At 63.7% G+C, this 57,671-nt stretch carries 50 protein-coding genes (1 of these 50 running past the window's edge); 19 read left to right on the top strand and 31 right to left on the bottom strand.

The genetic code is table 11. The features are described 5' to 3' along the window. From HMPREF3227_RS00305 to HMPREF3227_RS00295, 3 genes are all read right to left on the bottom strand, one after another. On the bottom strand, nt 1-523 hold the 5' portion of the coding sequence (locus tag HMPREF3227_RS00305) for a metallophosphoesterase family protein (protein ID WP_066509352.1). 626 nt of this gene lie to the left of the window's left edge; 523 of the gene's 1,149 nt are visible here — the first part of the coding sequence; its start codon is at nt 521-523; the stop codon falls past the left edge of the window. 78 nt (nt 524-601) lie between these two features. After that, nucleotides 602-1,468: an SWIM zinc finger family protein gene (locus HMPREF3227_RS00300; protein ID WP_066490730.1), complete on the bottom strand. Its 867-nt coding sequence runs from the start codon at nt 1,466-1,468 to the stop codon at nt 602-604. Nucleotides 1,469-1,471: 3 nt separating this feature from the next. Then, nucleotides 1,472-4,630, bottom strand: a complete 3,159-nt coding sequence (locus HMPREF3227_RS00295; protein WP_066509349.1) for a DEAD/DEAH box helicase — start codon at nt 4,628-4,630, stop codon at nt 1,472-1,474. A gap of 284 nt (nt 4,631-4,914) precedes the next feature. On the opposite strand from HMPREF3227_RS00295, the gene putP reads away from it, so the two are divergent. The 3 genes from putP to HMPREF3227_RS00280 all read left to right on the top strand — a co-directional run bounded on the left by putP (nt 4,915) and on the right by HMPREF3227_RS00280 (nt 7,778). Beyond that, a complete protein-coding gene (gene putP, locus HMPREF3227_RS00290; protein ID WP_077210057.1) occupies nt 4,915-6,465 on the top strand; it encodes a sodium/proline symporter PutP in 1,551 nt (516 codons plus the stop codon). Between the two features lie 52 nt (nt 6,466-6,517). Further along, nucleotides 6,518-7,189, top strand: a complete 672-nt coding sequence (locus HMPREF3227_RS00285; RefSeq protein WP_231732301.1) for an HNH endonuclease family protein — start codon at nt 6,518-6,520, stop codon at nt 7,187-7,189. A 121-nt stretch (nt 7,190-7,310) separates the two neighbouring features. Further along, nucleotides 7,311-7,778, top strand: coding sequence for a hypothetical protein (locus HMPREF3227_RS00280; protein ID WP_066509346.1), 468 nt, complete (start codon nt 7,311-7,313; stop codon nt 7,776-7,778). Nucleotides 7,779-7,915: 137 nt separating this feature from the next. Here the strand turns inward: HMPREF3227_RS00280 and HMPREF3227_RS00275 are convergent, their stop codons facing one another. After that, a complete protein-coding gene (locus HMPREF3227_RS00275; protein WP_066509342.1) occupies nt 7,916-10,003 on the bottom strand; it encodes a DEAD/DEAH box helicase in 2,088 nt (695 codons plus the stop codon). A gap of 257 nt (nt 10,004-10,260) precedes the next feature. Then, nucleotides 10,261-11,670, bottom strand: coding sequence for an NAD-dependent succinate-semialdehyde dehydrogenase (locus HMPREF3227_RS00270; protein ID WP_066509339.1), 1,410 nt, complete (start codon nt 11,668-11,670; stop codon nt 10,261-10,263). Nucleotides 11,671-11,960: 290 nt separating this feature from the next. On the opposite strand from HMPREF3227_RS00270, the gene HMPREF3227_RS00265 reads away from it, so the two are divergent. Further along, nucleotides 11,961-13,079: an alkene reductase gene (locus HMPREF3227_RS00265; protein ID WP_369814835.1), complete on the top strand. Its 1,119-nt coding sequence runs from the start codon at nt 11,961-11,963 to the stop codon at nt 13,077-13,079. 99 nt (nt 13,080-13,178) lie between these two features. Here HMPREF3227_RS00265 and HMPREF3227_RS00260 read toward each other — a convergent pair whose 3' ends face one another. Both HMPREF3227_RS00260 and HMPREF3227_RS00255 read right to left on the bottom strand, forming a co-directional pair. Further along, on the bottom strand, nt 13,179-14,018 hold the full coding sequence (locus HMPREF3227_RS00260; RefSeq protein ID WP_066509336.1) for a MurR/RpiR family transcriptional regulator: 840 nt from the start codon (nt 14,016-14,018) through the stop codon (nt 13,179-13,181). Between the two features lie 22 nt (nt 14,019-14,040). Then, on the bottom strand, nt 14,041-15,309 hold the full coding sequence (locus tag HMPREF3227_RS00255; protein ID WP_066509330.1) for an MFS transporter: 1,269 nt from the start codon (nt 15,307-15,309) through the stop codon (nt 14,041-14,043). 198 nt (nt 15,310-15,507) lie between these two features. Here HMPREF3227_RS00255 and HMPREF3227_RS00250 point away from each other — a divergent pair, with 198 nt between their 5' ends. Beyond that, nucleotides 15,508-16,050, top strand: a complete 543-nt coding sequence (locus HMPREF3227_RS00250) for a hypothetical protein (protein WP_066509328.1) — start codon at nt 15,508-15,510, stop codon at nt 16,048-16,050. A gap of 55 nt (nt 16,051-16,105) precedes the next feature. Here the strand turns inward: HMPREF3227_RS00250 and HMPREF3227_RS00245 are convergent, their stop codons facing one another. From HMPREF3227_RS00245 to HMPREF3227_RS00235, 3 genes are all read right to left on the bottom strand, one after another. Beyond that, nucleotides 16,106-17,029 (bottom strand): hypothetical protein, encoded by a 924-nt coding sequence (locus HMPREF3227_RS00245; RefSeq protein ID WP_066509325.1) that lies wholly within the window; start codon nt 17,027-17,029, stop codon nt 16,106-16,108. 171 nt (nt 17,030-17,200) lie between these two features. Continuing rightward, complete coding sequence (locus tag HMPREF3227_RS00240; RefSeq protein ID WP_066490697.1) at nt 17,201-18,052, bottom strand: DNA primase; 852 nt, start codon at nt 18,050-18,052, stop codon at nt 17,201-17,203. 67 nt (nt 18,053-18,119) lie between these two features. After that, on the bottom strand, nt 18,120-19,814 hold the full coding sequence (locus HMPREF3227_RS00235) for a carboxylesterase/lipase family protein (protein WP_066490691.1): 1,695 nt from the start codon (nt 19,812-19,814) through the stop codon (nt 18,120-18,122). Between the two features lie 178 nt (nt 19,815-19,992). On the opposite strand from HMPREF3227_RS00235, the gene HMPREF3227_RS00230 reads away from it, so the two are divergent. Both HMPREF3227_RS00230 and HMPREF3227_RS00225 read left to right on the top strand, forming a co-directional pair. Beyond that, nucleotides 19,993-20,811, top strand: coding sequence for a hypothetical protein (locus HMPREF3227_RS00230; RefSeq protein WP_141681518.1), 819 nt, complete (start codon nt 19,993-19,995; stop codon nt 20,809-20,811). 365 nt (nt 20,812-21,176) lie between these two features. Next, complete coding sequence (locus tag HMPREF3227_RS00225; RefSeq protein WP_197429488.1) at nt 21,177-24,902, top strand: multifunctional oxoglutarate decarboxylase/oxoglutarate dehydrogenase thiamine pyrophosphate-binding subunit/dihydrolipoyllysine-residue succinyltransferase subunit; 3,726 nt, start codon at nt 21,177-21,179, stop codon at nt 24,900-24,902. Nucleotides 24,903-25,084: 182 nt separating this feature from the next. Here HMPREF3227_RS00225 and HMPREF3227_RS00220 read toward each other — a convergent pair whose 3' ends face one another. After that, nucleotides 25,085-25,885, bottom strand: coding sequence for a hypothetical protein (locus HMPREF3227_RS00220; protein ID WP_066509318.1), 801 nt, complete (start codon nt 25,883-25,885; stop codon nt 25,085-25,087). A 94-nt stretch (nt 25,886-25,979) separates the two neighbouring features. Here HMPREF3227_RS00220 and HMPREF3227_RS00215 point away from each other — a divergent pair, with 94 nt between their 5' ends. Continuing rightward, nucleotides 25,980-27,110 (top strand): Mrp/NBP35 family ATP-binding protein, encoded by a 1,131-nt coding sequence (locus HMPREF3227_RS00215; protein WP_066490683.1) that lies wholly within the window; start codon nt 25,980-25,982, stop codon nt 27,108-27,110. A gap of 110 nt (nt 27,111-27,220) precedes the next feature. Here HMPREF3227_RS00215 and tatB read toward each other — a convergent pair whose 3' ends face one another. The 3 genes from tatB to sigE all read right to left on the bottom strand — a co-directional run bounded on the left by tatB (nt 27,221) and on the right by sigE (nt 28,874). After that, nucleotides 27,221-27,751, bottom strand: coding sequence for a Sec-independent protein translocase protein TatB (gene tatB, locus HMPREF3227_RS00210; protein WP_066490679.1), 531 nt, complete (start codon nt 27,749-27,751; stop codon nt 27,221-27,223). Nucleotides 27,752-27,758: 7 nt separating this feature from the next. Then, the gene (locus tag HMPREF3227_RS00205; RefSeq protein WP_066490670.1) at nt 27,759-28,172 is read right to left on the bottom strand and encodes an anti-sigma factor family protein; all 414 of its coding nucleotides are present in this window, start codon (nt 28,170-28,172) and stop codon (nt 27,759-27,761) included. Nucleotides 28,173-28,265: 93 nt separating this feature from the next. Continuing rightward, nucleotides 28,266-28,874 (bottom strand): RNA polymerase sigma factor SigE, encoded by a 609-nt coding sequence (gene sigE, locus HMPREF3227_RS00200; protein ID WP_230384020.1) that lies wholly within the window; start codon nt 28,872-28,874, stop codon nt 28,266-28,268. Between the two features lie 122 nt (nt 28,875-28,996). Between sigE and HMPREF3227_RS00195 the strand changes: the two genes are divergently transcribed. Then, nucleotides 28,997-29,641, top strand: a complete 645-nt coding sequence (locus tag HMPREF3227_RS00195; protein ID WP_066490657.1) for an O-methyltransferase — start codon at nt 28,997-28,999, stop codon at nt 29,639-29,641. A gap of 530 nt (nt 29,642-30,171) precedes the next feature. On the opposite strand, the gene HMPREF3227_RS13115 is transcribed toward HMPREF3227_RS00195, so the two are convergent. Together HMPREF3227_RS13115 and glgC are read right to left on the bottom strand one after the other, a co-directional pair. After that, nucleotides 30,172-30,345 (bottom strand): hypothetical protein, encoded by a 174-nt coding sequence (locus tag HMPREF3227_RS13115; protein ID WP_156452943.1) that lies wholly within the window; start codon nt 30,343-30,345, stop codon nt 30,172-30,174. Between the two features lie 204 nt (nt 30,346-30,549). Then, nucleotides 30,550-31,767, bottom strand: coding sequence for a glucose-1-phosphate adenylyltransferase (glgC, locus tag HMPREF3227_RS00190; protein WP_066491075.1), 1,218 nt, complete (start codon nt 31,765-31,767; stop codon nt 30,550-30,552). A gap of 134 nt (nt 31,768-31,901) precedes the next feature. On the opposite strand from glgC, the gene glgA reads away from it, so the two are divergent. Then, nucleotides 31,902-33,056 (top strand): glycogen synthase, encoded by a 1,155-nt coding sequence (gene glgA / locus HMPREF3227_RS00185; RefSeq protein ID WP_066491072.1) that lies wholly within the window; start codon nt 31,902-31,904, stop codon nt 33,054-33,056. Next, nucleotides 33,057-34,502, top strand: a complete 1,446-nt coding sequence (locus tag HMPREF3227_RS00180) for a GH32 C-terminal domain-containing protein (protein ID WP_066509314.1) — start codon at nt 33,057-33,059, stop codon at nt 34,500-34,502. A 140-nt stretch (nt 34,503-34,642) separates the two neighbouring features. On the opposite strand, the gene HMPREF3227_RS00175 is transcribed toward HMPREF3227_RS00180, so the two are convergent. The 5 genes from HMPREF3227_RS00175 to dapE form a co-directional block, all read right to left on the bottom strand. Further along, nucleotides 34,643-35,506: a methyltransferase domain-containing protein gene (locus tag HMPREF3227_RS00175; protein WP_066490639.1), complete on the bottom strand. Its 864-nt coding sequence runs from the start codon at nt 35,504-35,506 to the stop codon at nt 34,643-34,645. Then, nucleotides 35,507-35,674, bottom strand: coding sequence for a DUF3117 domain-containing protein (locus HMPREF3227_RS12705; RefSeq protein WP_068801645.1), 168 nt, complete (start codon nt 35,672-35,674; stop codon nt 35,507-35,509). A 140-nt stretch (nt 35,675-35,814) separates the two neighbouring features. Beyond that, nucleotides 35,815-36,354: a hypothetical protein gene (locus tag HMPREF3227_RS00170; protein WP_066509312.1), complete on the bottom strand. Its 540-nt coding sequence runs from the start codon at nt 36,352-36,354 to the stop codon at nt 35,815-35,817. A gap of 89 nt (nt 36,355-36,443) precedes the next feature. Next, a complete protein-coding gene (locus HMPREF3227_RS00165) occupies nt 36,444-37,223 on the bottom strand; it encodes an LOG family protein (RefSeq protein ID WP_066490634.1) in 780 nt (259 codons plus the stop codon). A gap of 33 nt (nt 37,224-37,256) precedes the next feature. Further along, nucleotides 37,257-38,384 carry a succinyl-diaminopimelate desuccinylase gene (gene dapE / locus HMPREF3227_RS00160; RefSeq protein ID WP_066509308.1) on the bottom strand — a complete coding sequence of 376 codons (1,128 nt, stop codon included), beginning with the start codon at nt 38,382-38,384 and terminating at the stop codon, nt 37,257-37,259. 96 nt (nt 38,385-38,480) lie between these two features. On the opposite strand from dapE, the gene HMPREF3227_RS00155 reads away from it, so the two are divergent. The 5 genes from HMPREF3227_RS00155 to HMPREF3227_RS00135 all read left to right on the top strand — a co-directional run bounded on the left by HMPREF3227_RS00155 (nt 38,481) and on the right by HMPREF3227_RS00135 (nt 45,341). Then, nucleotides 38,481-39,878 (top strand): amino acid permease, encoded by a 1,398-nt coding sequence (locus HMPREF3227_RS00155; protein ID WP_066490632.1) that lies wholly within the window; start codon nt 38,481-38,483, stop codon nt 39,876-39,878. Between the two features lie 118 nt (nt 39,879-39,996). Further along, entirely contained in the window at nt 39,997-40,968 is a 972-nt protein-coding gene (gene dapD, locus HMPREF3227_RS00150) for a 2,3,4,5-tetrahydropyridine-2,6-dicarboxylate N-succinyltransferase (protein ID WP_066490628.1), read from the top strand. Between the two features lie 241 nt (nt 40,969-41,209). Next, the gene (locus HMPREF3227_RS00145; protein WP_066509306.1) at nt 41,210-41,665 is read left to right on the top strand and encodes a T3SS (YopN, CesT) and YbjN peptide-binding chaperone 1; all 456 of its coding nucleotides are present in this window, start codon (nt 41,210-41,212) and stop codon (nt 41,663-41,665) included. A gap of 5 nt (nt 41,666-41,670) precedes the next feature. Then, entirely contained in the window at nt 41,671-43,803 is a 2,133-nt protein-coding gene (locus HMPREF3227_RS00140; protein WP_066509302.1) for an AAA family ATPase, read from the top strand. A gap of 110 nt (nt 43,804-43,913) precedes the next feature. Continuing rightward, entirely contained in the window at nt 43,914-45,341 is a 1,428-nt protein-coding gene (locus HMPREF3227_RS00135) for an amino acid permease (RefSeq protein WP_369799439.1), read from the top strand. Between the two features lie 110 nt (nt 45,342-45,451). On the opposite strand, the gene HMPREF3227_RS00130 is transcribed toward HMPREF3227_RS00135, so the two are convergent. The 9 genes from HMPREF3227_RS00130 to typA form a co-directional block, all read right to left on the bottom strand. Further along, a complete protein-coding gene (locus tag HMPREF3227_RS00130; RefSeq protein ID WP_066509299.1) occupies nt 45,452-46,132 on the bottom strand; it encodes a hypothetical protein in 681 nt (226 codons plus the stop codon). 88 nt (nt 46,133-46,220) lie between these two features. Further along, on the bottom strand, nt 46,221-46,787 hold the full coding sequence (locus HMPREF3227_RS00125; RefSeq protein ID WP_066490606.1) for a GtrA family protein: 567 nt from the start codon (nt 46,785-46,787) through the stop codon (nt 46,221-46,223). Between the two features lie 29 nt (nt 46,788-46,816). Continuing rightward, nucleotides 46,817-47,596, bottom strand: a complete 780-nt coding sequence (locus HMPREF3227_RS00120; RefSeq protein WP_231732300.1) for a pseudouridine synthase — start codon at nt 47,594-47,596, stop codon at nt 46,817-46,819. Nucleotides 47,597-47,669: 73 nt separating this feature from the next. Beyond that, nucleotides 47,670-48,770: a succinyldiaminopimelate transaminase gene (gene dapC, locus HMPREF3227_RS00115; RefSeq protein ID WP_066509295.1), complete on the bottom strand. Its 1,101-nt coding sequence runs from the start codon at nt 48,768-48,770 to the stop codon at nt 47,670-47,672. A gap of 43 nt (nt 48,771-48,813) precedes the next feature. Beyond that, nucleotides 48,814-49,137, bottom strand: a complete 324-nt coding sequence (gene fdxA / locus HMPREF3227_RS00110; protein WP_066490601.1) for a ferredoxin — start codon at nt 49,135-49,137, stop codon at nt 48,814-48,816. A gap of 63 nt (nt 49,138-49,200) precedes the next feature. Continuing rightward, a complete protein-coding gene (locus HMPREF3227_RS00105) occupies nt 49,201-49,635 on the bottom strand; it encodes a hypothetical protein (RefSeq protein WP_066509287.1) in 435 nt (144 codons plus the stop codon). Continuing rightward, nucleotides 49,632-50,534: a PIG-L family deacetylase gene (locus HMPREF3227_RS00100; protein WP_066509285.1), complete on the bottom strand. Its 903-nt coding sequence runs from the start codon at nt 50,532-50,534 to the stop codon at nt 49,632-49,634. The genes HMPREF3227_RS00105 and HMPREF3227_RS00100 overlap by 4 nt, the downstream gene beginning before the upstream one ends. After that, nucleotides 50,531-52,420, bottom strand: a complete 1,890-nt coding sequence (locus tag HMPREF3227_RS00095; protein WP_066490583.1) for an ABC transporter family substrate-binding protein — start codon at nt 52,418-52,420, stop codon at nt 50,531-50,533. Before HMPREF3227_RS00095 ends, HMPREF3227_RS00100 begins: the two co-directional genes overlap by 4 nt. Nucleotides 52,421-52,554: 134 nt before the next feature. Next, nucleotides 52,555-54,465, bottom strand: a complete 1,911-nt coding sequence (gene typA, locus HMPREF3227_RS00090) for a translational GTPase TypA (RefSeq protein WP_066490573.1) — start codon at nt 54,463-54,465, stop codon at nt 52,555-52,557. A 595-nt stretch (nt 54,466-55,060) separates the two neighbouring features. Here typA and HMPREF3227_RS00085 point away from each other — a divergent pair. The 3 genes from HMPREF3227_RS00085 to HMPREF3227_RS00075 are packed head-to-tail and all read left to right on the top strand — an operon-like array spanning nt 55,061 to nt 57,290. After that, on the top strand, nt 55,061-55,783 hold the full coding sequence (locus HMPREF3227_RS00085) for an Rv1157c family protein (RefSeq protein ID WP_066490563.1): 723 nt from the start codon (nt 55,061-55,063) through the stop codon (nt 55,781-55,783). Next, nucleotides 55,783-56,307: a ribonuclease FAU-1 family protein gene (locus HMPREF3227_RS00080; protein ID WP_066509278.1), complete on the top strand. Its 525-nt coding sequence runs from the start codon at nt 55,783-55,785 to the stop codon at nt 56,305-56,307. The genes HMPREF3227_RS00085 and HMPREF3227_RS00080 overlap by 1 nt, the downstream gene beginning before the upstream one ends. A 53-nt stretch (nt 56,308-56,360) precedes the next feature. Then, nucleotides 56,361-57,290 carry a DUF808 domain-containing protein gene (locus tag HMPREF3227_RS00075; protein WP_066490547.1) on the top strand — a complete coding sequence of 310 codons (930 nt, stop codon included), beginning with the start codon at nt 56,361-56,363 and terminating at the stop codon, nt 57,288-57,290. Here HMPREF3227_RS00075 and HMPREF3227_RS00070 read toward each other — a convergent pair. Beyond that, nucleotides 57,274-57,671: HNH endonuclease signature motif containing protein (locus HMPREF3227_RS00070; protein WP_231732299.1), on the bottom strand; the 398-nt coding region annotated here is incomplete at its 5' end. The genes HMPREF3227_RS00075 and HMPREF3227_RS00070 overlap by 17 nt on opposite strands.

Below are 57,671 nucleotides of genomic sequence, written 5' to 3'. Positions count from 1 at the left end.
CAATCTCTGCTGGCGAAGGCGTGGAGGTACGCGAGGAGACCTGGCCGTGGCCCACTGCGATCCGGATATTCTCCGTGGGCTCAAGTCCCTGCAGGGCCTCAGCAACGAGGTCACGGTTGACATGCTTGGTAAGCAACGGAGCCCCCACGAGCTCGACACCGTCGGCCACCTCCTGTGGCACGCTATCGCCCAAGACATAGACGTTCTCCGCAGTCGCGGTACGGAAAATCGAGTCAGCCACGAGAGGATCATGGTTGCCCGGCAACAGGTAAACAGGCGCCGGCAGACCAGCGAGCACCTCATTGGCGCGGCCGGTGGTCTGGCGCGTAAGAGAGTTATGTTCAAAGACGTCTCCGGCGGCGACAATAAACTGCGCGCCGGTGCGCGTGGCGAGCTCGCCCAGGCGCTCAACGGCGGCAAGACGGGCGGCGCTAAAGCGGGCCTGTGCCTCGCCTTCGAGGAACCAGCGCTGCATTCCCCACTGGAAGTCCGAGGTATGGATAAAAGTTACGCGTTGAGTCATGGCTCCACCATAAAACAGGGGGTCGACATGACGCCGAGTTATATCGAACGCGCCGGCTAGGAGTCTTGCTGCATGCCTTTAGCGCTGCACCAAAAAATCGTAGAGTTCTTCGATATCGCTCACGGCGCGCAACAATTCGAGATTGGTGTGCGTGACAGAGCGCAAGGCCTTCCGGAGCAGATCCATATCGGAGTCCTCAAGGGCCGGCGCGATCTTGGGCTCAGGAATATCGGGCAGGCCGCGGCCGTTCCAGAACAGCTGGTTGCGCTCCGCGGAGTCCAGACCGGAGTTCGGCGAATACGCGTCGCGGGAAGCTTCCTGAGCTTGGGCCATCATGGACTGTTCCAGCGTGGCGAAGCTCAGGCCGCGCATGGCGAAGACGACGGAAGGGTCGGCGTCCATGCGCGCGGCGAGGCGGTCGACCACCGCCACGATGTGCTTGCAGAATGGAGCGTGATCCGGGCACGAGCAGCTAAAGCGCACGTCGTCGGGGTCCTCACCCAACAGGATATCGAGGACGCGGACGGGCAGGAGGCCGTCACGCGCGTCACGGATGGCATTGGGAGTGCGCGCCATAATCTCGCTGACCTGGCCCACATCGTCGTTGCTGCGGTACGGCAGCTGGATGAGCACGGCGAAGGGCTCGTTTTGGCTGCCGGCCACACGCCCGTGAATGGCGCCATTGCGCACGTCAAGGCCGACGACGTTGCCCGCATGAGCGTAGTCACGCCCGCGCGCCAAGCGTCCGGCGTCGACTTCCTTGCTCATGAAGGACACGAGGCGCGTCGCGGCCGGAGACATAGAGGATCCGGAGTGGTTGACGCGGTCGACCTTGAGGACCTCGTCCTGCGTAGTCACGCGCTTGCGCGTGCCGAAGTTGACGTAGGTGACGTTGTCAGGCGTCGAGCCATCGTTCGTTGCGTCGCCCGTGGTTGAATCCGCCATGGCCTACTCCCTTCCCCTATAGCTCATAAGATCAGCCAGCTGCTCGGGGCTGAGCTCGGTGAGCCAGCCTTCGCCTTCGCCCACGATGGCGCCGGCGAGCTGCATCTTGCCGTCGAGGATGTCCTGGATGGATTCCTCGAGCGTGCCCGCCGTAATCATCTTGTAGACCTGCACGTTGCGCTCCTGGCCGATGCGGAAGGCGCGGTCCGTGGCCTGATTTTCCACGGCGGGGTTCCACCAGCGGTCCATGTGGACCACGATATTCGCCGCCGTGAGGTTAAGGCCCGTGCCGCCCGCCTTGAGCGAAAGAATCATCACCGGCGGCCCATCGGGCGCCTGGAAACTCTCCACCATCTGGTCACGCTTATTTTTCGTCACGCCGCCGTGTAGGAACGGAATCTCACGGCCGAGTTGCTCCGTGAGGTAAGGCTGCAGGATATCGCCAAAGGCCTTGTACTGTGTGAAGACGAGAATGCGCTCGCCGGTCTGCGTGGCCTCATCGACAATGCGCATGAGTTCGCGAACCTTGCCAGAGCGGTGTTTGCCGCGAATGGTCACGGCGCTACCATCGCCCAAGTAGTGCGCCGGATGGTTACAAATCTGCTTAATGTGTGTGAGCGAGGCGAGCACGAGGCCGCGGCGCGCCATGCCCTTCGTTTCCTCCAAGCGCCGCTGGATGGAGTCGACGAGCGCTTTATACAGCGCCGCCTGCTCCGAAGTCATCTCCACGGTAACGATCTGCTCGGACTTCTCCGGCAGGTCATCGATGATGGTGGGGTCAGTCTTCAGGCGCCGCAGGATAAAGGGCGCGATGAGCTGGCGCAGCCGCTCGGCCAGGCCAGGGTCATCCCCGCGTTCGATGGGCTTGGCAAAGTGGTTGCGGAAGAAGCTCGCCGAGCCCAGGACGCCCGGGTTACAGAAGTCGAGGATGGAACGCATCTCGCTCAGACGATTTTCCACCGGAGTGCCCGTGAGAGCTAACCGATGCCGCGACGGCAACGAGCGCACAGCCCGCGAGGCCCGCGTGCCGGAGTTCTTAATGGCTTGCGCCTCGTCGAGCACGACGCGGTCCCAGTCCACTTCGCCAAGCATGAGGAAGTCCCGCGAGGCCGTGCCGTACGAGGTGATGACGAGGTCGTAGTCGCGTGCCTTGTCCACGAAATCCTGATCGCGCAGGCGCTGCGAGCCATGCTGGACGAGGACTTTGAAGCTCGGCACGAACTTCGCGGCCTCGCGTGCCCAGTTACCTACGACGGAGGTGGGCGCGATGACGAGCGTAGGGCCGGGCTTCGCTTCCTCCGCAGCCGCGGCGGCGGCGTGCTCGACCGCGAGCAAGGAAAGCAGCTGCAGCGTCTTGCCCAGGCCCATGTCGTCCGCGAGCACCGCGCCGATATCGTTCTGGGACATCCAGTAAAGCCAGTCCACGCCGCGGCGCTGGTAATCGCGCAGCTCCGCATGCACCGTGTCCGGAATGTCGACGCGCTTGGGCGCCGGGGTCTCCATGCCGCCAAGCAAGGAGTTGAACCAGCCGCTGCCGGTGAACTCGATCGGGTCCTTGGCCATCGCCTCGAGCGCGAGCTGGCGCAGTTCCGCGACGGTGACCTCGCCGAAGTCTGCGTCGTCCGCGGCCTCGTTGAACTCCGCAAGCCGGCGCTGGACGTCCGCGATCTGGTCTTCCCAGCCCGGCGTGCCCAAGTCTCGAGCGTGCTCGGCGCGCATGAGGTCGCGTTCGAGTTCCTTCTTCATCCGCTCGCGCGATTGCTTGGCCAGCTTGGACATGTAGTCGCTAATCCGCGTGATGGACGCCGTATCCGCCATCACCCAGTTGCCGCGCAGGCGGATAAGTCCAGATTTCGAGGCGATGAGTTCGTCCATCTCGTCATCGGTGAGCTCAATATCGCCCACGGACAGGCGCCAGTCATACTTAACCAGCTTTTCCATGCCGAGGTGGCGCTTCGTCGCGCCGTCCGCCCCGGAGTCAGCCTCGCGGGTCTCCAGTTTGGCGGTGGTCTCCATCTGGGACCATGCTTTGGGCAACATAACGTTGATCCCGGCCGTGCGCAGCGCCGCAGCGTCTGCGCCCACGAATTGAAGCAGGTCCTCGGTGCTGAGATAGACATCCCAGTCGCCCGCGTTCTCGTAGTAGCGGTCCGGCTCGCGCGAGCCCTCCTGTGCCAAGCGCGGCGCGATCTCGATGGCGCGGCGGCGCACGTCGCGCAGGCGCTCCACGCTCGTGCGGTCGAGCTGGCTCGTGCGGATGGGCTGCGGCGCATCCGTGCCCGAGCGCACGGCAAGGCGCACCGGCCACGTCGTATCCTGCCATCCCGGAGTAAAACTTTCGTCCCCGTCGTCTCCGGCGCTGGAGGCGGCGGCAAAGCCGGGAGCGGGGGCATCGGCAAGCTCCTGCTCCGCCGGCGGCTCCTCGACGATGACCACAAGCTGGAGGTCGACCTGGGTAATGGAATCCTTCCACTCGTTCAGCCCGCGCAGGAGCTGGGCGCGGCCGCGCTTGACCGCCGTGGTCCGCAGGAGGGCATCGACGAACTCGTGCCACGGGTAAGGGCGAATCTGCGTGCGGAGGTCCTCGAGCTCAACGTAGGTAATCCAGTGCGTGAGCTCGTCCGCCATGTCATCAGTGAGCGCCCGGTTATTGACGGTAAGGATGCCGGGAGCCGCCGCGACCATCTCCGCGAGCCAGCCGCGCTCCCCCAGGCCTGAGGCAAGCTGCCACATGGGGAACCACTCGCCGGACTGGTAGTTCAGGCGCATGGTCACGCGCCCCGCGCGCACGAACTTCGTGAGTCCCTCATACGCACGCACGAGCCAGAGTAGATCCGGGGCGAGGCTTTCGCGCTGCTCTAGGCTCACGCCCGGCGCGCGCCGCGACACGGCGGTGAGCTGGCTTAAAATCTTCACCGTCTCATCTGGGCCAAACATGGCCATGGGCACCATGAGCGAGACGTCTTTGCCCTTGGGCGTGCGCAGCGTCATGCGTGCACGGTTGCGGAAAGATTTATTAGCAAGGATCTGATCCACGACCGCGGGGAAGGTGCCCTCCGGCACCGCGGCAGGCGTGATGATCTTGTGCCCTTCGACCTGTTCAATCCATAAACCTAGCCCGGAGACCGGCAGCCAGATTCCATGCACAAGGTACGAAGACATAACGACCATTCTAACATTCTGACCCCACCGCGCCGCCTGTCGGGTTTTCGCTGGACGCCGCACTGTAAGCCGCAGCGCTATCGCACGTAGGTTCGGGTTTATTGAATGATTTGACTAAAACGCCACGATCCACCAGTGTGTTCCGTACCATAGTGCGGGACAGACTCATCCGTAGGTCACGCTGTGTCCTGCGCAACTCTGTGTGTGGCTTACGCTCACCGCGGGCCCCCTTACAGAGCACAACTCCCGCAGTACACGACTCTCTACAACCAAAGGAGGCGTGAGTGACTACCTCAACCTGGTACGTACTCGCCATCATCATTTATCTCTTTGTCATGCTTGCGATCGGTTATTGGTCGTACAAGCAGACGAGCCAGTATGACGACTACGTCCTGGGTGGGCGTGGTCTCAACCCCTTCGTCGCGGCGCTTTCGGCCGGCGCCTCGGATATGTCCGGTTGGCTGCTCATGGGCCTGCCCGGCGCGCTCTTCCTCACCGGTTTCTCCGAGCTGTGGATGGCCATCGGTCTTACCGTCGGCGCCTGGTTCAACTGGAAGCTCGTGGCCCCGCGCCTGCGTGCCTACTCGGAGGTCGCCAACAACTCGATTACGGTGCCCTCCTTCTTTGAAAACCGCGTGCACGATCACTCGCGCGTGCTGCGTATCGTCGCTGCACTCGTCATCATCTTCTTCTTTACCTTCTACGTCTCCTCCGGCATGGTCTCCGGCGGCCGCTATTTCGAGTCGACGTTCCAGGGCGACTACTTGACCGGCATGCTCATCGTTGCTGCGGTGACGGTGGCCTACACCTTCATCGGCGGCTTCCTCGCGGTGTCCTACACGGACGCAGTTCAGGGCATGCTCATGTTCGCCGCGCTCATTATCGTCCCCGTCATGGCGATCATCGCGCTGGATAACCCGGCCGATATCTTCTCCTTCGCTGCGGAGAACCCCTACGCCACGGGCGGCGCTATTGAGAACCCACAGTATTTCTCGCTGTTCTCCGGCGTCTCCGCCGCTGTCATCATCGGCAACCTCGCTTGGGGCCTGGGCTACTTCGGCCAGCCGCACATCATCGTGCGCTTCATGGCGCTGCGCTCGCCTGCCGATGCCGCCACGGGCCGCCGCGTGGGCATTGGCTGGATGGCTCTGTCCATCCTCGGCGCCGTCTTCGTGGCACTGGCCGGTACGGTCTTCTTCACCAACACCGACCACTCGATTACGGACCAGGAGAATTACGAGACCATCTTCTTGGACATGGCGCAGATCATGTTCCACCCGCTCGTCGCCGGCCTCGTGCTCACCGCGGTCCTTGCCGCCATTATGTCGACGATGTCCTCGCAGCTGCTCGTCGTCTCCTCCTCGCTCATCGAGGATCTCTTCACCATCGTCAAGAAAGACAAGCCGTCGGACGCGGTCATGATGAACCTCTCGCGCACCGCCGTCGTCGCCGTCGCCGTCCTCGCCGCCGTGCTCGCGATTAATCCGAACGACTCCATCTTGGGCCTCGTCTCCTTCGCCTGGGCCGGCTTCGGCGCCGCCTTCGGCCCACTGGTTCTGTTCTCCCTGTTCTGGAAGCGTCTCAACGCCCCGGGCGCCATCGCAGGCATGATTACCGGTGCCGTCGTCACCATCGTGTGGGGCATGACCTCCCTGGGCGACCTTATCTACGAGATTGTCCCCGGCTTCGCCGCCGCCGCGATCGTCACCTGGGTCGTGTCGCTTGCCACCGCCGCACCTCGCCCGGAGACTACCGCGGAGTTCGACGCCGCACAGGAGCTCATCGCGAAGGCCAACCGCGATAAGAACTTCCAGTTCGAAGGCGCCGCCGATTAACGAGCACCGTCTACACGGAACCTTTCGCCGCGCCGGCCAGTCCAACTAAGTCGTGAATGCTTTTCTTCGCGACTCCGTGACTGCCCGGCGCGTGTACGTTTTTCTCCTCACTCTCGCCACCCTCGCCTTTCTCGTGCCCCGCTGGCTCAGTCCTCCCGCCTGGCTGTTTCCGCCAGGGCCTACCGATGCCACCCTTCCAGAACCTCGCACCCTCCTCACCGCCGTCCCCGTCGCCCCGGGCGAGCGCCACCGCGTCGTGGGCTACGAGCGCGAGGCCTTCGGCGACGGCTGGGGCAGGGCACGCGTGACGGGTCTCGAGCACTGCACGTCCCGGGAGGCAGCGCTTGCCGTGCAGTCGCGTCCGCGCGCCACGAGCTGCGAACCGGCTGCTGTCATTGAAGATCTCTATGCCGACACGCGCGTCTTCTCCACGGAAAGGCTCGAGGCTGACCACGTCTTTCCGCTTGCCGCCGCGTGGGACATGGGCGCCTGGGCGTGGGACGACGCGCGGCGCGTGGAGTTTGCCAACGACCCGCTCAACCTGGTTATCACCACGCGCGCGGCCAACCAAGACAAGTCTGACCAACTCCCCTCGCGCTGGATGCCGCCCGCGCGCACGCGGCATTGCTGGTACGCTCAGCGGCTGGCCGCCGTCGCCTACGCCTATTCCCTACCGTTGCCGGCCGCGGACCATAGAGCAGTGCGTCGCGCCTGCCGGTTGTAATTCCCCGTGCCCCCGGTTCGCGAAAGACCCTGTTCGCCTATAGGCTAGTTCCCTAATGGCCGCAGGCGGCTTGCCTGCGTGCACGAAGCACACAACGAAAGGTCTTCAGACAGGTCACCCCATGACTACTCTCGCCATCGCAATCCACGTCATCGCTGCCATCCTGCTCGTCGGCCCGGTCATGGTCTCTACCTCCATGTTCCCGGCCCAGATCGCCACCGCCAAGGGCGGCAACACCGGCGCGCTCAACGTCCTGCACCGCATCACGAAGACCTACGGTCTCTTCTCCGCCATGGTCCCGGTCCTCGGCGTCGCCGTGTTCCTCACGGATCTGGCGACCTACGGCAAGCAGGGTCAGTTCCACGCCTCCATCGCTCTCGCCATCATCGCCTGGGCTCTGCTCATTTTCGTCGTCATTCCCAAGCAGAAGGCCGTCGTCGCAGCGCTGGGTGGTGACGCTGACACCGTGCAGGCAGCTTCTCCGGCCGATAAGCCGGTCGATCTGGAGAAGTCCCGCTCCCAGATTGCGATGTTCTCCGGTATCTTCAACCTGCTGTGGATCATCATCGCGATCCTCATGTTCATTTAACGCGCCTCGCCTTGCGCGTCCTCGCGCGCTCGGTACCGTGTCGTCCCCGCCGCCAACCACATGCGAAAGACCCCGGCCAGCGAACTCCTCTCGAGTCCGCTGGCCGGGTCTTTTCTGCGGTCTAGGCGTCTAGCTGGCTAGTCGCGCCAGCCACCACGGCGGTCATCACGGTCGCGACCACCACGGAAACCACCACGGCGGTCATCACGGTCGCGGCCACCACGGTAACCACCACGGCGATCGTCACGGCCACCACGACGGTCATCACGGTCGCGGCCACCACGGTAGCCACCGCGGCGATCGTCACGGCCACCACGATCGTTGTCGCGACGCGGCGGACGACCAGTGTCCTTCGTAATGTTGATGAGCTGGCCGGAAATGCGCGTGTCCTTGAGACGGTCGAGCACGGCCGGATCCATATCCTTCGGCAGGTCAACCAGGGTATGCCCCACGGCGATGGTAATGCGACCGAAGTCCTTGGAGGTCAAGCCACCTTCGTTGGCCAGGGCGCCGACGATGGCACCGGGGCGGACATTCTGGCGCTTGCCGACATCAAGGCGGTAGGTAACAAAGTCACCGTCAGGACGACGCGGGCCGCGATCACCACGGTCGCCGCGGCCACGGAAGCCACCGCGGTCGCGGTCCCGACGGTCGTCGCGCTCAAAGCGGTCACGGTCGCGGCGGTCACGCTTGGACTTCGGCTGCTCCTTGAACAGGAACTCCTGGCCGCCCTGCAGCTGCACGGCGAGTGCGGCGGCAATGTCGTCCATGGCCACATTGTTGGTCTCCGAGTACTTGCGCACGAGGCCTCGGAAGAGCTCCATCTGCTTGTCCTCGAGAGACTCGCCGATAGACGCCGCGAACTTCTCCTTGCGCTTTGCGTTGACCTCGTCGACGCTGGGCAGCTCCATTTCCTCGAGGCGAGCATTGGTCACGCGCTCAATGGAACGGAGCATGCGACGCTCACGCGGGGTGACGAAGAGGATGGCCTCGCCTGTGCGGCCGGCACGACCGGTACGGCCGATGCGGTGGACGTAAGACTCCGTGTCATTCGGAATGTCGTAGTTGATGACGTGCGTGATGCGGTCGACGTCCAAGCCACGGGCCGCGACGTCTGTCGCGACGAGGATGTCCAAGCGGCCATCCTTGAGCTGGTCGACGGTGCGCTCACGCTGCTGCTGTGCGATGTCGCCGTTAATGGCGGCCGCGTTGTAGCCGGCGTCGCGCAGGGTGTCTGCAACTTCTTCGGTCTCGTGCTTCGTGCGGCAGAAGACAATCATGCCGTCGTATTCGATGACCTCCAGGATGCGCGTGAACGCATCCATCTTCTGGCGGTGTGCCGTAAGCAGGTAGCGCTGCGTGATGTTGTCGTTCGTGCGGCGCTCAGACTTGACGGTAACCTCAGCAGGTTCATTGAGGTACTGCTTGGACAGACGGCGAATGCCATTGGGCATGGTCGCGGAGAAGAGTGCGACCTGCTTGTCTTCCGGAGTATCTTCGAGGATGCGCTCGACGTCTTCCTGGAAGCCCATGTTGAGCATCTCGTCCGCCTCATCGAGCACGAGGAAGCGCAGCTGCGAAATGTCCAGCGAGCCCTTCTCCAAGTGGTCGATGACGCGACCCGGGGTGCCGACGATGACCTGTGCGCCACGGCGCAAGCCCGAGAGCTGGATGCCGTAGGCCTGACCACCATAGATGGGCAGGATTTCAATGCGGGCCAGGTGGTCCGCGAAGGACTGGAAGGAGTCTGCGACCTGCAGGGCGAGCTCACGCGTCGGCGCGAGAACGAGGGCCTGCGGGTGGCGGGCATCCGGATCGATCTGGGACAGGACCGGCAGCGCGAACGCTGCGGTTTTACCCGTACCGGTCTGTGCAAGGCCCACGACGTCGCGGCCCTCCATCAAGATCGGAATGGTCTCTGCCTGAATGGGTGAAGGGGTGGTGTAGCCCACCTTGGCAACGGCCTCCTGAACTTCTTCAGGTAGACCGAGGTGCGCAAACCCCTGGGAGTCGTCATTGGCCGAATCCTCAGATTCGGCGCCGGTGTCCTCAGAAGTTGCCGCAGCCCTGGTGTCGTTGTCATTCGAGTCCGTGGCGCTATCTGCCACGACGTTATCCGTGGCATTGCCTGCCACGACACCTTGCGTGTTTTCCTGAGATTCCGACTGATTGAAATTTTCTTCCGGCTCGTTGACGCCGCCGGTGGCGTTATCGGTAATGCTCATTGCTCCACCCACACTACTTGACGCAGGCAATAAACACCATTGAATACACAAATAGTTACGTGTTGGTGGGCGGAAACACCGCGGTGCGCTCCCCACCCGAATGGTCACAATGGCTCGTCCCGGTTGCTAGCTCCGGTCGCGCCTCTCCCCTTCCCGCAGTATGCCCGCAGCGCGAAACGGCACCCACGATTCCATCGTGGACGCCGTCTGTATACGGGGTGTGAGCGCATGTTCACGCTAACGAAAGCTGCACCAGATTAGAGGGCGGGCGACAGTCCAGCGTCGTCTTGTCCGGAGACGCGGAACAGGTGCTCATTGACGAACTCGCCCACGCCCCAGCGTGCGAGCTCACGGCCGTAGCCGGAACGGCCCACGCCGCCGAAGGGCAGGCCAGCGGCGGTCACGGAGGCCTCGTTGACGAAGGTCATGCCGTCTTTGAGCTGGGAGGCGACCTTCGCAGCAGCCTCCACGTCGGCGCCCCACACGGAGCCGGACAGGCCGTACTCGGAGGCCTCGTTAGCCACCTTCACGGCCTCGTCTGCGTCCTTGACCTTGTAGACGATGGCGACGGGACCGAAGATCTCGTTGCAGCCCACGTCTGCCTTCGGGTCGACGTCGGTGAGCAGCGTGGGCTCCATGTAGGCGCCCTCGCGATCAAGGGCCTTGCCACCCACACGAATGGTGGCCTCACCGTTCTGCGCAGCCTTCTCGAGTCGCTCGACAATCTCGTCGCGCGCGTCGATGGAGGACAGCGGTCCGATGTCCGCGTTCTCGTCGTCGAAGGAGCCGACCTTCATCGCACCGATCTTCTCCTCGAGGTACTCGACGGTGCGGTCGTAGAAGTCTTCCATGACGATAAGGCGCTTGGGCGCGTTGCACGCCTGGCCGGTGTTATACATGCGGATGGGCAGGTACTGGTCCAGAACCCACTCAAGCTTCGCGTCGTCGAGAACGATGAACGGATCGTTGCCGCCCAGCTCGAGCACGGACTTCTTGTAGTTTTCGCCTGCGGTCTTCGCCACGGCAGCGCCAGCGCCCTCGGAGCCGGTGAGCGAGACGCCCTTGATGCGCTTATCCGCCACGAAGTCATCCATCTGGGAGCCCGAGGCGTAGATATTGATATACGCGTCCTTGGGCAGGCCCGCCTCGACGAGCAGATCCTCACAGTCCTGGGAGGACAGCGGGCAAATCGACGCATGCTTCAGCACGATGGTGTTGCCCAGCAACAGGTTGGGAGCAGCGAAACGGGCGACCTGGTAGTACGGGAAATTCCACGGCATGATGCCTAGCAGCGGGCCAAGCGGGTCCTTGCGCACGTAGCTGTGAATGGCACCCTGCGCCGGGAGTTCCTCGTCCGCGAGCAGCTCGTGCGCGTGCTCGGCGTAGTACCGGTAAATGTCGGCGACGATAGAAATCTCCGCCTTGCCCCAACGCGTGAGCTTGCCCATCTCACGTCCGATGTGCTCGGCGAGTTCCTCCGCGCGCTCCTCGTAGAGGTCCGCGGTACGCGCCAGCACGGCGGCGCGCTCATCGATGCTTGTCGCGCTCCACTCCTTAAAGGCCGCCGTGGAGCGGTCTAAGATGCCATCGCGATCGGAGTCCGCGATGCGCTGAAAAGTCTCTTCTTGCTTACCAGTGTTCGGGTTATTTAATGCGAAATCAGCCATGGCCCCCCTGCGTACCCGCACACCCGGCATCCTTCAATGAAGAACGGTGACGAGCGCGGCTCACCACGCCAAAGACACGTCATACCTTTGCATATAAAGATCTGTTCGGGCTTAGGCGTAGCGGCTGGCCCAACGTCATACCCGCCAAGGCGGTGGCGACCACCGAAGTATGCGTGGCGCCGGTGGCGACGATGGCCTTCTTTGTCATTTCCATGGTTTCGAGAGTCCGTCGCGGCCCGCCGGGCGGTAGCCAATTCAACCGTAACCAACGCACCCGGAATAAAGCACAGATGCGCGCCGTTGTAGCCACCATGACCACGAGCGATCTGTTTAAGCCCCTGTCCCTCGGCCGTTACGAGCTGGCCAACCGCGTGACCATGGCGGCCCTCACCCGCTCCCGCGCGGGCGAGTCCGGCATCCCCACCGAGCTCCACGCGGAGTATTACTCGCAGCGTGTCAGCAACGGACTCGTCGTCACCGAGGGCACCTTCCCCGCGGTGTCCACCCGCGCCTTCCCCGGTCAGGCCGGTATCGAGACTGCAGAGCAGCAGGCCGGTTGGGCCAGGGTTGCGGACGCCGTCCACGCCAAGGGCGGCACAATCTTCATGCAGATGATGCATGCCGGCCGCCTGTCCCACACAACGCTATCGAACGGCCCGCAACCGGAGGCACCGTCCGCCATTGCCTCGGGCACCGCCGTACGCGACTTCGAGACCCGCAAAGACTGCCCGGTGCCCCGCGCCTTGGAGACCTCGGAGATCCCGCGCATCATCGAACAGTTCCGTGCCGCCGCCCGCCGCGCGGTCGACGCCGGCATTGATGGCGTCGAAATCCACGGCGCTAACGGATACCTGCTCCATGAATTCATGGGCGCCGTCTCCAACCAGCGCACGGACGAGTACGGCGGCTCGCCCGAAAACCGCGCCCGCCTGCTCATCGAGCTCACCCAGGCCCTTGTCGAGGAAATCGGCGCCGACCGCGTCGCCATCCGCCTGTCCCCCAAGATGAATGCCCAGGGGCCCATCGATCCCGAGGACAACGACGCAGAGGTCGCCGCCACCTACGGTGCCTACCTCGACGGCATCAAGGATCTGAACATCGCCTACGTATCCTTGCTCTGGGGATTCGAGGAGAACGCGCTTATCCAGAACCTTGCGGAGAAAGCCCGTGCCAACGGCACGACCCGCGTCCTCTTCAACACGGGCTTCCCCACCGTCACCCAGCTTTCCGATGCCGCCGCGCTCATCGAGCGCCCCTACGTCGACGCCGTCGTCGTAGGCCGCATGATTCTGGCTAACCCGGATCTCTCCCGCCGCTGGGAGGAGGGCCTTGAGCTCAACGAGCCGGACCCCGCCACCTTCTACGTGGGTGGCGCACATGGTTACACGGACTACCCGTTCGCTAGCTAGTTACGCTCCCGCTCACCGCTCAGCAACGCCGCCGCACTCCTCGTCTGGGGACTGCGGCAGCGTTGCTTTTATATTGTGCGCGCATGGTGCGTGCTGCGCTTAGGTCTCGAAGACGCGCTTGAGTCGATCGAGCCGGTCCTGGTATTCCTTGACGCGCTCCGCGTATCGTTCACCAATCGTCACGATGACCGAGTTGGCAATCATGAGCGGCACAGACATGGACAGCCAGCCATCGCGGGCGCCACGCGGGGACGCCAGCACGATATCCGGGATGGGCGAGAGAATCTGCAGATTATCCGTCACGAGCAGGATGCGTGCGCCAACTTTCTCCGCGTGCGCGAGGAGGTGGCGCAGCTGCCTGGAAGTTTTGCGGAACTCGAAGACGATGAGGACGTCCTTACCCGTCATGGTGAGCACAGCCTCCGCATTCTCATGCGCCGTCAGGTCGGTGAGGTCATGTACCGCAAGGCCAAAGCGGCCGAGACGGCGATAGTACATCTCAGACAACAGCGCGGAGTCGCTGCGGCCATAGATATAAATGCGCTCGCCTTCCATGATGAGATCCGCCGCAGCGTCGATATCGCGCTGCTTCACGTTCTTCGGGATGAGAGTGAAGTTATCAATCTCAGACTGCACCATGTTGCCCAGCGTGGAACCATCGCGCATAGTCGCTGCCCGCGGCTTGAGCGTCTCCACGTGACCAGCAAGGAAATCAGAGTGCATGTCGCGCAGATCCGCGCGCAGCTCAAGGAAACCCTTGTAGCCGAGTTTCTTCGAGGTACGCGTCACGGCAGAGGGATGAACGCGGGCACGTGCGGCCACGTCTTCGCCGCGCCACAAGGCGGCCTCTGCTGGGTTGGATAGCAACACATCAACGATCGCGAGGTCCGACTTATTCAGGTCGGCACGATGACTCTCGACACGTTCTTGAAAACTCACGGGCGCTAGTCTAATGAAATTTTTATTTCCCAAGTAACCCGTTGGTCATTTTTTGGTTCCGCACGCGCAGACGGCGCGGGATAACCGTTTCTAACGGCTCGCGAGCAAAGAACCAACCGCTCAGCCCCACGACGGCAATGACCGCACATAGCCCAAAGGCTGCCATAAATCCCCATTCGTCCGCGAGTGCACCAATGACGATGGGGCCTAAGATTTGACCAAAGTCGCCCGCCATCTGGAATGCGGAGAGCACCTGGCCGCCAGAGCGCTCGTTGCCAATAACGTCCGCGAGTGCTGCCTGCTGCGCCGGATTGATAAGGCCCGAGGCCGCGCCGGCCAACACGGAGAATACGATGAGCGAGACCACGTGGTCCGCGAACCCCAGCGTGCCCATGAAGACCCCGGAGCCCACCAGGCCACTTATGATGAGGGGCTTGCGGCCCCACCTGTCTGCCAGGCGGCCCGAGAATTGCAGAACCGTCGCATTACCCGCCGCGAACGCCGCCAGCGCGAAACCAGAAGCCGCCGCACCGTTGTGAAAGACGGATGCCGCAAACAACGGAAGCACGGAGACGCGCACGCCCATGTTGATCCACGAGTGCGCAAAGTTCGACGTCAGCGCGGCGCGAAACGCCGTGTCAGACCATGCGTCACGCACCGCCATGTGTGGCGCCTCGTGGGCACGTTCCTCCTGGGGGTCGACCTTAGGCATGAGCACCGCCACGATAAGCGCGGCAATGCCCACGCCGACGCCGTAGATAAAAAACGGCCACCGGAAGCCGAGGAACGACAAGGACGCGCCCACCAGCGGTCCGGCCACGTTACCCAAGAGGAATGCCGTGCCGTAGAGTGCCGAACACTTGCCGCGAATCGTGGGCGGCGACAAACGCACGATAAGTCCCATGGCGGAAACCGTAAACATCGTCGAGCCAATGCCCGCGATGGCGCGCAACGCGAGGATGTGCCAATAGCTTTGCGACAGAGCAACCATGCCCGTGGCAACACCCACCGTGGTAAGGCCCACGAGGTAAATCCGGCGCGAGCCCAACATATCCACGAGGCGTCCGGACGCAGGCGCAAAGAACAGCCGCGACGCGGCAAATGCAGAGACCACACAACCCGCGGCCGCCATCGACACGTCGAAGCTCACCACGAACTGCGGCAGCAGCGGCGCGATGAGCCCGTAGCCAATCGCAATCATGAACGCCGCAGCGACCATAATCCAAATCTCACGCGGTATCTTCGCCTCAATCTGCGGCTCTACCGACTGCTGCGGCTCCGGGTGCGGCATGCCAGAAGATTCCGCGACGGACTGGCGTGACGCAGACAGTTCCCTGTCGTGTTCCGAAATTTTTTCTTCCCCTTTCTTCGTGCTATTCAGTCTATCGCTCTTGGATGCGCCGCTATAGTCGCCACATTTCGAACACGATTTCGATGTTCGGCATTGTCCGGACCCGGCGTGTTGGGGCCTAGCCTTACTCTGCGAAGCATGAACACTGTTGCTGATACTCACCTTGCCATCGAACTCTCCGCCGCAGAGACCGTGTCCAAGCTGCGCACCGTGCTGCGCCACCCGCGCTCCCTTGCCCGGCCCGTCGCCAGCTGGCGTCCGCCCACACTGGCGCTGCCTGCCGTGGGGGCTGCCCCACCGCTTATCATCGCGCTCACGCGCTATCGCGTGGGCCCGGTGGCCAAGGCTCGCGTCCGCGGTTATGGCGCCACCCGCGAGCCCGCGTATCTCATCAGCGCGCGGATCACGGATCCCACCGGACCGCTGCGTAGCGACGCCGCACTCGTCGCCGCCGAAGCATGGGTGCGCGCTGCGGTCAGCCCGGCGCCGGCACCCGCCGAAGAGGACACGTCACGCCCGGCGCTCGCAGCGGTCGACACGCCGCATGACTGCTACGGCGGAGACGCGGTGCACGAGATCACGACGTCCTCGGCCGCCACCTTTGTCTGGCTCGTGGACCGTGACTTCCGCCCGGTGCCGTCACCGTTGTCCATGTTCGAAAGCTTTGCGTCTGCGGCCTAACCAGCCACCGGCCATGGCCGCGAACCACTACCGGGGACCGCTGCCGCGCTGCGACTTAAGCCCTGTGGCGGCCTTGTGCGTCTGCGCCTAGCGCGCGAGAGCCCTCGTTGCGGGGCGTTCCTGCGGTGCCGGTAGTTTCGCGTGCGAGCTCATTCAACGCACGGCCGGCGTCCTTGACTTCTTGCTCGCTCTCAGTGAGAAGAATGCGCGACAGCCGCGGCTCGTTGCCGCTAAAGGTAAAGAAAGCCATGGGGCGCGGCGGCATATAACGCACCAGGACGAGCACGATGAGCACGCAGAACGTTTTATCAATGCTGTCGCAGATGAGGTTCTGCAAAATAGTGGCTTCCACCTCGCCCATGCGCAGCAGCACAAAGAAGTTCGCGAAGGATTCCGCGTTCGGCGTCGAGTCGCCGCGTAGCGCAACGAGGACGGTAAGCGACGACAGGATGCCGTTGATCAGACCGATGAACGCACCGCGCGCCATGACGCTGCCGAGTGAGGAGAACACGGAGACGCGCGCGCAATAGCTCACGGCCAGGGCAACGAAGGCTGCGGAGACCACGTGCGGAATCATCATGGGTGCCGAGAATCCCCAAAGCACGGCGGTAAGCCCGGCGGTCGCGAGCCCGAGGATCGGTCCGCCAATGACAGTTGCGCCGATGGTGCCCAGCGTGTCGCCATAAAAAGGCAATCCCAGGCGATCGACGGACATGCCCACCACAATGTTGACGAACACGCCCATGGGCACGATGATGAACACACGGTCAGGCGCACTGCCGTATCCAGCAATGAGAAACAGTACGGTCGCGACGGCGACGAGGATGTACATCGTCTCCTCTGCCGGAATGTCATAGATGCGGTGGAGCGGGATGTCCCCTGGCCATTGAAACAATGCGACAAACCACTGGCTGGCTAGGAGCGCGACGCCCACAACAGCGAGGACGGTGCGCCACCGCGCTTGGGTCTGGAACTCCACTGTCCTGTCGTCCTCGTCTCTTATCTAGGCCATGGCGTGCCGCCGCGCCGAGTGGAACCGGCGCGGCACATACATTCGGGCTATTAGTTTTAGTTTAACGCGACGGCAGATACTTTAACGCGGCGGTCGGCACATTTCTTCAGCGGTGGCTGTCCAACCCGACGCCGCAGACTAGTCGCGCGTGATGTCGGTGCCCTCGGCGTCGTCGTCAGTCTCCACGTCGTCCTCGTCCTCGTCGAAGTCGTCGTCACCGTCCAGCTCGTCCGCGTCGAGATCATCGGCGCCGAAGATGTCGTAGACCTCAGGCTCGTCATAGTCGTCATCGTCGAAGGACACGAGCTGTGCTTCCCAATCGAGGGCCTGCTCGGAGACGAGTCCCAGTACGTCGAAGAGACGATCAAAGTCGGTGTACGTGCCCAGCTCGAGGGTCTCGGCGGGAATCTCGATGACGGGGCCTTCGCCCAGGCCATTGCTCAGCAGCTCGAGGCGGTCATCATCGAAGTCGTCGCCCAGCTCCCACAGCTCATGGATGGACTCGTCTTCGAGCTCCTCAAACTCTTCTTCATCAAAATCGAAAGCCACGAAGCGCACGACGGCGCAGGGCTCGCCGTCCACGGACTCAACGAGCACGCGCAGCTCCGAGTCATTGGCGACCTCGGCGACAACGAGATTCGGGTTGAACTCGTCTTGTGCGAATTCAAGTTCCGCAATGCGCTCATCGGTGCCCTCGAGCAGATCGCGCAGCACCGTGACAACCTGGTCGGTCGCGATGTGGCGCGCCACAGCGTCGAGCGCGTCGTCCACGGAGAAGGCGACGGAGACCAAGACGGCCTCAAATTCCTCATCGTCTTCGTCGACATCCGCCGCCGCGATGTACACGTTGGCCGCCGGCAGCAGCGGATCGATCTCCTGGAACTGAATCTCCAGGTCAGAGGTGATAGGAACGAACATGATGTCATCGTGAACGCGGGACTCGATGCCCTCAGCGTCCAGTGCAGTCGCAATATCTTCAAAGAAGCTCATGGTGACCCTTTCGATTCGTGATGGCGTGCACGAGGCGGTGGCTTCCGTCCACCGCCACAGCTTACCTTTATTCCAGCGTGCCCGTGATGAATCCCAGTTGTGCCGCCAACTCTGGGCGGCCGACTCCCCACTCGCACATGTTGTAATTATCCCAGGCCACGCGGCGTTGCGAGTACGGATCCGCCTCGACACGCACCACGTCGTCGAAGACAAGAGTCTCGCGCAAGGCCAGCTGAACGCGTGCCTCCTCGCCCGCGGGCACGAGGCGATGGGCCGTATCGGCCGGGTGCGCGACCCGGTACGGTGGCCACTCTGGACCCGGTTCGCCGCCGTGGATGAAGGCGGCCCACTGGCGCTGCATGAGGACCGTGAGTTCATCGAAGCTCTCTGTCGAGCCGATACGCGTGAGCGTCGACATGCGCGAGGCCTGCGCGTCGCCGAAGACGTTGGAGAGCTCAAGCGAATGCATAGCACCAAGCCCTAACCAGCGCAGCGCCACCGGCGCGAAGTCGAAACGGTACATCCATGTCGGTGCGACCAGGCTGTGTGCCTCGGCGACGCGCACAGACGGCGCCCAAAAGAGGGCATCGGCAAGCAAATGCGCAAAGTCCGCGCGCGTGGACGCGCCGTTATAGGCGGCGACGACGGCAGGCGCGCCCTCCTCGTCGAAGCTGGAGAGCAGGCGCAACGCCGCGCGCTGGCGGGCAAATTCGCGCTGAAAGAGGAACTTACCAAAGCTCGCCTCATCCGAATTCGTGCCGATGAGCAGCGGCACGGGGGCCTGCTCGCCCGCCTCAAACGTATCGATGGGGTGCCGCGGCACCAGATCCCCGTCGACGGTGGGCGCGTAGCAGGAGTTGAGATGGAGAAGCTCACCCGCGCGCCACATCATGGATTGCCCCGCGCGCACGATGTCCGCGAAGTGCTGGTTCTGGACGTCCCCTAGCGTGGCCAGGCGCGGCAGGGACAGCTTGTTTACCAGCTCGCGGGCCCACAGGGTCGACTGCGTGCGCGAATGGATCATGGAAATGGGCGGCGATTGCGCAATGGCGCGGTGAAACAGCCCGCGCGCAGCCGGGGTGCCCATGAGCGTAAGCACGGCCGCACCGCCGGCGGACTCCCCCATGAGCGTGACGGAGTCCGGGTCGCCACCGAAGCTCGCAATGTTATCGCGCACCCACTTCAGCGCGAGGAGCTGGTCGCTCACGGCCGGGTTGGCGCAAGCACCCTCGGCTGCGCTGAGACTGCGCATGTCGAGGTATCCCAACGCACCGAGCCGGAAGTTCACGGAGACGTAGACGACGTTCATGGTCTGCGCGAGCTGAAAGCCACGCAGCATGAGCATGTGGGAGGAGCCGACGATAAACGAACCGCCGTGGAGATAGACGACCACGGGCAGGGTCTCGTCCGTGTCGGGGCGCACGACGTCCAAATGGAGGCAGTCCTCAGAGCCCACAATCTTGTCCGTCCACGAATACGTGGGCTGCGGGGCAACCGGCCCAAATTCGCGACAGTCACGAATGCCTTCCCACCCCTGTGCGGGGCGTGATCGCTGAAAGCGTCCCGAGCCGCTCGTATCCGCGCCAAACGGAATGCCGCGCCAGGAGCGCACGGCCGCTCCCGAAACGTCCTCATACAGACCGCGCACCCAGCCCTGCTGAGTGTGCACCGTCAAGGCATCCGCCAGCGCATTATCGGCCCTTAACTGGGCACGACGTGCGCGCGCATGAGCCTCCCGAGCGGCCCGCCGCGCCTCGGACACGGTGGGCTCATACCCATGGTCCGCTCGCGCCTGACCCGCGGCGCCACGAGGGAGCCGCGGGGGCGTGTTTTCCGGGCGGTGTGCGCGCGGTGGACGGTTGAGCGAGCTCATGCCTCCAGCGTAATTCCGTACACTCGATCCTGCGTACCAATGACAAACATGATTTAAGGAAGCGACCATGATTTCAGACAAGCTCTTTGGAAAGAAGTCCTCGACCAAGGCTGAGGTGCAGCCGCGCGACGACGGCGAGGGCACCGTCCTCACGGAGGAAGAGCGTTCCCTCAACGATTCCTTTCGCACGCAATGGGCCACGGAAAATTCTGACGGTGACAAGTTCTCCGCCATCATCTTGAGCACGCTCGACCGGGCGGTCGGTATTCAGGCCAGCACCATCTCGAAATACGTGGACGGCGTAATCGAGAAGAACCAGAACGTCTCCATGGACACCCGCCAAGGCGTTATCGATGACCACTTCCTCAAGATCGTCACGGGCACCGGCGCCGGTGCCGGCGGCGCCGCGGCCATTCCGGGTATCGGTTTCGCGACGGGTACTGCGGCGATTGCCGCGGAGTCCGTGGTCTTCCTCGAGGCCGCCACGTGGTACATCCTGGCCTCGGCTAAGCTCCGCGGCATAGCCATTGAGGACAAGGAACTGCGCCGCGCACTTGTGCTCATGGTGCTTTCCGGCTCCCGCGGCACCGCCATCGTTGACACCTTCTTCACCGAGGCTGCCGATGCCCCCGGTGCGGCCACTGCCACCCGTCCCGGTTCCCTTGCCTCGGCCGCCGCGCTCACGCGCTTTTCCGCACCGACGCTGCAGGGCCTGTCCGGCCGCCTGGCCAAGACATTCACCAAGAAGGTCGTCGGCCGCTTCAAGTGGGCATGGCTGTCCAAGCTGCTGCCGTTGGGCCTGGGCGCCGTCGCCGGCGGCATCGCCAATCGCAAGCTAGCGCGCAGAGTCATGGACAACGTACACACGCAGCTGCGTGCTCTATAAGGACCCTGCACCTCCGTGTCCACCCCGTGGCCCCAGAGCACGACCTGTGTACTACTTTCCGACTTCGTCCTGCGCTGGGTGGTGGACGCGGCACCCCCGCTTGGGCGAGCGTTCCCCACACCGTAACGAATAAGCGCAGGTTAGTGGGCGGAAATTATGCACCCACTCTAAAAGTCACCAAACGACCCCCCACTCTGTGAATGTTTCACAGTGTGGGGTTTATCATGGTGGGCAGACTATCGGCACCGGTGGGCCTTCTGCAGGCCCTTCTAGATTCCGGCCGTCGGTCCCAGCGTCGAATAAACGACCGCGATAAACGCAACTTAAATAAGCATGTAAGCAAGGAAATGAGGCGAGCATCTGCCGTGAGCAACTCGAGCATCTTCGGCCCCAACGCATGGCTGATTGACGAACAGTTCCAGCAGTATTCCAAGGACCCGAACTCCGTCGACAAGGAGTGGCGCGAGTACTTCAAGGCCAACGGCGCCCCGCAAAGCGCAACGCAGTCTCCGGCTGCCGTGAAGCAGTCCGAGGGTTCTTCCATCGAAGTCAAGCAGTCCGCGCGCGAGACCAGCACGTCTGCCGCCGCTGCCGACGCTCAGGCTTCCACGAAGAAGGCTGCACCGGCACCGGATAAGCCGGCTTCCAAGAAGTCCGCTGCGAAGAAGCCGCAGTCCCCGCTCGAGCGCATTGGCGAGGCACCGGAGCCGGGCGAGACCCAGCTCAAGGGCATGTTCAAGGCCATCGCCAAGAACATGGACGAGTCTCTGACCATCCCCACGGCCACCACCGTGCGTGATATGCCGGTCAAGCTCATGTGGGAAAACCGCGCGCTCATCAACGATCACCTCAAGCGCACCCGCGGCGGCAAGATCTCCTTTACCCATATCCTCGGCTACGCCATGGTCAAGGCCGTACAGATCCACCCGGCCATGAACGTGCGTTACGAAAACAAGGACGGCAAGCCTTTCGTTGTTCAGCCCGAGCACGTCAACTTGGGTCTAGCCATCGACCTTCCACAGAAGGACGGATCCCGCGCCCTCGTCGTTGCCGCCATCAAGGACTGCGAGCACAAGTCCTTCGCCGAGTTCCTCGACGCCTACGAGGACATCGTCGCGCGTTCCCGCAAGAACAAGCTGACCATGGATGACTTCTCGGGCGTGACCATCAACCTCACCAACCCGGGCGGCATTGGTACCCGCCACTCCATCGCCCGCCTCACCAAGGGTTCTGGCGCGATTATCGGTGTCGGTTCTATGGATTACCCGGCCGAGTTCGCTGGTGCCTCTGCAGACCGCCTCGCTGAACTGGGCGTAGGCCGCCTCGTCACCCTGACCTCCACCTACGACCACCGTGTCATCCAGGGTGCGGAGTCCGGCGAGTTCCTGCGCACCATCGGCCAGCTCATCAATGATGACGCCTTCTGGGATGAAATCTTCAAGTCCATGGGCGTGCCCTACGCTCCGTTCCGCTGGGCACAGGACGTGCCGAACACCGGCGTGGACAAGAACACCCGCGTCATGCAGCTCATCGAGGCCTACCGCTCCCGCGGTCACCTCATTGCAGACGTCAACCCGCTGAATTGGCGCCAGCCGGGCCTGCCTTGGCCGGATCACCGCGACCTGGACATGCGCACCCATGGCCTGAGCATCTGGGATTTGGACCGCACCTTCAACGTCGGCGGCTTCGGCGGCAAGGAGCAGATGACGCTGCGCGAGGTGCTCTCCCGCCTGCGCGCTGCCTACACCCTCAAGGTTGGCTCCGAGTACGCCCACATCATGGACCGCGACGAACGCGAGTGGCTGCGCGACCGCCTCGAGGCTGGCGTCCCGAAGCCCACCAACGCTGAGCAGAAGTACATCCTGCAGAAGGTCAACGCGGCAGAAGCCTTCGAGAACTTCCTGCAGACCAAGTACGTGGGCCAGAAGCGCTTCTCGCTGGAGGGCGCCGAGTCGCTCATCCCGCTCATGGACTCCATCATCGACACCGCTGCAGGCCAGGACCTCGACGAGGTCGTCATCGGCATGCCGCACCGTGGTCGCCTCAACGTCCTGTTCAACATCGTGGGCAAGCCGCTGGCCGACATCTTCGATGAGTTCGACGGCAAGTACAAGGAAGGCCAGCTCGGCGGCTCCGGCGACGTCAAGTACCACCTCGGCGCCGAGGGCGAGCACTACCAGATGTTCGGCGACGGCGACATCAAGATCACCCTTGCCGCCAACCCGTCCCACCTCGAGGCCGTTGACCCAGTCATGGAGGGCATGGCCCGCGCGAAGGAAGACCTTCTGGGCAAGCCGGGCGAGCACCCCGTCGTGCCGATCATGCTCCACGGCGATTCATCCTTCAACGGTCTGGGCATTGTCCAGGAGACCATCAACCTCTCCCGCCTGCAGCCCTACACCGTGGGCGGCACCGTCCACATCGTCGTCAACAACCAGGTGGGCTTCACCACCACCCCGGACCTGGCGCGTTCCACCCACTACTCCACCGACCTCGCCAAGGGCTTCGACTGCCCAGTCTTCCACGTCAACGGCGACGACCCGGAGGCTGTCTACTGGGTGGGCCAGCTGGCCGCTGAGTACCGCCACGCATGGGGCAAGGACGTCTTCATCGACCTCATCTGCTACCGCCTGCGCGGCCACAATGAGGCGGACGATCCGTCTATGACGCAGCCGCTGCTCTACGACATCATCGACGACCACACCTCCGTGCGTGAGCGCTACACCCAGGAGCTCATTGGCCGCGGCGACCTCTCCGACGAAGAGGCAGAGGCAGCAGCACGCGACTTCCACGACCAGATGGAGTCCGTCTTCACCGAGGTCAAGGCCGCGGAGAAGGCGAAGCCGAAGCAGCAGACCGGCATCACCGGATCCCAGGAGCTCACCCGCGGTCTCGACACGTCCATCACCCGCGACGAGCTCGCCGCGCTGGGCCAGGCCTTCCTCGATACCCCGGAGGGCTTCCAGTACCACAAGCGCGTGGCCAAAGTGGCCGAGCAGCGTGCAAAGGCCGCCATCGAAGGCGGTATCGACTGGGGCTTCGGCGAGCTCATCGCCTTCGGCTCCCTCGCTAACGCCGGTAAGACCATCCGCCTCGCTGGTGAGGATTCCCGCCGCGGTACCTTCACCCAGCGCCACGCGGTCGTCTTCGACCCGACCTCTGGTGACGAGTTCAACCCGCTTGACGCTCTCGCTAACGAGCGCGGCAACGGCGGCTCCTTCAACGTCTTCAACTCTGCGCTGACCGAATACGCCGGCATGGGCTTCGAGTACGGCTACGGCCTGGGCAACCCCGACGCCGTCGTCGCATGGGAGGCACAGTTCGGTGACTTCGCCAACGGCGCACAGACCATCATCGACGAGTACGTCTCCTCCGGCGAGGCCAAGTGGGGTCTGCTCAGCTCGCTCATCCTCCTCCTGCCGCACGGCTACGAGGGCCAGGGCCCTGACCACTCCTCCGCCCGTATCGAGCGCTACCTGCAGCTGTGTGCTGAGGGTTCCATGACCGTGGCTCAGCCGTCTACCCCGGCTAACCACTTCCACCTCCTGCGCCGCCAGGCACTCGGTGACATGAAGCGCCCGCTCGTTATCTTCTCCCCGAAGGCCATGCTGCGCCTCAAGGACGCGGCTTCCTCCGTCGAGGAATTCACCGAAGTCAAGAAGTTCCGCTCGGTCATCAACGACCCGAAGTACTTCGACCTGCAGGGTGAGAAGATTGCGGATACCTCCAAGGTCAAGACCATCATGCTCGTCTCCGGCAAGCTCTACTACGACCTTGCTAAGAAGCGCGACAAGGATGGCCGCGAGGACGTCGCTCTCGTGCGCGTGGAAATGCTCCACCCGATCCCGTTCAACCGTCTGCGCGAGGCCTTCGCTGCATATCCGAACGCGGAGCAGATTCGCTTCGTCCAGGCTGAGCCGGCCAACCAGGGTCCGTGGCCGTTCTACAACGAGCACCTGCGTCGCCTCATCCCGGATATGCCGGAGATGGTGCGCGTGTCCCGCCGCGCTCAGTCCTCGACTGCAACCGGTAACGCCAAGGTCCACGCCATTGAGCATGACCAGCTGCTTGAGGAAGCCTTCGCGAAGTAAGGTTCTTCCCTCCTAGCACGACGCCCCGCTGACAGCTCCCCCGCTGTCGCCGGGGCGTCGGTGTTTTTCACGTCCCCGCCACGCACAAATCCGCTCGCCCACACCATGGACGAGCGGATATCTCTAGCGGCATCTAGCCCGCGCACAGCCGCGCCGCAGGTCTCAGCAACTAAGCCGCCACGCTACTTCAACGTCGAGCCGCCTGTATCGCCAGACCCCGACCCAGCGCCGGCGTTGGCGCCGGCATCCCCGCCCGCGCCGCCGTCGCTCGTGCCGCTGCCTTCCGAACTACCGCTTGTGTCTCCTGGGTTCGACGTGGAGGTGTTAAGCCAGTGCTCCACCGTCTGGCTCACGCTGCCTGTGCGGTCAGCCTCCTCCACCAGGTCGTCGAGGTCCTCGGTGGTGAGATACTTCGTCACCGAGGCAATCTCAAAACGCTCGTCCCGATCAAGCAGATCTTTAGCGTAGATAGGTACAAAGTTCTGAGGCAGATCGACCTTTTCTTGATCTTTGCAGCCCGGTGCGGACGAAGGATCCACGGTTGTCAGCACCGTGGGCAGAGCATTCATCATCGCGATGTGCGTCTCTGCAAGGAAGTCCCGGTCCGTCTCGTCACCGGCCTCCTCGCGTTCCTTCTCTAGGCGCTTGGCCGTGGGCATATCGAAGCCCGCGAGCGCGTTGCCGGTACATGCCACGAGGAAATTCGAGTTTCCCTCTTCCAATTCATCCACGCGGGAGCTGCTATCCGGCATCTGCTCATGCACGAGGCTGGCAGAGCGCCCCTCCTCCCCGAGGGTCTGGATATAGATTTCTCCGAGCACGAGCTGCTCGGGGGAATCAGGGGCCACCGCGATGCGCACTTGTGCCCGAGACAGTTCAGATGCCTCAGGCAACGGCTCCTGGCGCGCGCACGCGCTCACCCCTGCCGTGCTCGCTGCCACCGCTGTGAGAGCCACAAGTCGGCGGGCAAAACGTGTATGCATGAACGGGGCTCCTTGTCGCGAGATCAGCTCGAATCCAGGTGGTACGGGTGACCAGTTTACACGGGTAGATCCGGGACTAAGATGGGTAGCTGATATGACTAACGCAATTGAAGAATCCCACGTACGCGAGGCACTGTCCCGCGTCGAGGACCCCGAAATCGGTCGCCCGATTACCGAGCTGGACATGGTGAAATCCATCGCCATTGACGGCAACGATGTCGCGGTCGAGATCTACCTCACCATCGCTGGCTGCCCCATGAAAAACACCATCGAACAGAACACCCGCGCGGTGCTCGAAGACCTCGAGGGCGTGGGCACCGTGACCGTGACTATGGACGCGATGAATGACGACCAACGTCGTGCCCTCAAGAAAAAGCTGCGCGGTGGCCAGGCCGAGCCCGAAATCCCCTTCGCCAAGCCGAATTCCACGACGCGCGTCTTCGCCGTGGCTTCCGGCAAAGGCGGCGTGGGCAAGTCGTCCATGACGGCCAATCTGGGCGCCGCGCTCGCTGCCCGCGGCCTCAAGGTTGGCATCGTCGATGCCGATATTTACGGCCACTCCATCCCCGGTCTCCTGGGCAATATGGAACCGCCCACGGTCATCGATGAGGAAATGCTGCTGCCGCCGATCGCGCACGGCCTCAAGTTCATCTCCATCGGCCAGTTCATCGAGGGCAATGCCCCCATCGTGTGGCGCGGCCCTATGCTCCACCGCGCGCTTCAGCAGTTCCTGGGCGATGTCTTCTGGGGCGATCTTGACGTCCTTCTCCTCGACTTGCCGCCGGGTACCGGCGATGTCGCGCTGTCGGTCGCACAGCTCATCCCCAACGCGGAGCTCCTCGTCGTCACCACGCCGCAGGCAGCCGCCGCTGAGGTCGCTGAGCGTGCCGGCTCGATGGCGCAGCAGACCGGCCAGCGTGTCGCCGGAGTCGTGGAGAACATGTCTGCCATGGTGATGCCGGATGGCTCCACGATGGAGATCTTCGGCGCAGGCGGCGGCCATACCGTCGCCAATCGCCTGAGCACGCTCCTTGGCGCCGACGTTCCGCTGCTCGGTCAGATCCCGCTGGATCCGGCCCTGCGCACCAATGGCGATGAAGGCACCCCCGTAGTCGTTGCGGCGCCTGAGTCCCCCGCCGGAGCCGCGCTTGCCGATGTCGCCTCGAAGCTCGTCGTCCGCAAGGACTCGCTCGCTGGCAAGTCTTTGGGTCTCGGCGTGAAGTAGACCGCACGAGATAAAGCCTCGCGAACACTGTACCGAGAGTTCACGGGGCCTTTTCTTCTATGTTCTTGTTCCCTATGGTTGTTCCCTGTGGTTGTTCTCTGCGCCTACGGCTAGGTGATATCCGCCCACGAGAAGCCACCACCGCTGCTGTAATCGCCGCCATTCTGGCTGCGCTGCTGCGGGTTCTGCGGTGACTGCGCAGGATTCTGGGCCGGGTTCTGAGCGGGATTTTGGGGCGCCTGAGCCGCGCCCGGTCCCTGATATCCCTGGGCGCCGCCCTGATTCGGCTGTGCGCCTGCAGCAGGCTGTCCGGGCTCCTGGTGACGCGAAGGCTTGCGCGGGTCGAAGTCATCCCAGGCGGAATCGTCGCCATCAAAGAGTGCCTTAGTAATCGCCGCCCGCGGACCCATGCGGCCCCACTCCGCAGCCGTATTGATGGGACCACGCAGAGCGTCAAACTCTTGGCCCAAGCTGCTCATCTCGCCATTAAGTTCCGCCTTGGCACTATTGATAGCCTTGCGGGCAGCATAGATGGCAGCGCGCACGTCCTGAATCACACCAGGCAGGCGCTCGGGGCCAATGACCAAAACAGCAATTATGGCGATGACGAAAATTTCGCCCCACCCGATATTGGAAAACACGCGTTCTTTACCTTCTCATTGCGCGACGCAGCGTGTCGAGCTTATCCAAAAAGTCTTGTTTAGGAGTACACGCCAGCTCTTCCCCATTGGGCCCGGAGCCCTGGGGCGACGACGCAATATTCGTGAGCCGTGCGACGAGGCTTTGCGGGATATGCACATCCTTGCTGCGTTGTCGGACCCACTCGGCTGCGCCACGTTGCCGCTCAATCTCGCCACGGCATTCCGGGCAGTGCACGAGGTGCACCCGAACACGATGTTGCGACTTCGGGCCCATCTCACCATCGACAAATGCAACGACGGCTTCTGGACCGAGGTGACCAATGGAATCGTAACGTCGCGCTTTTGCTTTCAGCTTGTCTACCGTGCGCTGGCGCACTGCGCGTGCGCCGCCGAGCGACACGGTTGCGGCGTGGTTCTTCATGGCCACCTCCTTTATCCAAGCGGGTGAATGAATCGGGTCCGCAGCGCTCGTGCTGGCGGGCGTGTGTACGTCTCCAGCCTAGCGCGCTGAACGCTACCGCGTGCGAAGCAAAATGCGTGCGTCAGAATCGTTGACGGCCGCGGCTTCGAGTGAGGCGCGCAGCTGCGAGCGCCCACGGTGGATACGCGAACGAACCGTACCCATCTTGACGCCCAGCGTTTCTGCGATTTCGTCGTAGCTCATTCCTACGACGTCACACAGAACGACAGCGACGCGGAAGTCGGGACTCAGCTCATCGAGTGCACGCTGCAGCGCAGGGTCGAGGTTTGCCACGGTGTAAGCCTGCTCCGGGGTCATATCTTCGCCCGGGACGCGGTCATAGTCCTCCGGCAGCGCCTCCATGCGGATCTTGCTGCGATGGCGCACCATGTCGAGGAAGAGGTTGGTAGTGATGCGGTGTAACCAGCCCTCAAAGGTTCCGGCCTTGTACTTATCCAAGGAGCGGAAGACGCGCATAAACGTTTCCTGGGTGAGGTCTTCCGCATCATGTTGATTACCGGAAAGGCGGTAGGCCAATCGGTACACGCTATCCGCGTGTTCTGCGACGAGTTCCTCCCAGGTGGGCATGCTGGCCTCGCCCGCGTCAAAGGCAGCGGTCCCGTGAAGCTGGTCCGAATAATGGTCTGCCATTGCGCGTTTCATGCATTTCATTGTGCTATATCCGTGCTCCAAAAGCCAGATATCGAGCTGCTAATCCACTGTGAATGGTCCTGTGCACGACCTGCCAGCCCCGCGCACCGGCTTGGACCGCTAGGATAAGCACTGTGACTTCTACTGCATATAATGCCCTGCTTGACTACATCGACACGACCACTGAGCGCTCGGAGGCGCTGCGTGCCGCCTACGCGCATGCGGAGGAATTCTCGCTTCCCGCCCCGGGTGTTGCTGTAGGTCAGCTCCTTGCCACTCTTACTGCTGGCGGCGTGCACGCGGAGAAGCCGCAGGCGATTGCCATTACTCCGGCAGTTTCCGTAGCAGGTCTCTATCTGCTCGAGGGCCTACCTGAAGGCGGCATCCTTTCGTGCATCGACCCAGAGGCTGAGCACCAAGCCAACGCCAAGCAATTGTTCCGCACGGCAGGCCACCCTACCTCGCGCGTGCGCTTCCTCCCGTCGCGTCCCCTCGATGTCATCGGCCGCCTCGCCAACGAGTCCTACCACGTCATTTACGCTGATGTTCCCACCATGGATCTGCAGGCTTTAACGAAGGCCGCGTGGCCGCTGCTCACACACGGCGGCACGCTCGTCCTTGCTGGAGCATTGCTCGACGGAACACTGGCCGATACCTCACGGACAGATCGCACCACGACTGCTGCGCGCGAAGCCGATGAGTTCGCACGGTCACTGGAGGACGCTGTCATTACGCGTCTGCCCCTCGAATCCGGTATCACGCTGGTTACCAAGCGTTAAGAGCTGGGTCGCGGTAAGCGCCCCGCTGTCACCGTCGGCGCACAAAGCACAAAGACCTCGCTGTTCCGATAAGCAACCGTGAGGTCTTTGTGTACCCACGCTAGAGGCGCAAAGCGTTGAGCAGCCACGCGGGCACTTCACCGCTCACGCCAAAACGGTGCCGATGAGGAAAGTAAGCACCGCGCTGCGAAGACCAGAATGTCAAATCCGGCGGGCATCAGCGTCTCTTTATGGTTCGAGGACTTATCAGAGTCAAGATCCGCACTTGGCGTTCTGCCACTGCCGAGCTGCCGGCCGCTTGTTGTTAAGCTCGCACTACTGCTTCTGCGCGAGAATTCTCCGCAGCGCGTTCCACTTCGCTCAAGTCGGTGCCATCAGCCGCGCGATCCATGCAGCGGCCCTGGCCCTCCTAGCCAACCCCGATCTCCCCCTCGTTTGCACCGGATTGTCTTCTATCTCCGCCGCTTGTGCCTGCGCTCAAGTCTGATCACGCAACATGGCACTGAAACGTTCTACACCCGATTGCGTGGTTACCGTGCTGCACGGTCCATGCTGCCGGGAGCGGACGCGACAGCGGCGGTGTCACGGACAGCATCCTTGTCAAAGGCCTGGGGAACCGCCGCCGAACCGCCGACCACGATGGTCAAGGCCGTCGCAAAGGCGACGACTGATTTGAAGACGGTATCAAACTGCATTGCTTTCATAATTCCCCGCTATGTTGACTACTCTATGCGCGTTTCATTCGTAAACCACGACCAGATTAACTGATAGTGTTATAAGAAAGCAACCTTTTTGTTACGTAATCGCTGTGAGATCAAACAAGACCCGCACGGGGCGGGCCTTGTCGCTGAAGCACTACCGTGGCACGGTCGTTACCCGTGCATCACCTGGCGTATTTCCATGCCGTTTTACACCGTCTCGTTCTTGCCCACGACCACTACGCCGCCGGCAGATACGGTGTACTTCTCCTCGTCACGCTCACGGTCAACGCCGATAATGGCGCCATCGGAGATAACGACGTTCTTGTCAATAATGGCGTGGCGCACGACAGCACCCTTTCCTACGCGCACGCCTGGCATGAGAACCGACCCCTCAACAGTCGCGCCGTCTGCCACGTGAACGTCGGACGCGAGCACCGAGTTGCGCACCGTACCGCCCGAGATGATGCAGCCCGCGGCAACCATGGAAGCCTGCGCGATACCGTTCTGCACGAACTTCGCCGGCGGCAGGTTCGTCGCATCCGTCGAGTGGATGGGCCACTGTGAGTTGTACAGGTTGAAGATGGGCAGCACAGAGATGAGATCCATGTGTGCCTCGTAGAAAGAGTCGATGGTACCGACGTCGCGCCAGTAACCGTGGTCGCGTTCGGTTGCACCCGGAACCTCGTTCGACATGAAGTCGTAAACGTGGGCCTGGCCGCGCTCGACGAAGTACGGAATGATGTCGCCACCCATATCGTGCGCTGAGTTCTCGTTCTTCTCGTCTTCCAGAAGTGCCTGCTTAAGCGCAGAGGCAGTAAAGACGTAGTTACCCATCGAGGCGTAGGTCATATTCGGATCATCCGGCGTAGACGGCGGGTTGTCCGGCTTCTCCACGAATTCCGTGATGGTTCCCATGCCGTCAGCCTCGATGCAGCCAAAGGCCGTCGCTTCCGAACGCGGAACGCGAATGCCTGCCACGGAGCAATCCAGTCCGGTCGCGATGTGTTCCTCGACCATCTGGGACGGATCCATGCGGTAGACGTGGTCCGCACCGAAGACGATGACGTAATCCGGCTTCTCATCGTTAATGAGGTTGAGCGACTGCACGATGGCGTCTGCCGAGCCGTTGTACCAGCGCTTACCGCGACGCTGCTGTGCCGGGACCGAAGCGATGTACTGCGGGGTCGGACCCGACAGGTTCCACGCCTGGGAGATGTGACGGTCGAGCGAGTGAGACTTGTACTGGGTCAGCACGGCAATTTTGAGGTAACCGGCGTTGACCAAGTTGGAAAGAACGAAGTCGATAAGACGGTAGGCACCGCCAAAGGGGACGGCGGGCTTGGCGCGATCTTCAGTGAGGGGAAAGAGGCGTTTTCCTTCGCCACCGGCGAGAACAATGGCTAGAACTTTAGGCTGGGATTTCACATCTCCCAACTTATCCATGCTTTGCCTTTTTGTCATTGAAAATATGCGCGAATTCATGTGATGTTTACACAGGCACCCCCGAGGCCACAAGAATCCCCGGCGAGGGCGCGGTTTTGTGGTTACTCTGGTCGATTATGAGAGCCGGAATTTTTACCAAAGAATACCCGCCCGAAATTTACGGCGGTGCAGGCGTTCACGTCGCCGAGTTGACTCGTTTCATGCGCGACATTATCGATGTTGACGTCCACTGCATGGGCGCCCCGCGTGAGGAAGCCAATGTCTACACGTACGGTGTTGATCCGGACTTAGCTGATGCCAACGGCGCGCTTAAGACGCTGAGCACGGGCCTACGCATGGCCAACGGGGCATCGGCAGCCGATGTCGCGCACTCGCACACCTGGTACACCGGCCTTGCTGGCCACCTTGCGGGGAAGCTCTACGGAATTCCACACGTGGTCACCGCACACTCGCTCGAACCCCATCGCCCGTGGAAGCGCGAACAGCTCGGCGGCGGTTACGACGTCTCCTCGTGGTCGGAGTGCAACGCCATTGAGAATGCTGACGCCGTCATTGCTGTGTCTGCAGGCATGAAGTCCTCCATCCTCGATGTCTACCCCAATGTCGACCCGGACAAGGTCCATGTCGTCCTCAACGGCATCGATACGCAGCTGTGGCAACCGCGCGAGACCGAACTCCTCGATAAGTTGGGCGTCGACCGTAACCGCCCCATCGTTGCCTTCGTTGGCCGTATCACCCGGCAGAAGGGCGTGGCTCACCTGCTCAAGGCAGCCGCTGACTTCGACCCCGACGTGCAGCTCGTGCTGTGTGCTGGTGCCCCGGACACTGCAGAGATCGAGGCAGAAACCAAGTCGCTCGTGGAGGGCCTCCAGGCTCAGCGTGATGGCGTCTACTGGGTCCGTGAGATGCTCTCCCGCACCGACATTCAGCAGATTTACTCCGGCGCTGACATCTTTGTGTGCCCCTCCATTTACGAGCCGCTGGGCATTGTCAACCTTGAAGCCATGGCGTGCGGGACTGCCGTCGTGGCTTCTGACGTGGGCGGAATTCCGGAAGTTGTCGTGGACGGCGAAACGGGTACCCTGGTCCACTACGACGAGCAGGTGCCCGCGGAATTCGAGGCGGGCATTGCTGCCGCCGTCAACCGCCTGGTGGGCGACGCCGACACGCTGCGTGCGTGGGGTGCGGCCGGCCGCAAGCGCGCGGAAGAGAAATTTAGCTGGGCGACCATCGCCGCCCAAACAGTCGATATTTACCGGAGCCTGATTTAGATGACCTACCGCCCTGAGCTGCACGTCGCTTTGGAGTCTGGGGTGCTCGAAGCACCCGCAGGAGCCTTACTCGACGGCACGACGTGGCACCTCTTCCACCAATATCGTCCGGCCCCTGGCGAGCCTTCCCGATGGGGCCACGTCTTTGCGGAGGAAGCGCCCTTCGAGTGGCTCGAGTGCGATGACGCTCTCGCGCCCGTAGGCGGCGAGTTTGGCCTGCGCGCTGGCTCCGTGGCGGCGGTCGGCCCTGATATCAACCTGTATTTCACCTCGTTGACCGCTGGCGCCTCGTCCATTCGCTTCGCCAAGTACACGGGCTATGACGAAACGTGTGAGGTCTCTGACGATCCGCAGGCGCTGGACCCCAACGTGGCTCGCCATGGCGAGGTCATCACCAGCGCCGATGGATTCTCGCGCTTTCGTTCGCCGTGCGTTGTCCCCGACTGGGCTGCCGACGACAAACGGGAGGACGGCCACGAAGGCTGGCTCATGCTGGCGCTGTCCGGTTCTACGGAGAACCCAACGCCGGTCGTGCTGCGCAGCGCCGATGGCGACACGTGGCACTTCGACGGTCCGCTGACATTCAAGGGCAATACCGCCTTCCCCGGCACCAAGGACGATCTCCCGGCCGCGATCGTCTCCCCTCGCATCATCCGCCTACGCGATGAAATCGACGGCAACGTCTATGACGTTCTGTTCTTTACTGTCGAAGCTGTGGGCAAGGAATCCGGCGAGGTGGCTGGCTACCTCGTGGGACGTCTGCAGGGCAGCGAGTTTGAGGTTGTTTCCGGCTTCCGTCGTCTCGACTACGGCCACGACTTCACCCGCCCGCGCAATACGAATTCCACACCGGGCACGTTCTCGGAGGACTTCAATTACCGGGAAGCCTGCTTGTTCGGTTTGCTCAATGGTCGTGGTCGCAGCGATAACCCCGCGGTTCATCACTCGTGGACCGAGGAAGGTTGGGCCAACGCGCTCACGCTGCCGCGCCTCGTGACACTGCAGGGAGGAGTGCTGTACCAGACTCCCCCGCGCGGTTTGCCGGACGCTGTCTCACATTCGAAGCGCGCCCGCATGTGGACGGGCCTGCTCGAGGTTCCGGCCGGCAGCGCCGTCACCGTCACGCTCCTCGACGGCCACGGCAAGCCAGCGACGACGGTCACCCACGCGGGCACGGAGCTGCGCGTCGACCGTTCCATGTCGCGTGCCTTCGACGAAACGTATAAGACGGACATCCCTGCGGTGGCTCCGCTCACCGAGGATCCAGAGAACGTCGACGACTCGCTCACCATCGTCGTCGACGGCACGACCGTAGAGATTTTCGCGGACTCGGGCCTGGTGACCATGGCCTCGCGCATGTACTTCGATGGCGGCTGCAGCGGCTTCCGCGTTGAGACGAATGGCGACGCTGAGGTCGTGCGCAGTTTCGAGCGCGCCGGCTCCTAATCGCGCGGTCCGGCGCCCACCACAGCACGGAAACGGCCCCGCAGCATCACAGTTCGTGATGCTGCGGGGCCGTTTGCCTGTTCCGTTCAACGCCGTGCGCGTAGCGTGGGGCGCGCGGGGCAACACCCCGGACCTGTGAACTAGCGGACGGGGCGCAAGCGATCGAGGCGAGCGCGGGCGGTCACCGTGATCGACTCCGGCAACGAGGCCATGCGCTCGGCCAGTTGCTCCGCGCTAATGTGGCGCGCAGACGGGCTCATTCCAACCTGTGCGATGATGGAGGCCTTGTCGAGCACGATAGGGAAAGAAATATCAACTGGGTCTGCGGCTTGCTCAAGGTAGCCCTTGGCTTGCTCGTACATGCGCTCAACCTTGCCTTCTTCCACGCCGAGAATGCCCAGCGGGGCACGCAGTTCGTCGAGATGTCCCGCCGCGGGGGTAAGAACGACAACTTGGCCATGCGGCGCGAGCACGCGTTGGAACTCCGCGGGGTTGCGCGGCGCGAAGACAACGGAGATAGCGTCAATGACGCCATCGCGCAGCGGCAGGCGTTCCCACGCGTCTGCGACCACGGCGCCAATGCGCGGGTGCGCCTTTGCCAAGTGCTTGGCCGCGTGCGTAGAAATATCCAGGCCCACGCCACGAGCGCCGTCCAAGGAGTCCAGTGTGTGCGCGAGATAGTAGCCGGTGCCTGCGCCGACCTCGAGCAGCGCCGGCGAGTGTTCTTCCGGTGCGAGGTCAACGACGTCTTGTACGGCGCCGGTCACCGCCTCCACGAAAGGCGCGAAGTGACCGCGGGAAAGGTACGTCTCACGGGCCTCGACCATGGCGGCGTCATCACCCTTGTGTTTGAGCCCAGCCCCCGGGGCAAGCGTGACGTAGCCTTGCTTGGCGACGTCATAGGAGTGACCCGACTCGGCGACGAGACGAGCACAATCGTCCGCGCCAGCCAATGGCGTACCGTCGACGGGATCAGCGAGAAGATCGATTACGTCGGCAAGCACTTATCCGGCAGCCTCCGTGAGCAAAGCTCCGAGCTCAGCGGCTTCTTCCTTGGTCATCTCGACGACGATGCGTCCGCCGCCATCAGACGGGATGCGCATAACGATCTTGCGAGATTCTTCCACTGCTTCCATCGGGCCGCCGGTGGTACGTGGCTTCATTGCTGCCATGAGCGAAGCTCCTTATATCTCAGTTATTGGGTATACCCCACCTAGTCTACGCTACTTTCCCGCGGGTTTAGCCCACGTCACGTCGCGGCCACGGGCAGAGCGGACTGAAACACTACAGATAGCGGCGATCGCGTGGCAGCCTAGGACCGGCGCTCGTCCTCGCTCGGACCATCGACGATGATGAAGCTTCCTGCCTGCGAGGGACCAGCGCCGGGAGTTTGCGTGACCGTCATCGTTCCGGTGCGGTCCTCTTTCTCCTGCGGCTCGGCTGGCTTCTCGTCCGAGCGTTCTTCCGGGAGTTCAGCCTGCTGCGCAGGTGCGCTCGGAGCAGCGGCGTCCACAAACGCAGCGGCGGCCGGGGACTCGGCAGCGGCCACGTCAGGCGCAGGCGTGGACATCGCGCGGGCAGCGGTGAGTTCTTCCTCCAGTTCTTGGAAACGCTTGTCGAGGGCCACGAGGACCTCGTCGACCTGGCGTTGGCGGTAGCCGTTGCGCACGACGTCAAAACGGACGTCGTCCAGGTCACCGTGTTTGACCGCCACGCGGTTGCTCGCGCGCACATCGGAGGGGCCTTCTGGCCCATCCATCACTGCACCATTCACACCAAACTTACCCGTCGCCCAGATGCCCAGGATGGCGAGAATGGCGAGAATAAGGATGAGCAGGATCCACGAAAACATGCTGTTTAAGCTACCTTACTTTCAGTGTGCGGTATGCAAAGGCCACGGGAGAAACCACGAGAAGCCGCCGGAAGCCCCAGTGGGGACGACTAGCGCGCGTTGCGGATACGCTGGTCGGCAATGACCTCGTGGCATGTGACGATATGGGCCACGGCCTCGTCCGGATCATCGGTGATGAGGAAGAGATCGGGGTCTTCCGGACTGATATAGCCGTCGATGACGAGAGTCTGGCGAATCCAATCCACGAGGCCGGACCAGTACTCGGAACCCATGAGGACTATCGGATAGTTCGTCACCTTGCCGGTCTGCACCATGCAGAGGACCTCAAAGAACTCGTCCATGGTGCCAAAGCCACCGGGCAGGCAGATGAAGGCCTGGGAGTACTTGAGGAACATCGTCTTACGCGCGAAGAAGTAGCGGAAGTTGAGGCCCAAGTCGACGTAGGCGTTGAGCCCCTGCTCGTGCGGGAGCTCGATGCCCAGACCCACCGAGGTGCCGCCCGCCTCATGCGCGCCGCGGTTGGCGGCCTCCATGATGCCGGGGCCGCCGCCGGTGATCACGGCGTACTCGGCGCCCGCTAGCTGACGGCCGACCTCGACGCCGAGGTCGTAGTAGGTGTCACCCTCGTGCAGACGGGCGGAACCAAAGACGGTCACGGCCTTGGGCAGGCGGTAGAGCGCATCAAAGCCGGCGACGAACTCGCCTTGGATGCGCAGCACGCGCCACGGGTCCGCATGCATCCAGTCATGGTCTGCCCCAGATTCGAGGAGCCGTTGGTCGAAGGTGGAGTCCTGCTGTCCCTCGGTGCGCAGGAGCATGGGGCCGCGCAGGGTGCGGTCTTTCGTGACGTGGTTGAGCTCGGGTGCCATGTGGGTGTGAGTACTTTCTGAACGTTGAAGGTCTTAGGACGTGGTGAGGTAGGCCTTAAGCGCGCGGGCGACCTCACAGATCTGCGCGACAGGAACCTGCTCGTCTTTCTTGTGTGCAAAGCCCGGATCGCCCGCACCGAAATTGACGGCTGGGGTGCCCATCTCGGAGAAGCGTGCGACGTCGGTCCAGCCGAACTTCGCTCTGAAATTGCCGTCGACGGCGGCGAGCAGCGCCTGTGCCGCTGGCTGGCCCAGGCCCGGCAGAGCGGCACCCGCAGCGTCGTCGACCTCGACGGTGATGGTGCCCGGCGCGCCAGCCTCGCCGCCGTTGGCGCCCACTTCGAGTTCGAGGACGCCGAGCGCGTGGGCCATCGCCTCGTCGAGCGACCGGTCCGGCGCGAAGCGGAAATTGACGAACATCCACGCCTCGTCCGGAATGGTATTCGTTGCCACGCCCGACTCGAGGTGGACGATATTAAGTCCCTCGCGGTACTCGCATTCGTCGATGGTGACGGTGCGGGGCACATAGGAGGCCACGCGCTGCATGACCGGGGCCAGGGCGTGGGCGGCGTTGGAGCCGAGCCAGGCGCGCGCCGAGTGGGCGCGCGTGCCGTGGGCCGTCACACGTAGGCGGAGGGTGCCCTGGCAGCCCGCCTCGATCATCGCGCCGGAGGGCTCGCCCAACAGTGCCAGATCTCCAGCGAGCCATTCAGGATGGTCGCGCTGCAAGTGGCCCAGGCCATTGAACTCGGTGGCAACTTCCTCACCCTCGTAGGCGATGAGGGTCAAGTCATGGGCGAGCGAGGGGGCATCGGCAAGCTCGGCGAAGGCATGGAGGTAGACCGCCATGCCGGACTTCATGTCCACGGTGCCGCAGCCCCACATGACGGCATCCTCGCCAGAGCCTTCCATGTGGTGCGGGACGTTATCCGCGATGGGAACCGTGTCGATATGGCCGGCGAGTACGACGCGGGAGGTCAGCCCCCGGTTCGTGCGGGCACACACCGTGTTGCCGTAGCGCTCTACCTCAATGGGAGCCCGCAGCGCACGCAAAGCTTCCTCCACAGCGTCCGCGATCGCCTCCTCATGGTGCGAAGGGCTGGGGATATCCACCAGCGCGGCAGTGAGTTCGACGGGGTCAGCATGCAAATCTAGAGTCACAAGTGGCCATCGTACCGCCGTGACAGGCCACGCGCGCGCCGGTGTTAGGCTTTAATGCGTTCTACTTGAAGCCTATAGCGCGAAAGAATCTTCCTTATGAGCACCTCTCCAGCAGCGGGCAAGCGGCTGAAATCACGCCACCTCACCATGATGGGCCTGGGTTCTGCCGTCGGCGCCGGGCTCTTCCTCGGCGTCGGCGTGGGCATTCAGGCCTCCGGTACCTCGGTCCTTATTTCTTATGCCATCGCGGGCGGGCTCATCGCGCTCGTCATGGTCATGCTTGGCGAGATGGCCGCCGCACGTCCCTCGCTCGGCTCCTTTTCCACCTACGCGGGCCAAGCCTTTGGCAACTGGGCACGGTTTACGCTGGGCTGGCTCTACTGGTTCATGCTCATCATGGTCATGGGTTCGGAAATCACCGGCGCCTCCGCCATCATCGCGGGGTGGACCGGCTGGGCGCCGTGGGTCCCGGCGCTCATCGCGGTGACCCTCTTCGCCATCGTCAACTTCGCGGCTGTGCGTGGCTTTGGCGAATTCGAGTTCTGGTTCTCCACCATCAAGGTCGGCGTCATCATCGTGTTCATCGCCATCGGCCTGCTCATGGCGCTGGGCTGGTGGCCGAACACGGACACTGTCCACCTGTCCAACTTCACGGAAAACTTCCTACCCAACGGCGCGCCCGGTTTCGCCGCGGGCCTGCTCGCTGTCGCCTTCGCCTTCGGCGGCATCGAGCTTGTCACCATCGCCGCCGCCGAGTCCGAGGACCCCGCGCACAACGTGTCCACCGCCGTGCGCGCCGCCGTCTTCCGCATCATCGTCTTCTACGTCGGCTCCGTGGCCATCATCTCGCTGCTGCTGCCCTTCGACCGCATCCACGACGCGGACGTCGCCGCACAGTCGCCGTTCACGCTCGTCCTCGAGCAGGCCGGCCTGCCGGGCGCCGTCGGCGTCATGGAGGTCGTCATCGTCGTCGCCCTCCTGTCCTCGTTTAACGCACAGATCTACGCCACCTCCCGCCTCGTCTTCGACATGGCGCACGAGGGCAACGCGCACAAGCTCTTCCTCAAGACCTCCCGCACTGGTTCCCCCGTCAACGCCGTCATCCTCTCGATGATCTTCGCCTTTGCTTCGGTGGGCCTGCAGTACTGGAACCCGCCGGGACTGCTCGCCTTCCTCTTCAACGCCGTGGGCGGCTGCCTGCTCGTCATCTGGCTGTTTATCACCTGCTCTTACCTCAAGCTCCACCCGCAGCTCAAGGCCAATGGCGAGATCACCGCGCTGCGCGCGCCGGGCTTTCCCTACGTCCCGTGGCTGGTCATGCTCGCCATGGCAGCACTCATCGTGCTCATGGTCTTCGACCCGTCCGCGCGCGGCCAGGTCATCGCCGTACTCGTCCTGTCCGCCGCCCTCATCGTCCTCGCCGTGGTGCTTCCGGTGGGCAAGCGCGAGAAGCTTGTCCGTACCCCCTCTACCGCAGCCCCCGGTCAGGTGTGAGCCAGGTATCACTGACCTGAGATTCCCTTCATGGTCGGCTAGACTCCTGAAACAATATGCGCCGCGGCGCGGCGCTGCCCTACTAGACATTCACCTCACGAAAGTACTCTGACTTCTCATGACCTCAGCATCCGCCCGCGGACTGGCCACGCTCACTCACGACGGCACCGTCCTCGACGTTTGGTTCCCTGCTGTGTATACGGATAAGCCTGTGGACGCGACCGGCACCACCCGCCTGGAGCAGGCCCCGCAGCAGTTCGCTTCCCTCGTCGGCCCTGATGAGGAGCGTGGCGTCGCCCGCGTCGCCGTGGAGACGACCATCAAGGACCTGGACGAGGCTCCGGTGGACGCCTACGACGCGTACCTGCGCCTCCACCTGCTCTCTCACCGCGCGGTGAAGCCACACGGCCTCAACATGGATGGCATCTTCGGACTGCTCGCCAACGTCGTGTGGACCAATTACGGCCCCTGCGCCGTCGCCGACTTCCAGATGGTCCGCGGCCGCCTCGCCTCCCGTGGCCCCGTGGTCGTCTTCTCCGTCGACAAATTCCCGCGCATGGTCGACTATGTCGTGCCATCCGGCGTGCGCATCGGCGACGCGGACCGCGTGCGTCTGGGCGCCCACCTCGCTGAGGGCACCACCGTCATGCACGAAGGTTTCGTCAACTTCAACGCCGGCACGCTGGGAACCTCCATGGTCGAGGGTCGCATTTCCGCTGGCGTCGTCGTGGGTGACGGCTCCGACGTGGGCGGCGGCGCCTCCATCATGGGCACGCTGTCCGGTGGCGGCAAGGAAGTCATCTCCATCGGCGAGCGCTGCTTGCTCGGCGCGAACTCCGGCATCGGCATCTCCCTCGGCGATGACTGCGTCGTCGAGGCCGGCCTCTACGTCACCGCCGGCACCAAGATCGCCGTGCACGGCGCCGTCGCCACCGCCCTCGGCGTAGCCGACGGCGACACCGTCAAGGGCTCCCAGCTCTCCGGCGGCTCCGGCTTCCTCCTGCGCCGCAACTCCGTCACCGGCGCTGTCGAGGCCACCGAGTGGAAGGCCTCGGCCGTCAAGCTCAACGACGCGCTCCACAAGAACTAACGCGCTGTCGCTTTCGCCTCCACCCCGCACCGCATCCCGCGGCGCGGGGTGTCCGCGTTTTCCTGCGCATAGCCATGCCATTCGAACAGATCTACGTGAAATGTACGTAAACTCGTCCCCTCGTGTGGCCTCCGTCTCCTACACTTAGGCTTGTTCTTCTCGCACAGTTGCATCCACCCCGAGAAGACACCCATTCCCCGCCGTCTGTGACGGCCCACCTACTAGTGCAGGAGCTTGAATTATGTCGAACATTCTGGAAATCAAGGACAAGGTCCAGCGTTGGCTGATGGAGGACAAGAACACCGGCCAGGTGAGCCTGCTTCCGGACGGCTACCGGATCATCAACGGAAACGTCCCAGTCCACATCACCTTCGAAGAGCGCGATGGTGAGGATCCGTACGTCCTTATCCGTATCACTGCGCTGACCGTCTGGGACGCCCCGATGACCCCCGAATCGCAGGCGTGGCTGCTCGAGCACAATAACGACTACATCTTTGGTCGTTTCGCCATCCACACTGCGCACAACGACAAGCTTGACCGCGATGTCACGGCCGTCCTGGTCGAACACCTCATTCTGGGCGACACCGTCGACCCGGATGAATTCCTCAACGCCCTTTACACGGTCGCCATCGCGGGTGACAGCTTTGATGACGAGTTCATTGCACAGTTCGGTGGCGAACACTACATCGACGACTAAACGCCATGCTCTCCACCTCCACGCTCCTTACCCTGTCCGACTACGCACAAGCGGAGGCCAAGAAGCGCTCTGAGCCGGCCACGGCCTGGCACTTAGCCGCCGCGCTGCAGGACAAGTACCCGAAGCTATTCGCCGATATCTTTGGCGAGGGCGGTGCTGACCTGCTTCGCACGTCGGCCCACGCGTCCTTGTCCGCGCTCGACGTCTCCGTGCGTCGCCTCCAGGAGTCCGCTCCACCGCAGAAGGCCGAAACCTTCCGCTCCCTGCTGCGTCCCACGTCAACCGCCGAGGCCGCCACCGCCGCGCCCAACGCCACACCGGTCGCAGCAACGGACTCTTCATCGGACTCAGCGCCGAACGCGATGGCGACGCTGGACACGCCCGCCCCGACTGCGCAGTCCGGGGAACGCGCAACCGCTGAATCCACCGGCGCCGCAGGCGAGGCACGCACCGTCGAACAGGCCCACGCTGCGTCAGAAGATTCTGCTGGCCCACGCTCCCGGTTCTTAGACGCCGCAGAAGCCCGCGCAGTCCCCGAGTCGCAGACCGCCGCCATACGGCAGGCCTACGTCCAGGCAACCGGCGCGCCCGAGGTGCCCTGCGTCGTCGTAGTTCCGGAAGGCCGGCGCACCAGCGAGGTCGCCGACTACCTCGCAGCAATGGCCGAAGACGGCGTCTCGGTCAGCCGATTTAATCCCGATTTCCTCTTTAGCAAGGCGCTGAACTTCCGCTCCCTGCGCAAGGCCTTCGCAGGCATTGACGCCACACATATCGTCGTGCTCGATTGCGTCGAGACCATCTTGGGTCTCACCTCGCCCTATACGGCGACGGACGTCGCCGCTGCTGTCGATACCTTCCATGTGACCGCCACACCGCATCCGGTCCTCGTGCTGCCGCAGGCCGCGGTCGGCACCTTCGAGGAGCAGCATGCTGCGCTGGCTGATGCCGCCGTACGGGTCACGCTGCCGCCACTCACTAACGCCGAGGCCACGGAGCTCGTGCAGCAGGTTCTCATTGAAGAGGCAGCCGCCGCCCAGCTCACGGTCGACGAGGACGTTCGTCCCCTCATCACGGCCCCCGCCGCGCCTACGGACACCCTGCGCCAGCCTGCGGTGGGCATCAACCGCGCCCGCACGGCCATCCGCTCCGCGCAGTTGCGTGGGGCTCGGGCAGTGACCACCGCCGACGTTGATACGTTGACCTCCTCGGATAATCTGCGCGTCCGCTCTGCCGAGCTCATCGCCGCCCTCAAGAAGCAGGTCCACGGCCAGGACTACGCCTGCGAGGTCACCGCACGCCGCCTGGCGCTCACCCACCTCAACTGGGATCTCAACCCGCAGCGTCCCAACGGCGTCTTTCTCTTCGCCGGTCCCTCCGGCGTAGGTAAGACGCAGCTGGCCAAGGCCTTGTGCGAGGCACTCTATGATGACGCGCAGCGCCTCATCCGCCTCGATATGAGCGAGTACCACCAGGAATGGGCCATCTCCCGCCTCACGGGTCCGCAACCGGGCTATGTCGGCTCCACCGAGCCCGACTCTTGGCTCACCACCCGCGTGCGCAAGCAGCCGCACACGGTCCTCCTCCTCGACGAGATTGAGAAGGCACATCCCAAGGTCTGGAATACCTTCCTCCAGGTCTTCGATGCCGGCCGTCTCACGGACTCCCGCGGAGAGGTCGCGGATTTCTCCGACACGGTCATCATCATGACCTCTAACCTCGGCGCCACGAGCATGAACGTCAGCTCGCTGGGCTTTGGCGGCGGCACCCAGACCGACCTCGTGGAAGCTAGCCGCGAGCGCGTCCTCGGCGCCGTAAAGAAGTCCATGGCCCCGGAGCTCGTCAACCGCATGGATGCCATCATCCCGTTCCAGCCACTGGGGAAGGACACCATCCGCGCCATCGCGTTGCAGGAGATCGAGCGCATCACCGCACGTCTGGCCGGCCATGGTTACGCGCTTACGGTGACCGATGCCGCCGTGGACCTCATCGCGGACAGCGGCTACGAACCGGCCTTCGGCGCCCGCCACGTCCAACGCGCAGTGGAAAACCTGCTCCTGCTCCCCATGCCGGAACTTGAGCCAGGCTTTATCCTTGCTGATGCTGTCGACGGCAAGGTCGTGCTCGCGCACACCGCCTAGCCCCGCGGACCGGCACACCGCCCACTCCGGCGGCCCGCCGCTCCCCGTCGCCGGTGGGGTATGCTCCGCTGCCCCTGATGCGGACCGCGCCCCACCGCCGAACTAGCATGATGAGTGTGTCTGATACATCCTCCTCTACCCTCGGCCACGGTCTCAAGGTCCGCCACCTCACGATGATGGGGCTCGGCTCGACGATCGGCGCCGGACTCTTCCTCGGCACCGGCGTCGGCATCTCCGCCGCAGGCCCCGCCGTCCTTGTCGCCTATGTCATCGCTGGCTTCCTCGCTATCCTCGTCATGCAGATGCTCGGCGAAATGGGCACCGTCATCCCCGCCTCCGGCTCGTTCTCGGAGTACGCGGAACACGGTATCGGCCGCTGGGCCGGATTCACACAGGGCTGGATTTATTGGCTGGCCACCGTCGCCGTCCTCGGCGCAGAGATTACCGGCGCGGCCGGCTTCATCGGCGCATGGTTCGGCGTCACCCCCTGGATCCCCGCCGCCATCTGCGTCGCCATCTTCGGCATCATTAACCTGCTCCACGTCCGTAGCTTCGGCGAGTTCGAGTATTGGTTCGCGGCCATTAAGGTCATCGTCATCGTCGCCTTCCTCATCATCGGCGCGCTCCTCATCTTCGGCCTTCTGCCCGGCCACACCTTCATCGGCAGCGAGGTCTTCCTCGCGGACGGCTTCATGCCCAACGGCCTGGGCGGCGTCGCAGCGGCACTTCTCGCCGTGGCCTTTGCTTTCGGCGGCATCGAGGTCGTCGCCATCGCCTCCGCCGAATCCGAGGACCCTAAGCGCTCCCTGGTCAACGCCGTGCGCTCGACCATCCTGCGCATCTCCGTGTTCTACCTGGGCTCCGTCCTCGTCATCACCTTCCTCCTGCCCTACTCGTCCCTGGGCAACGCGAAGTCCGCCGCCGAGTCGCCCTTCACCATGGTCCTCGAACGCGCGGGCATCCCCGGCGCTGCCGGCTTCATGGAGGTCATCATCGTCCTAGCGCTGCTCTCCGCATTCAACGCGCAGATTTACGCGTCCTCGCGCATGATGCACTCGCTCGCCGCCCGCGGTGAGGCCCCCAAGTTCTTTACCAAGACCAACGCGAAAGGCGTGCCCACCAACGCCATCGCGTTGTCCGTGGCGCTCTCCGTGGTCATGGTCATCCTCAACTACGCCGACACCGGCTGGCTGCTCACCTTTATGCTCAACGCCGCAGGCGCCTCGCTGCTCATCGTGTGGGTCTTCATCGCGGTGAGCCAGCTGCGCCTGCGCCGCCAGCTTGAGACCATCCACCCCCTGCCCATCCGCATGTGGGCCTTCCCCTACCTCACGTGGTTCGCACTCGCTATCTTTGTAGCACTTGCCGTGCTCATGCTTTCCGATGCCTCCGCGCGCGTCCAACTCGTCTCCGCCGCCGCCATGTTCGCCGTCCTCACCGTTGCCGGCATCATCAATGCCAAGGTCCGTGGCATCTCCCCCACCGCGCGCCTGCCGCTGCCCGACACCGCCCATGCTTCCGATGCACCCCGCGTCTAGGACTCAGCCCTAAGCTCCCCGTCGCTCCCCGCGTTGACCCCAAGACGCACCCCATGCCCTAGACTCCCCGCGGAGTCCAGGGCACTCGTGTCTGTGCGCCCGGCGACGCCTTATTTCATGCGCAGCTTCCCGCGCTCACTCACCTCAAAGCCGTGGCCGTCGGCTGCCGTGACACTGAGATACGGCTCCTCGCCTGGTCCCTTGAAGGTCACGCGCACGCCCTCCACATCGGTTTGTGTGCCGGCCTTAATCTCGCGCACGCGCTTATAGTTGTCGCCGCCAAGCTCAGACGCCATCGTGTCATCACTGCCCACGTATCCGTAGCGGAACGTGCCATCCTCGGTACGCTCCACAAGGTTGGCCGGCGTTTGCCCCTCAGCGCCCTCGACCAAAGGCGCATCCATCTGGTTAATCATGCAGCGCACAGTGGCGCCTTCGTCCGCGATGGAGCAGTCACCCATGCCAAAGCGAATGCGATACTCGCCCGTGCCGATGCCACCCGCAAACGCGCCTGGGTGCAGCCACGTAAGGCCCGCCTCCTCTGCCTCGGCACGCAGCCTGTCCGACTCGGCCTTCGACGCCTCATAGTCGTCCGTGGGTTTCGTGTTCTCCGCCGACGCAGTACCATTCGCAGTGCTCGCCGCCGCGGCCGCAGAGGATTCCGCAGCCCGAGGCTGCGGCTGTGCCGTCGAGGTCACCACGATGACTTCCGGATCAGACGACGTGCACGCACTCAGGCCCGCCGCCGCGACGGTGATCAGGGACAGGGGAAGGAATAAGAAACGTCTCATGGCCCCAACGTTAGCGCGGCCCCCGACATCACCATGTAGAAACCCCGGCGCCGCAGTCTGAGCTGCGGCGCCGGGGACAGGAGACGGCCTAGGCGGGGTGGCTTTCCTCCACCACGCGCGGCGCCTTGGGCGTGGAACGGAAGGTCCACAACTTGTTGATGATGAAATTGATGGGCATCGCCACGATGATAGAGATGATGTTGGCCCAGTAGCTCTTGTTGCGTAGGCCTGAGGAGTCATCGAAGATTTCCGAGGACAGTGAAATGGGCGAAGTCGGATTGACTAACGCAATCATGACGACCTGCGAAACCACATAAGCGCCGATGCCGGTGAGCAGGAACGGAAAGAACCCGCGCCACCACGACACTTTGTCGACGGAGCTAAACGTCCACTTGCGGTTGAGCTGGTAATTCCACACGTTCGCGACAAAGAAGGCAATGAACGCGAAGATGTTGTACCAGCGCACGTTGAAGTCCGTGAAGGGGATCGCCAGCAGCGAGTCGTAGTAGTGAATACCCCAGACAGCCTCGAAGAACTTCTTCGCGACGACGAACATGACCGCGTTGACCACGGTGCCTGAGCCGCCCACGAGGCCGAATTTAATAAACTGCCCCAAGTTTGAGGCGAAGCGGCCGGCCGTAACTGACGTGCTCATGGCGGCGCCCTTCCTAGTGGTGGATTTTTCTATAACTGTCCTAGGGTACCCCGCCAGTCCCGCGAAATTGAAAAGCGACGCCGCTTGCCAGTGAACGGATCCCTCAACCACAGAGACGTCGCAACCAGCGCCAACGGCGTAGAAAAGTCGTAAAGCGCCAGTCCCTTATCCACCGGATACGTGTCATCTCCCACAATCGGCGAGCCAAGATAGTTCAGCAGCACGCGCAACTGGTGCGTATGCCCCGTCTCCGGCCGCAGCACCACCTCGTCACCGCGGCCTTCAAGCCACGTCCGCGTGCGCGTGCCCGCTGGATCCACGCGCACCTGGCGCTCGCCCCGCTCCTTGCGCATGCCCAGGTCCACGACGCCCGCCGCGCGCTCCAACGGTGAGGACACGAGCGCATGATATTCCTTGTGCACTTTCCGCCGCGCAAACAGCTCTTGGTACGCCCGACGCGTCGCCGGGTTACGCGAGCACACGACCACACCCGACGTGAGCCGGTCGAGCCGATGCAGCGGCACGATCTCGTCCTCACCATATTCCACGCGCAGCCGCGTTTGCACCGTCTCGCGCACAATTCGCCCATTCGACGTCGTGGGGAGAAAATGCGGCTTATCCACGACGATAAGGTCGCGGTCAGCGTAGAGCACCTCGTAGTGGAAAGGAATCGGCGGCTCCGGCGGCACCGCGGGGTGGTACCACGCCGGCACGGGCCGCTCCAGAATACGTCCCGCAGGCAGCCGCTCCCCCGGTGAAAACGGCGAATCGCCTGCCGATGCCGCCCAATAGGCAACGTCGGCAGGCACCCGGCCCACAAGGACCGTCTTGCGCGGCGAGATTCCCTCCCGCGCCGGCGGTCGCCAGGAGCCGACCGGAGAGTTAGGCCGCAAGGCGCGCGCACGCCGTGTCGACGCGCTCGTCCGTGCCATTCAGCCCCATGCGAATGAACTGCTCGCCCTCCGGGCCGTAGAAGTCGCCCGGGGCGACAAGGATTCCGCGCTCGGCCAGCCAGTCGACCGTGTCGCGGCAGTTTTCGCCACGGGTAGCCCACAGGTAGAGACCTGCCTCGGAATGCTCGATGCGGAAGCCCGCGTCCGTGAGCGCACGCACAAGCTTGGCGCGGCGCGCGGCATAGCGACCGCGCTGCAGCGCCTCTGAGTCGTCGTCCTCCAACGCTGCGACCATGGCCGCCTGGATGGGGCCCGGCGTGATAAGGCCGGCGTGCTTGCGCAGCTCGAGCAGCTCCGCGATAAGCGCAGCGTCGCCGGCGAAGAAGCCCGCGCGGTAGCTCGCCATATTCGCGGACTTTGACAGCGAATGCATGGCGATAAGGCCCGTGTTATCCCCGTCCGTCACGCGCGGATCGAGGATGGAGACCGGCTGCTTCTCATCGTCCCAGCCCAGACCGATGTAGCACTCGTCCGAAGCCACAATCGCGTTATTCGCGCGTGCCCACGCGACAACCTCACGCAGGTACTCGATGGTGAGCACCTCGCCCGTCGGATTCGACGGCGAGTTGATAAATGCCAGGCCAGCAGAGCCGAACTTCGCCGGGTCAGACTCGCGCACCGGCGTGGCCCCCGCGATGAGCGCGCCCACCTCGTAGGTCGGGTACGCCACCGGCGGGATGACGATGGTCTCGCCACGCAAGCCGAGCAGAGTAGGCAGCCAGGCGATGGCTTCCTTCGTGCCCACCACGGGCAGCGTCGCCGCCGGGGACTCGACCGCAATGTTGTAGCGTCGCGACAGCGCGTCGAAGATGGCCTGGCGCAGCTCCGGCGTGCCGGCAGTGGCCGGATAACCGGGAGCCTCTGCGGCAGCGGAGAGCGCCAGCTGCACGCCGGGCGCCACCGGGTCAACGGGGTTGCCCACCGAGAGGTCGACAATTCCGTCCGGGTGCGCCTGGGCCTTAGCCTTGGCTCCGGCCAGCGAGTTCCAAGGGAAATCCGGAAGTGTATTACCTAGCGGCGTGCGTGCCATCATTGTCCTCTCCCACGCAAGCGGTGATTACTTAGTCTTTCTGCTAGTCCTGGTTCTGTGGACCGAGGGCAGCAACGAGCGGAGCGTCGAAGTCCTGCGGGCCCAGCGCCGCGGCGCCGCCCGGGGAACCCAGAGAATCGAAGAACGCCGCGTTCGCGTCGTTGTAGTCGAGCCACTCGTCCGGCACGTCGTCTTCGTAGAAGATGGCCTCGACGGGGCACGCGGGCTCGCAGGCGCCGCAGTCCACGCACTCATCAGGGTGGATGTAGAGGGAACGCTTGCCCTCGTAGATGCAGTCGACCGGGCACTCCTCAACGCAGGCACGGTCCATCACGTCGACGCAAGGCTGCGCGATAGTGTACGTCATGGGTTTGAAATCACTTCCGAAAAATTGAGATTACGTCAGGGGGATGTGAACTTACCTAGTATGTCACTTCCCATTGAAGAAAGGCCACCCGCCCCCGGCTACTCCAGCCGCAAATAACAGGATGGTCGATAATGTGGCGGGCAACGCTTGCAGGCTGCCGATGCCCCCTGCTAGCGCCAGAGCCAAAAAGCCCAGCGTCCACACGATAAGGGGCACCGCGGCGACAAGCGTGCGGCGCGACCATAACAGCGCCGTGCGCGTGAGGACAAGGTTGAATCCAAATGCCACGGCGATGGTCACGGGGAACGGGATGGAGGTCTCCCCCAGCGGCAGACGCGCGCCGAGGTAAACCACCTCGAGGAGCAACGAGAAGATTGCACCGAGGCTCAGCCACACCAATCCCGTCACCGCCTCGCCCCGATCGAAATTCGTGCGAATCACCGGCTGCGCCTGCTCTCGGGCCTGCTGGGAAGGCTGCTCCGCCTGCGTGTTATTCATCGCTCGAGTCCTGCGAACAAACCTGCAGCGCCTTCTGCTGGCGCCGCCGCGGCGGTACCTGCCTGGCCCAGGTGATAGAACTCGGCGCGCAGCAACGGCATGACGAGCAGGTTCGACAATCCGAAGGCCACCGGCGCCACGGCCGGGTCGCCGATGCCCGCGAAGGCCGAGACCGGGTTCGTCCGCGACACCGTTCCGTCCGCCAGCCAGATCTGCGTCGGGTGGGCGGCCATGCCCGCGCGCTTGGCGGCGTACGCCGCGTCATCGAGCGGGTAGCGCACGAACGTCTCAGTCTCCGAGGCCTCGTTCGTGAAGTTATCGAGGTAGTCCCTGTCCGGCTTCTGCCAGCCCTCGGGCTCGGTGAGTGTGTCGAGGCCCGCGTAGTTCTGTGCGCGGTCGAAGACAGCCCACCACACGCGACGGTCTCCCGCCGCGGTGTGAACCGCCTTATGCACCGCGATGTGGTCCGGGTGGCCGTAGCCGCCGTCCGGACCGTAGGTCACGATAATGTGCGGGTCGAGCTCCGCAAACCGGCCATGCAGGTGCCCCGCCGCCTCCTCGACACGGTTGACCAGTGCACGCGGGTGCTCGTGCGCGGGTGAGCCTTCCATGCCCGAGTCGCGGAAGAAGCCAGCGCCGCCCACAAACTCGTGCTCGATGCCCAACGCCGCGACGGCGTCTTCGAGCTCGCGCACGCGCAAGCCTGCCAGCACGCCGTTGTCCACGACGCTCTGGTACGGCTCGCCGATGACTTCGCCCTCATCGCCCAGTGTGAGCGTGAGCAAGGTGACCGTCGCGCCACGGCGCGCCAGGTCCGCGAGCGTGCCGCCGGTAAAGAGGACCTCATCGTCCGGGTGCGCATGCACCGCGACCACGCGGAAGCCAGTCAAATCCGTCATTCTTTTCGTCCTTTGTCCTCGTTCGTGCCCTGTTTCGCGTCGTTGTCTTGGTCTGCGCCCTTATCGGCACCTCGCGCTGCTTCGCGGGTGGCCGTCGACGTCGCGGCCAGGTCCTTGTCCTCGGGCGTCCACTCGGGTGCCGTCGCGAGTCCCGCGCGCCATGCGTCCACTGTAGTCCCCGGTCCCACGATGCCCTCTCCCAGGGCGAGGAGCCGTGACTCGGCGAGCAGCGGAACAACCACGTGGCTGCGCGCCTGCCACTCCGCCAACGCGCGGGCGGCATCGGCAGCCTTCGTCTCCCCGCTCAGAATCGCCGCACGCGTCACCGCCGCGTCCGGCGGGCACACGCCGGACAGCTCGCCCGGGAAGGTCTCCGGAGTCTCGTCCTCGTCCCACAGATCGCCCAGCGACGTCGCGGTCTCCTCGCTCGTGCGCTCCGCCGCCGCGCTATCCTTTGCCGACGTGTCTGCCACAGAAGGCTCCGGCGAACCCGGCGTGGTCGACCCGGCTGGGTCAGCCGCGCTTGGTGCAGCTGACGACGTTGTCCCCACCGGGACCGGATCGCTCGCACAGACGTAGGAGCTGGCCACGCGGAGTGGATTCTCGTCCACAGTATCCCAGCTCAACACGGCATCGACCGTGCCCGAGGGCAACGACTCCGCCGCCAATGTGCGCATGCGGTCCGCAACCACCTTCGCGCTCACGCCGTGCAGGGCGAGCTGGTCGACGAGGATATTGGCCGCCGTAGCCGCCGTCGTATCGGAGGGATCGACGCCGATGTGCACGGGACGTCCCAAGGCGACGAGCTCTGCGACGTCGGGGTTGTCTGCCGCCTCGGACGAGGGGGCATCGGCAGCCTGGCCTGGGACATCGAGCGGCGCGGTGCGCCCGGTGGCCAACCGTGCAACCTGGCGGGCATCGATGAGCTCCGCGAGCTGCGCGCGAGCTTCCTCGGGCAGCGCGACATGCAAGCGCAACTGACGCGCGGTATCCACCGTCTCCGCGTCGACATCCGGCAGGAGCGAGAGCGCCTCGAGCGTGGTCTGCTCCGGCGTGAAGTCCGCGAAGCCAATCTGGCCGGAGCGCAGCATATTGATGGCCTGCTCCGCGTCGCGGACCGAGCGCAACATGATGACGTCGGTGCGCGCAGGGTCCTTGCCCCAGTAACGATCGTTGCGGTTGAGCGTAATGACCCCACGGGCGCGGTCCACGGTCGCGACGAGGTAGCGGCCCGCCGAGGCAGGAATATCGTCATGCAGGACCGTATCGAAGGCGACGTCACCGAGCAGGTGGGACGGCACGAGCCCGTGGAAGAGCCCCTGCCAGTTCGCGACGCGTTCGCGGAAGTCGACGGTGACGACGCGCCCGCCGTCGCTCGAGGCAATCGTCGAAATGGCTCGGTAGCCCGCCGGGTCCTGGACGCCGGCGGTGGTCACCATGCCGTGCCACAGGTAGCTGAAGTCTGCCGCGGAAATGGGCGTGCCGTCTGACCACTGCGCGGCGGAGGAAATCTTGTACCGCACGCGCTGCGCAACACCCCGCGGGGCCTCGACTTCCTCGGCGCTATCGAGCAGGTCTGTATCCATGACGCCGTTGCGGAACGCGGACGGCAGCACGAGGTCCGTGAGCTGCTGGACGAGCTCCTGATTATTCGCGGCGAGATGCGGATTGAGCCCGCCCACCAGCGGATCAACGCCGATGGAAACCGTGGTGCGCTCCGGCACGTCCGTCGCCGCGCGCGTGGTCGTGGGAGTCCCCGTGACGGTCGCGGCTTCCTCTTCATCGACAACCGGCGGCGGGCCGGGGTTGGCAGCACACGCACTCAACGCGCAGGCGCACACGAGCGCAGTCGCACCGCGCAGGAGGGGCTGGAGGAATCGCACCATGTCTCGTACTTTCTCCGCTTTTCTACGGTAATTCTGTCGAGCCTACTGTAGCGCCGTGCAGCGCACAGACGAACGCCGCCGCGTCCTCCTGCGTGAGAGCAGGCGGGCGCGGCGGCGCCGTGTGAAGCAGAATCTTACTTATTCAGCTGCTTTGCGCGCGACGCAGCGCGCTTACGGTCCGTCGCCGACAGCTCGACCTTGCGCACGCGCAGGACGTTCGGGGCAACCTCGACGCACTCGTCGCCGCCACAGAATTCCAGCGCCTCATCGAGGGACAAGGTGCGGGCCTTCTGCAGGGTCACCGTGGCATCCGCGGTAGCGGAACGCATGTTGGTGAGCTTCTTTTCCTTCGTAATGTTGATGTCCATATCCTCATCACGGTTGTTGGCGCCCACGACCATGCCCTCGTAGGCCTCCATGCCCGGCTCCACGAAGAAATCGCCGCGGTCTGCGAGCTGCTGCAGCGCGTACGCCGTGATCTGGCCGGAACGGTCAGCGACGAGCGAGCCGGTGGCACGCGACTTGATCTCGCCAGCCCAGACGTCCAGGCCATCCGAGATGGAGTTGGCGATACCCGCGCCGCGGGTCTCGGTGAGGAACTGGGTGCGGAAGCCGATGAGGCCACGGGCCGGAACACGGAAGGTCATGCGGACCCAGTCGCCCTCGCGGACGTCCATGGACTGCATCTGGCCCTTACGGGTGGCCAGCAACTGGGTGACGGCGCCCTGGTGCTCGGACGGGGTGTCGACCGTGAGCATCTCGTACGGCTCCATGGTCTTGCCATCGATGACCTGGGTAACGACCTGCGGCTTACCCACGGTGAGCTCGAAGCCCTCGCGGCGCATGTTCTCAATGAGAACGGACAGCGCCATCTCGCCGCGGCCCTGGACTTCCCAGGCATCCGGACGCTCGGTGGGCAGAACCTTGATGGAGACGTTACCGATGAGCTCCTGGTCGAGGCGGGCCTTGACCATACGAGCCGTGAGCTTGTCGCCGCCGCCCTGGCCGGCCATCGGCGAGGTGTTGACGCCGATGGTCATGGAGATGGCCGGCTCATCGATGTGGATCTTCGGCAAAGCAACCGGGTTGTCGACATCAGCGATGGTATCGCCAATCATGATCTCCGGGATACCGGAGATAGCGATGATGTCGCCCGCGATGGCCTCGGTATCCGGCTCTCGCTCGAAGCCGACGGTACGCAACAGCTCGGCAACCTTGACGTTCTTGACAACCTCGTTGCCGTCCTCGTCCCAGGAAATCCACGCGACCTGCTGGCCCTTCTTGATCTTGCCGGAGTAGATACGCAGCAGAGCAATACGGCCGAGGAAGTCAGAAGAGTCGAGGTTGGCGACGTGTGCCTGCAGCGGGCCGTCGACGGAAGCAGACGGCTCCGGCAGGACGTTGTAGATAACGTCGAAGAGCGGCTGGAGGTCTTCGCCCTCCGGGACATTGCCGTTGCCCGGGTTCTCGGTAGACGCAATGCCGGCACGACCGGAAGCGTACAGAACCGGCAGGTCGAGCAGTTCTTCCGCAGCGGCCTCGGCCTCCGGGTCGTCGAGACCCGCAGCGATTTCGAGCAGCAGGTCCTGGGACTCGGCAACGACTTCGTCGATACGTGCGTCCGGGCGGTCCGTCTTGTTCACACAAATGATGACGGGCAGCTTGGCTTCGAGAGCCTTGGTGAGCACGAAGCGGGTCTGCGGCAGCGGACCCTCGGACGCGTCAACAAGGAGGACAACGCCGTCGACCATGGAGATACCGCGCTCGACCTCGCCGCCGAAGTCGGCGTGACCCGGGGTGTCGATGACGTTGATGATGAGGTCGCCACCGTCCTTGCCCAGGCCCTTACGGTGGATGGCCGTGTTCTTCGCGAGAATGGTAATGCCGCGCTCGCGCTCCTGGTCATTGGAGTCCATGACGCGGTCCGTGTGCTCGCCGTGGTCACCGAAAGCGCCGGACTGCTCCAGCATGCCGTTGACGAGGGTGGTCTTACCGTGGTCAACGTGGGCGACGATGGCGACGTTGCGGAACTCGGTTTGGGTCACGAGGGGGATTCTCCTTTAAGAATCTGGGGGTGAAATTTCCCGCACCAGTGGCAGTTCCGCACCGCTTACCCTGGCAGCGACCTCAGAAGGCCTGCGGATAAGGGCGCTCATGTCCGTCAAGCGGGGCCCGAATGCCACCGCCGTCTGCACGGGGAAATTATGAACGGGTAAGAATCTTACCCCCAACACGGCAAAGACGCAGCATTAAGGACCACGACAGCCACCCCACAGCGACCAAGAGTGGGCATTCTCACCGCGAGCACACTCTCGCAGGAAACGACACACCCCATCCCAACACCGTCGCACACCCCAACCAAAAGTCACAGATCGGTAACAATTTCACAGGCGCCCCACAAAATCCAGCCTCATTAGTTGACCGAGAAACTCAAGTGACTATTGTGACTCATGTTGATTATTTGACAATAACTTAATGTTTGTTCAGCGGCGCGCCCTACGCTCTGCCCGACACGGATGGCTGGCTGGCCGTCCTCGTCGGTGCGGCGTAGCCCACGCCGCCGTCGGTGTATCTTCGTGCCTTCGCGCGGAGCGTGCCCGACTGCATTGTCTCCTATCCACAGAAGGAAACCCTTTACCCGTGAGCTCCTCGGTTACCGTCCTGCGCCGTGCCGCCGCTGCGTGCGTTGCCTCCGCGACGCTCGCTGCGACCGCCACCGCTGCGGCCATTGTGCCCGCCACTGCCGCCGCGCCGGACTTCTCCTCCGTCACCGGCCTGCCCGCGTCCTCCAACCCGCTCGACGGCCTAGGCCGCCCCACGCCGGAGACGCAGTCGCGCATTCACGCCTTCGTGGATCAGCCTTTCGTTCCGCAGGACCTCCGCAACGCCGTGCTCTCTGCGCTGGCGTTCAGCACCGGGGAGGGTGCCACCGGCGAGGGCGGCGTCCAGCTTGTCGACGGCGGCCCCGGCTTTACCCAGTTCTACTGGCCGACGGTCTCCGCGAACTGCATCGGCGGCCAGCAAGACGCCATGGGCTCCGCCATCGCCGTGCCCGGCCCCACGGACATCCCGGCGCCTGGCGCTGGCCCCGGCGAGATGGTCTTCCTCTTTACCGCACTGGGTACGCAGACCGCCGCCCCCAACCAGGGCGCCATGAGGGTCCAGTGGTTCAACATCGATAATTTCGCATTCGGCGAAACCCCGCTCACCAACCACGGCATCAACCCGGACGGCCCCACGACGGTTTCCGGCCGCGCGCAGACCGGCACCGGCACCGTCGTCGCCGTGCTCTCCGGCGCCGTGAACACCGCCGAGTCGCGCTGCACCTTCGCCCCCACCGCCGCCATCATCGAGGCCAAGTAATGCACGCGCCGAAGCTGGAGACCTTCCGCCTCGCTGACCACATCAACGTCGATCCCAAGGGCATCGACCGCACCGTCGACGCGTACGAGCGCCACGAGTTCGGCCTCTACATGGCCCGCGGCGCCAACCACCCGCGCTTCGGCTACCTGGAGTCTTGGCTACTTCCGGGCCTAGGTCTGCGTGTCAACAAGTTCCATGAGCGGGCGGGCGGCCACTTTTACCAGGACTTCTACATCGACGTCGCCAGCATTGAGCTTTCCGATGCCGCCTGGACCACCCGCGACCTCTACATCGACCTTCTCTCCACGACCGGCTCCCCTATCACCGTCGATGACATCGACGAGCTCTCGCAGGCCACCGCACAGGGGCTCATCTCCGCCGAGGACGCCGAGTTCGCCATCGACGCCACTCTGCGCGCCGTCGACGGGATTACCCGCCACAACGACAACGTCATTGACTGGCTCACGGCCATTGGCTACCCACTCACGTGGGCGGAGCATGTCGAACTCGTGCCGGAAGGCTAGCCAACCAGTAAGATTGGCGCGTCAATCCCCTCCCTAGCGCAAAGGATTTCTTCATGGCCGGTGGACTCTTCGCCCTTCTCGATGACATCGCGCTCATCGCCCGCTCCGCCGCGGCGAGCGTCGATGACGTTGCAACACTCGCTGGAAGAACCTCTATCAAGGCAGCCGGAGTTGTCATCGATGACGCCGCTGTCGCCCCGCAGTACGTCCAAGGCGTCCAGCCCGCGCGCGAGCTGCCCATGATCTGGCGCATCACGAAGGGCTCGCTGCGCAATAAGCTGGTCATCATCCTGCCCATCGCGCTCATCCTGTCCTGGATCGCGCCGTGGGCGCTTACTCCCATCCTCATGGCCGGCGGCACGTACCTGTGCTTCGAGGGCGCGGAGAAGGTCATCCACTTCTTCAAGCGCGATGAACACCACGAGGATGCCGCTCCCACGAGCGAGTCTCCCAAGGAGGCCGAGGACCGCTTGGTCTCCTCTGCCATCACCACGGACCTCATTCTGTCCGCGGAAATCATGGTGATCTCCCTCAACGCCGTTATAGAGGAGACGTTCTGGCTGCGCCTGGGCACGCTCATCGCCGTCGCTATCCTCATCACTCTCGGCGTCTACGGCGTCGTCGGCCTCCTCGTGAAGATGGATGACATGGGCATCGGACTGCTCAAGCGCCGCAACGGCAAGTCTCCGCTGGGCACTGCCCTCGTCAAGGGCATGCCCATCGCCCTCAACATCATCTCCGTCATCGGTACCTTCGCCATGCTCTGGGTCGGCGGCCACATCGTCATCAACGGTCTCCACGAATTCGGCGCGCACGAGCTCCACAACCTCATCGAGCGCGCGGCAGCGATCACCTCAAACGGAGCCCTGCAATGGCTCATCGACACCGGCATCTCGCTCGTGTTCGGTTTCCTCCTAGGCCTCGTGGTGGTCTCCATCATCACCTTCGCCAAGCGTTCGGCTGGTTCTACCGCGCGTTCATAAATTCCTCCTCGAGCAGTTGCTTTTCTTCTTCCACCCACGCCGGCAATGGTCCTTCTAGCTCCGGCGCGACCGGCGTTCCCGGCGGGTGGTACCAGCCCTTGGGTGGCACCCAGTAAATCGTTCCGCGCCTTCTTAAGAACCCGCGACCATCCACCTCGTTGACGGCGTTGTGATACTGGCACGCAATCGTGAGATCCTCCGGGCTCGTCTCCCCTCCGTTGCGCCAGGCTTCCAGGTGGTGCACCTGGCAATCGTGCGCACCCTTCGAACAGCCCGGCCAGGGGCAGACGGGATTCTCACCCATGGCCATCAGCCGCTGCTTCGTGGAGGCAAACCGCGAAATCCGGTGCAGATTCACCGGCCCGTACACCGGGTGCAACA

It is taken from the genome of Corynebacterium sp. CMW7794 (assembly GCF_001563605.1).
Classification (GTDB): domain Bacteria; phylum Actinomycetota; class Actinomycetes; order Mycobacteriales; family Mycobacteriaceae; genus Corynebacterium; species Corynebacterium phoceense.
This window is presented reverse-complemented; position numbering and strand designations above follow the sequence as displayed.

Bases quoted from the DNA above. Each gene is read 5' to 3' on its own strand.
- HMPREF3227_RS00300 (WP_066490730.1), bottom strand. From the start codon at position 1,468: ATGGCGGATTCAACCACGGGCGACGCAACGAACGATGGCTCGACGCCT.
- HMPREF3227_RS00295 (WP_066509349.1), bottom strand. From the start codon at position 4,630: ATGTCTTCGTACCTTGTGCATGGAATCTGGCTGCCGGTCTCCGGGCTA.
- HMPREF3227_RS00280 (WP_066509346.1), top strand. From the start codon at position 7,311: ATGACTACTCTCGCCATCGCAATCCACGTCATCGCTGCCATCCTGCTC.
- HMPREF3227_RS00275 (WP_066509342.1), bottom strand. From the start codon at position 10,003: ATGAGCATTACCGATAACGCCACCGGCGGCGTCAACGAGCCGGAAGAA.
- HMPREF3227_RS00270 (WP_066509339.1), bottom strand. From the start codon at position 11,670: ATGGCTGATTTCGCATTAAATAACCCGAACACTGGTAAGCAAGAAGAG.
- HMPREF3227_RS00265 (WP_369814835.1), top strand. From the start codon at position 11,961: ATGCGCGCCGTTGTAGCCACCATGACCACGAGCGATCTGTTTAAGCCC.
- HMPREF3227_RS00255 (WP_066509330.1), bottom strand. From the start codon at position 15,309: ATGCCGCACCCGGAGCCGCAGCAGTCGGTAGAGCCGCAGATTGAGGCG.
- HMPREF3227_RS00250 (WP_066509328.1), top strand. From the start codon at position 15,508: ATGAACACTGTTGCTGATACTCACCTTGCCATCGAACTCTCCGCCGCA.
- HMPREF3227_RS00240 (WP_066490697.1), bottom strand. From the start codon at position 18,052: ATGAGCTTCTTTGAAGATATTGCGACTGCACTGGACGCTGAGGGCATC.
- HMPREF3227_RS00230 (WP_141681518.1), top strand. From the start codon at position 19,993: ATGATTTCAGACAAGCTCTTTGGAAAGAAGTCCTCGACCAAGGCTGAG.
- HMPREF3227_RS00220 (WP_066509318.1), bottom strand. From the start codon at position 25,885: ATGCATACACGTTTTGCCCGCCGACTTGTGGCTCTCACAGCGGTGGCA.
- HMPREF3227_RS00215 (WP_066490683.1), top strand. From the start codon at position 25,980: ATGACTAACGCAATTGAAGAATCCCACGTACGCGAGGCACTGTCCCGC.
- HMPREF3227_RS00205 (WP_066490670.1), bottom strand. From the start codon at position 28,172: ATGAAGAACCACGCCGCAACCGTGTCGCTCGGCGGCGCACGCGCAGTG.
- sigE (WP_230384020.1), bottom strand. From the start codon at position 28,874: ATGAAACGCGCAATGGCAGACCATTATTCGGACCAGCTTCACGGGACC.
- HMPREF3227_RS13115 (WP_156452943.1), bottom strand. From the start codon at position 30,345: ATGAAAGCAATGCAGTTTGATACCGTCTTCAAATCAGTCGTCGCCTTT.
- glgA (WP_066491072.1), top strand. From the start codon at position 31,902: ATGAGAGCCGGAATTTTTACCAAAGAATACCCGCCCGAAATTTACGGC.
- HMPREF3227_RS00180 (WP_066509314.1), top strand. From the start codon at position 33,057: ATGACCTACCGCCCTGAGCTGCACGTCGCTTTGGAGTCTGGGGTGCTC.
- HMPREF3227_RS12705 (WP_068801645.1), bottom strand. From the start codon at position 35,674: ATGGCAGCAATGAAGCCACGTACCACCGGCGGCCCGATGGAAGCAGTG.
- HMPREF3227_RS00170 (WP_066509312.1), bottom strand. From the start codon at position 36,354: ATGTTTTCGTGGATCCTGCTCATCCTTATTCTCGCCATTCTCGCCATC.
- HMPREF3227_RS00165 (WP_066490634.1), bottom strand. From the start codon at position 37,223: ATGGCACCCGAGCTCAACCACGTCACGAAAGACCGCACCCTGCGCGGC.
- HMPREF3227_RS00155 (WP_066490632.1), top strand. From the start codon at position 38,481: ATGAGCACCTCTCCAGCAGCGGGCAAGCGGCTGAAATCACGCCACCTC.
- dapD (WP_066490628.1), top strand. From the start codon at position 39,997: ATGACCTCAGCATCCGCCCGCGGACTGGCCACGCTCACTCACGACGGC.
- HMPREF3227_RS00145 (WP_066509306.1), top strand. From the start codon at position 41,210: ATGTCGAACATTCTGGAAATCAAGGACAAGGTCCAGCGTTGGCTGATG.
- HMPREF3227_RS00140 (WP_066509302.1), top strand. From the start codon at position 41,671: ATGCTCTCCACCTCCACGCTCCTTACCCTGTCCGACTACGCACAAGCG.
- HMPREF3227_RS00135 (WP_369799439.1), top strand. From the start codon at position 43,914: ATGAGTGTGTCTGATACATCCTCCTCTACCCTCGGCCACGGTCTCAAG.
- HMPREF3227_RS00130 (WP_066509299.1), bottom strand. From the start codon at position 46,132: ATGAGACGTTTCTTATTCCTTCCCCTGTCCCTGATCACCGTCGCGGCG.
- HMPREF3227_RS00125 (WP_066490606.1), bottom strand. From the start codon at position 46,787: ATGAGCACGTCAGTTACGGCCGGCCGCTTCGCCTCAAACTTGGGGCAG.
- dapC (WP_066509295.1), bottom strand. From the start codon at position 48,770: ATGGCACGCACGCCGCTAGGTAATACACTTCCGGATTTCCCTTGGAAC.
- fdxA (WP_066490601.1), bottom strand. From the start codon at position 49,137: ATGACGTACACTATCGCGCAGCCTTGCGTCGACGTGATGGACCGTGCC.
- HMPREF3227_RS00105 (WP_066509287.1), bottom strand. From the start codon at position 49,635: ATGAATAACACGCAGGCGGAGCAGCCTTCCCAGCAGGCCCGAGAGCAG.
- HMPREF3227_RS00100 (WP_066509285.1), bottom strand. From the start codon at position 50,534: ATGACGGATTTGACTGGCTTCCGCGTGGTCGCGGTGCATGCGCACCCG.
- HMPREF3227_RS00095 (WP_066490583.1), bottom strand. From the start codon at position 52,420: ATGGTGCGATTCCTCCAGCCCCTCCTGCGCGGTGCGACTGCGCTCGTG.
- HMPREF3227_RS00080 (WP_066509278.1), top strand. From the start codon at position 55,783: ATGCACGCGCCGAAGCTGGAGACCTTCCGCCTCGCTGACCACATCAAC.
- HMPREF3227_RS00075 (WP_066490547.1), top strand. From the start codon at position 56,361: ATGGCCGGTGGACTCTTCGCCCTTCTCGATGACATCGCGCTCATCGCC.